The 57,671-nt window shown below is 63.2% G+C and carries 45 protein-coding genes (2 of these 45 running past the window's edge); 17 read left to right on the top strand and 28 right to left on the bottom strand.

The window, feature by feature from the left end:
• The 4 genes from BV071_RS36090 to BV071_RS22750 all read left to right on the top strand — a co-directional run.
• On the top strand, window positions 1-3,579 hold the 3' portion of the coding sequence (locus BV071_RS36090) for an autotransporter-associated beta strand repeat-containing protein (RefSeq protein WP_035612138.1). It extends 1,260 nt beyond the left edge of the window; the window shows 3,579 of its 4,839 coding nt (coding positions 1,261-4,839); its start codon lies beyond the left edge, outside the window; its stop codon occupies window positions 3,577-3,579.
• A gap of 236 nt (window positions 3,580-3,815) precedes the next feature.
• Window positions 3,816-6,911 carry an autotransporter-associated beta strand repeat-containing protein gene (locus BV071_RS22760; protein WP_081886177.1) on the top strand — a complete coding sequence of 1,032 codons (3,096 nt, stop codon included), beginning with the start codon at window positions 3,816-3,818 and terminating at the stop codon, window positions 6,909-6,911.
• A 239-nt stretch (window positions 6,912-7,150) separates the two neighbouring features.
• Window positions 7,151-12,034 carry an autotransporter-associated beta strand repeat-containing protein gene (locus BV071_RS22755; RefSeq protein ID WP_035612136.1) on the top strand — a complete coding sequence of 1,628 codons (4,884 nt, stop codon included), beginning with the start codon at window positions 7,151-7,153 and terminating at the stop codon, window positions 12,032-12,034.
• 86 nt (window positions 12,035-12,120) lie between these two features.
• Window positions 12,121-12,678: a hypothetical protein gene (locus BV071_RS22750; RefSeq protein ID WP_035612135.1), complete on the top strand. Its 558-nt coding sequence runs from the start codon at window positions 12,121-12,123 to the stop codon at window positions 12,676-12,678.
• A gap of 16 nt (window positions 12,679-12,694) precedes the next feature.
• Here the strand turns inward: BV071_RS22750 and BV071_RS22745 are convergent, their stop codons facing one another.
• Window positions 12,695-13,087 carry a hypothetical protein gene (locus tag BV071_RS22745; RefSeq protein ID WP_035612133.1) on the bottom strand — a complete coding sequence of 131 codons (393 nt, stop codon included), beginning with the start codon at window positions 13,085-13,087 and terminating at the stop codon, window positions 12,695-12,697.
• Between the two features lie 115 nt (window positions 13,088-13,202).
• Here BV071_RS22745 and BV071_RS22740 point away from each other — a divergent pair, with 115 nt between their 5' ends.
• Genes BV071_RS22740 through BV071_RS22730 form a run of 3 tightly spaced genes read left to right on the top strand, consistent with a single transcriptional unit; the run spans window position 13,203 to window position 17,899 of the window.
• Window positions 13,203-15,644 (top strand): U32 family peptidase, encoded by a 2,442-nt coding sequence (locus tag BV071_RS22740; protein WP_035612132.1) that lies wholly within the window; start codon window positions 13,203-13,205, stop codon window positions 15,642-15,644.
• 4 nt (window positions 15,645-15,648) lie between these two features.
• The gene (locus tag BV071_RS22735) at window positions 15,649-16,002 is read left to right on the top strand and encodes an MmcQ/YjbR family DNA-binding protein (protein ID WP_035612131.1); all 354 of its coding nucleotides are present in this window, start codon (window positions 15,649-15,651) and stop codon (window positions 16,000-16,002) included.
• Between the two features lie 4 nt (window positions 16,003-16,006).
• Window positions 16,007-17,899, top strand: a complete 1,893-nt coding sequence (locus tag BV071_RS22730; RefSeq protein ID WP_035612130.1) for a glycoside hydrolase family 97 protein — start codon at window positions 16,007-16,009, stop codon at window positions 17,897-17,899.
• Between the two features lie 218 nt (window positions 17,900-18,117).
• Here the strand turns inward: BV071_RS22730 and BV071_RS22725 are convergent, their stop codons facing one another.
• The 5 genes from BV071_RS22725 to BV071_RS22705 all read right to left on the bottom strand — a co-directional run bounded on the left by BV071_RS22725 (window position 18,118) and on the right by BV071_RS22705 (window position 23,580).
• Window positions 18,118-19,557, bottom strand: coding sequence for a retropepsin-like aspartic protease (locus BV071_RS22725; protein ID WP_035612129.1), 1,440 nt, complete (start codon window positions 19,555-19,557; stop codon window positions 18,118-18,120).
• An 8-nt stretch (window positions 19,558-19,565) separates the two neighbouring features.
• A complete protein-coding gene (locus BV071_RS22720) occupies window positions 19,566-20,783 on the bottom strand; it encodes a hypothetical protein (RefSeq protein WP_035612128.1) in 1,218 nt (405 codons plus the stop codon).
• Window positions 20,784-20,938: 155 nt separating this feature from the next.
• The gene (locus BV071_RS22715) at window positions 20,939-21,724 is read right to left on the bottom strand and encodes an ATP-binding cassette domain-containing protein (protein ID WP_035612127.1); all 786 of its coding nucleotides are present in this window, start codon (window positions 21,722-21,724) and stop codon (window positions 20,939-20,941) included.
• A gap of 182 nt (window positions 21,725-21,906) precedes the next feature.
• Entirely contained in the window at window positions 21,907-22,299 is a 393-nt protein-coding gene (locus BV071_RS22710; protein ID WP_035612126.1) for a Rieske (2Fe-2S) protein, read from the bottom strand.
• A gap of 210 nt (window positions 22,300-22,509) precedes the next feature.
• Window positions 22,510-23,580: an amidohydrolase family protein gene (locus BV071_RS22705; protein WP_035612125.1), complete on the bottom strand. Its 1,071-nt coding sequence runs from the start codon at window positions 23,578-23,580 to the stop codon at window positions 22,510-22,512.
• A gap of 90 nt (window positions 23,581-23,670) precedes the next feature.
• On the opposite strand from BV071_RS22705, the gene BV071_RS35640 reads away from it, so the two are divergent.
• Both BV071_RS35640 and BV071_RS22695 read left to right on the top strand, forming a co-directional pair.
• A complete protein-coding gene (locus BV071_RS35640; protein WP_265594757.1) occupies window positions 23,671-24,000 on the top strand; it encodes a hypothetical protein in 330 nt (109 codons plus the stop codon).
• A gap of 196 nt (window positions 24,001-24,196) precedes the next feature.
• Window positions 24,197-25,576 (top strand): Gfo/Idh/MocA family oxidoreductase, encoded by a 1,380-nt coding sequence (locus BV071_RS22695; protein ID WP_035612123.1) that lies wholly within the window; start codon window positions 24,197-24,199, stop codon window positions 25,574-25,576.
• 118 nt (window positions 25,577-25,694) lie between these two features.
• On the opposite strand, the gene BV071_RS22690 is transcribed toward BV071_RS22695, so the two are convergent.
• Both BV071_RS22690 and BV071_RS22685 read right to left on the bottom strand, forming a co-directional pair.
• Entirely contained in the window at window positions 25,695-26,132 is a 438-nt protein-coding gene (locus BV071_RS22690) for a VOC family protein (protein ID WP_052573758.1), read from the bottom strand.
• 165 nt (window positions 26,133-26,297) lie between these two features.
• Window positions 26,298-27,209, bottom strand: coding sequence for a PQQ-binding-like beta-propeller repeat protein (locus tag BV071_RS22685; protein WP_035612122.1), 912 nt, complete (start codon window positions 27,207-27,209; stop codon window positions 26,298-26,300).
• Window positions 27,210-27,448: 239 nt separating this feature from the next.
• Here BV071_RS22685 and BV071_RS22680 point away from each other — a divergent pair, with 239 nt between their 5' ends.
• Window positions 27,449-27,925, top strand: a complete 477-nt coding sequence (locus BV071_RS22680) for a hypothetical protein (RefSeq protein ID WP_035612121.1) — start codon at window positions 27,449-27,451, stop codon at window positions 27,923-27,925.
• A gap of 24 nt (window positions 27,926-27,949) precedes the next feature.
• Here the strand turns inward: BV071_RS22680 and BV071_RS22675 are convergent, their stop codons facing one another.
• Window positions 27,950-28,414: an SRPBCC family protein gene (locus BV071_RS22675; protein WP_035612120.1), complete on the bottom strand. Its 465-nt coding sequence runs from the start codon at window positions 28,412-28,414 to the stop codon at window positions 27,950-27,952.
• 86 nt (window positions 28,415-28,500) lie between these two features.
• Window positions 28,501-29,124 carry a hypothetical protein gene (locus tag BV071_RS22670; protein ID WP_035612119.1) on the bottom strand — a complete coding sequence of 208 codons (624 nt, stop codon included), beginning with the start codon at window positions 29,122-29,124 and terminating at the stop codon, window positions 28,501-28,503.
• 219 nt (window positions 29,125-29,343) lie between these two features.
• Here BV071_RS22670 and BV071_RS22665 point away from each other — a divergent pair, with 219 nt between their 5' ends.
• Window positions 29,344-30,414 carry an alanine--glyoxylate aminotransferase family protein gene (locus tag BV071_RS22665; RefSeq protein ID WP_035612118.1) on the top strand — a complete coding sequence of 357 codons (1,071 nt, stop codon included), beginning with the start codon at window positions 29,344-29,346 and terminating at the stop codon, window positions 30,412-30,414.
• A gap of 82 nt (window positions 30,415-30,496) precedes the next feature.
• Here BV071_RS22665 and BV071_RS22660 read toward each other — a convergent pair whose 3' ends face one another.
• The 4 genes from BV071_RS22660 to BV071_RS22645 form a co-directional block, all read right to left on the bottom strand.
• Entirely contained in the window at window positions 30,497-31,735 is a 1,239-nt protein-coding gene (locus tag BV071_RS22660) for a hypothetical protein (protein ID WP_265594756.1), read from the bottom strand.
• Between the two features lies 1 nt (window position 31,736).
• On the bottom strand, window positions 31,737-32,150 hold the full coding sequence (locus tag BV071_RS35635; RefSeq protein WP_265594755.1) for a hypothetical protein: 414 nt from the start codon (window positions 32,148-32,150) through the stop codon (window positions 31,737-31,739).
• Window positions 32,151-32,446: 296 nt separating this feature from the next.
• Entirely contained in the window at window positions 32,447-33,082 is a 636-nt protein-coding gene (locus tag BV071_RS22650) for a response regulator transcription factor (protein ID WP_035612112.1), read from the bottom strand.
• A 10-nt stretch (window positions 33,083-33,092) separates the two neighbouring features.
• Window positions 33,093-35,099 (bottom strand): sensor histidine kinase, encoded by a 2,007-nt coding sequence (locus BV071_RS22645; protein ID WP_035612110.1) that lies wholly within the window; start codon window positions 35,097-35,099, stop codon window positions 33,093-33,095.
• A 142-nt stretch (window positions 35,100-35,241) separates the two neighbouring features.
• Between BV071_RS22645 and BV071_RS22640 the strand changes: the two genes are divergently transcribed.
• Window positions 35,242-38,973, top strand: coding sequence for an autotransporter-associated beta strand repeat-containing protein (locus tag BV071_RS22640; protein ID WP_035612108.1), 3,732 nt, complete (start codon window positions 35,242-35,244; stop codon window positions 38,971-38,973).
• A 91-nt stretch (window positions 38,974-39,064) separates the two neighbouring features.
• Window positions 39,065-39,766, top strand: coding sequence for a DUF1080 domain-containing protein (locus BV071_RS22635; protein ID WP_035612106.1), 702 nt, complete (start codon window positions 39,065-39,067; stop codon window positions 39,764-39,766).
• Window positions 39,767-39,842: 76 nt separating this feature from the next.
• On the opposite strand, the gene BV071_RS22630 is transcribed toward BV071_RS22635, so the two are convergent.
• Together BV071_RS22630 and BV071_RS22625 are read right to left on the bottom strand one after the other, a co-directional pair.
• On the bottom strand, window positions 39,843-40,619 hold the full coding sequence (locus BV071_RS22630) for a hypothetical protein (protein ID WP_035612104.1): 777 nt from the start codon (window positions 40,617-40,619) through the stop codon (window positions 39,843-39,845).
• Window positions 40,616-41,458: a DUF1194 domain-containing protein gene (locus BV071_RS22625; protein ID WP_265594754.1), complete on the bottom strand. Its 843-nt coding sequence runs from the start codon at window positions 41,456-41,458 to the stop codon at window positions 40,616-40,618. The genes BV071_RS22630 and BV071_RS22625 overlap by 4 nt, the downstream gene beginning before the upstream one ends.
• Window positions 41,459-41,567: 109 nt before the next feature.
• On the opposite strand from BV071_RS22625, the gene BV071_RS22620 reads away from it, so the two are divergent.
• Entirely contained in the window at window positions 41,568-42,215 is a 648-nt protein-coding gene (locus BV071_RS22620; RefSeq protein ID WP_035612099.1) for a hypothetical protein, read from the top strand.
• 162 nt (window positions 42,216-42,377) lie between these two features.
• Here BV071_RS22620 and BV071_RS22615 read toward each other — a convergent pair whose 3' ends face one another.
• The 9 genes from BV071_RS22615 to BV071_RS22580 form a co-directional block, all read right to left on the bottom strand.
• On the bottom strand, window positions 42,378-42,998 hold the full coding sequence (locus tag BV071_RS22615; protein WP_035612097.1) for a hypothetical protein: 621 nt from the start codon (window positions 42,996-42,998) through the stop codon (window positions 42,378-42,380).
• Window positions 42,995-44,392: an FAD-binding oxidoreductase gene (locus tag BV071_RS22610; RefSeq protein ID WP_035612096.1), complete on the bottom strand. Its 1,398-nt coding sequence runs from the start codon at window positions 44,390-44,392 to the stop codon at window positions 42,995-42,997. The genes BV071_RS22615 and BV071_RS22610 overlap by 4 nt, the downstream gene beginning before the upstream one ends.
• Complete coding sequence (locus BV071_RS33505; protein WP_052573757.1) at window positions 44,389-45,285, bottom strand: class I SAM-dependent methyltransferase; 897 nt, start codon at window positions 45,283-45,285, stop codon at window positions 44,389-44,391. Before BV071_RS33505 ends, BV071_RS22610 begins: the two co-directional genes overlap by 4 nt.
• 178 nt (window positions 45,286-45,463) lie before the next feature.
• On the bottom strand, window positions 45,464-45,838 hold the full coding sequence (locus tag BV071_RS22600) for a hypothetical protein (protein ID WP_035612094.1): 375 nt from the start codon (window positions 45,836-45,838) through the stop codon (window positions 45,464-45,466).
• A gap of 27 nt (window positions 45,839-45,865) precedes the next feature.
• The gene (locus BV071_RS35630) at window positions 45,866-46,000 is read right to left on the bottom strand and encodes a hypothetical protein (protein ID WP_265594753.1); all 135 of its coding nucleotides are present in this window, start codon (window positions 45,998-46,000) and stop codon (window positions 45,866-45,868) included.
• Between the two features lie 5 nt (window positions 46,001-46,005).
• The gene (locus BV071_RS22595) at window positions 46,006-46,452 is read right to left on the bottom strand and encodes a hypothetical protein (protein WP_035612093.1); all 447 of its coding nucleotides are present in this window, start codon (window positions 46,450-46,452) and stop codon (window positions 46,006-46,008) included.
• Window positions 46,453-46,512: 60 nt separating this feature from the next.
• Complete coding sequence (locus BV071_RS33500) at window positions 46,513-46,968, bottom strand: GNAT family N-acetyltransferase (protein ID WP_052573756.1); 456 nt, start codon at window positions 46,966-46,968, stop codon at window positions 46,513-46,515.
• The gene (locus tag BV071_RS22585) at window positions 46,965-47,471 is read right to left on the bottom strand and encodes a hypothetical protein (protein ID WP_265594752.1); all 507 of its coding nucleotides are present in this window, start codon (window positions 47,469-47,471) and stop codon (window positions 46,965-46,967) included. The genes BV071_RS33500 and BV071_RS22585 overlap by 4 nt, the downstream gene beginning before the upstream one ends.
• A gap of 51 nt (window positions 47,472-47,522) precedes the next feature.
• A complete protein-coding gene (locus BV071_RS22580) occupies window positions 47,523-47,867 on the bottom strand; it encodes an SH3 domain-containing protein (RefSeq protein ID WP_035612089.1) in 345 nt (114 codons plus the stop codon).
• Between the two features lie 192 nt (window positions 47,868-48,059).
• On the opposite strand from BV071_RS22580, the gene BV071_RS22575 reads away from it, so the two are divergent.
• The 3 genes from BV071_RS22575 to BV071_RS22565 all read left to right on the top strand — a co-directional run bounded on the left by BV071_RS22575 (window position 48,060) and on the right by BV071_RS22565 (window position 55,757).
• Window positions 48,060-51,308, top strand: coding sequence for a S41 family peptidase (locus BV071_RS22575; protein ID WP_052573755.1), 3,249 nt, complete (start codon window positions 48,060-48,062; stop codon window positions 51,306-51,308).
• A 225-nt stretch (window positions 51,309-51,533) separates the two neighbouring features.
• Complete coding sequence (locus tag BV071_RS22570) at window positions 51,534-51,878, top strand: hypothetical protein (protein WP_035612086.1); 345 nt, start codon at window positions 51,534-51,536, stop codon at window positions 51,876-51,878.
• Window positions 51,879-51,986: 108 nt separating this feature from the next.
• Window positions 51,987-55,757 (top strand): lamin tail domain-containing protein, encoded by a 3,771-nt coding sequence (locus BV071_RS22565; RefSeq protein WP_035612084.1) that lies wholly within the window; start codon window positions 51,987-51,989, stop codon window positions 55,755-55,757.
• 117 nt (window positions 55,758-55,874) lie between these two features.
• Here BV071_RS22565 and BV071_RS22560 read toward each other — a convergent pair whose 3' ends face one another.
• The 3 genes from BV071_RS22560 to BV071_RS22550 form a co-directional block, all read right to left on the bottom strand.
• Entirely contained in the window at window positions 55,875-57,170 is a 1,296-nt protein-coding gene (locus tag BV071_RS22560; protein ID WP_035612082.1) for an aminopeptidase P N-terminal domain-containing protein, read from the bottom strand.
• A 96-nt stretch (window positions 57,171-57,266) separates the two neighbouring features.
• The gene (locus tag BV071_RS22555) at window positions 57,267-57,587 is read right to left on the bottom strand and encodes a nuclear transport factor 2 family protein (protein ID WP_035612080.1); all 321 of its coding nucleotides are present in this window, start codon (window positions 57,585-57,587) and stop codon (window positions 57,267-57,269) included.
• A 24-nt stretch (window positions 57,588-57,611) separates the two neighbouring features.
• Window positions 57,612-57,671, bottom strand: the 3' end of a protein-coding gene (locus tag BV071_RS22550) for an NAD(+)/NADH kinase (protein ID WP_035612078.1). Its footprint extends 795 nt past the window's final position; only the last 60 of its 855 coding nucleotides appear in the window; its start codon lies off the right edge, out of view; the stop codon is at window positions 57,612-57,614.

Genomic DNA, 57,671 nt, shown 5'->3' with positions numbered 1-57,671 from the left:
GCCAGCGGCAGCAGCGGCTTCCGTCTCGGCCACTGGGCGAACGGTCTGACCCCGGGCTCTATCTACAACCTCTCCGGCGGTACGCTTGATGCAAGCGGCCTGAATGCCAACACCGGCGCGGCCCAGCTCATCAGCGTTGGCTGGGACGGTGCCGGAGCGATGACCGTCGGCGGCGGTGCTGGTCCTGCGGTCTTGAAGGCCCCGGGTCTTCAGTTTGACCAGAGCCGTGCAGGCACGGGCAACTCGGCTTCGACCTTCACTCTGTCCCCCAACGGGACCTTCGAGATCGGCACCCGCGGCACGCTCGCCGCCGGGACGAACGACTTCGTGTACCTCAATGGCGGCAAGATCGTGGCGGCCAATGCCACCACCTTGGCCACGCCGATGGTCGCCAATGCGTCGACCACCTCGACCTTCGACCTCAACGGCACGACCAGCGTTCTGACCGCTCCTATCACTGGCACCGGCACGCTTTCGCTCACGGATAGCCTTGGCGGCGGCATGCTGGAGCTCAGCCAGCCAAGCGGCTCGCGGACGATCACCGCCGGCCTCGCTGGCACGCTGGATCTGCGAAAGACCGGTGCTGGCAGCGTGAACCTGACGGGCAACAACACCTTGGCGGGCACGGTTTACGTGGACGCCGGGCGCCTCGACCTGAACGGCACCAACGCAATCAAGGTCGACGTCAACGACGGCGTCACCTTCGGTGGTGAAGGCTCGACCACCGGCACGCTGTCGCTCGGCGTGAGCGGCGGTGCGAACCTGGCGGTGGATCCGACCACTCCCGGTGCCTTCCACGCGGGCGGCGGGCTCAGCCTGAACGGCATCAACAACATCGCCCTAAGTGTGCCCTTCAGCGGCACCACCAACATCCTGACTTATGGCGGCAGCTTGACCGGCAACCTTAGCAATCTGGCCCTGCCGGGACAAGCGAACTACCGCTCCGCCTCGGTCAACTTCAGCCCGGGCGTCATCAGCCTCACGATCAACAACAAGGATCTCGTCTGGACCGGCACGGGTGGCGGACTGTGGGACCTCAACACCACCGGCGGCTTCAATGACGCAGGTGCTGCGGCCAACAATTTCTTCTGGGGTGACAACACCCGCTTCGATGATACCGCGGCGGTCACCGCGGTGGCGATCACCGGCGAACTGGCTCCGGGCAAGATCACGGTGGATGCGGATACCAATGCCTTCACCATCACCGGTGGCGCTGGCAACTTCATCTCCGGGATCGGCTCGCTTTACAAGACCGGCAGCTCGACGCTGACGATCAACGCCCCGAACACCTTCAGCGGCGGAACCATCATCAGTGAAGGCGCGATCGCCGTCACTGGCACCAACGGTGGCCTTGGCACCGGCAGCGTCACTCTGGGTGATGCCGCCACCGGGGCATCGAGTGTCTCGCTGCTGCTTGGCAATGGCCGCGGCATGGCGAATCCGATCACGGTCAGCTCGCTGGCTACCGGCCAGGCCATCATCGGCTTCGCTGGCACCGGTGTGAACTACACCGAGTTCACCGGTCCGGTCGCGCTGCAGCGCGACGTGACCCTGCGCTCCGGCACCACCGACCGCCTCCACTTCGGCGGGGTGATCTCCGGAACCGGCAACCTGACCATCGACGGCGGCAAGCGCGTGACGATGTCCGGCAGCAATACCTTCACCGGCAACGTCGCGATCCGCGACGCTGGCACGATCTTCCAGACCTTCGGCGGCAATCCGATCCCGGATGCTTCGAGCGTGGATGTGGGACCCGATGCGATCTTCCAGGTTTACACCTCGGAAACCATGGGTGCGCTGACCGGCACCGGCTTCATGCAGCCGATCGCCGGCAAGCCGACCCTGACCGTGGGTAGCGGCAACGCCAGCGGCACCTTCGCCGGCACGCTGCGCCCGCAGGGTTCGGACCACCTGAACATCACCAAGACGGGCACCGGCACGGAGACCTTTTCCGGTTCGATCCAGTCGCCGGGTTCCTTCACCGTCAGCGGCGGTATCCTGGAATTGACCGGCACGGCAGCCTTCGGCCGCAACCTGCAGGCAGGCTCGGCGATGCCGACCCGCGCACTGCAAGGCACCAGCGGCACGATCCGGGTGGCTGGCAGCAGCGCCGATGTCACGCTGCGCCGCAATAGCACCGGCCTGACCGCCGGGATCACCCTCGCGGGCGGCACGACCACCGTGGGCCACAACCTGGCGCTGGCCACCGCACCGGTCACCATCAACGGTGGCTCGCTGCGCTTCGACAACTCCGGCACCTACTTCACCGCGCTTGCCAACAGCGTGTTGACCGCAGGCACCCTGAGCTCCGACACCACCACCAACAACCTGGCCACGCTTCACGCGGTCACTGGTGACGTGGTACCGGGCGCGACCACGCACATCTACAACGGGTTCATCTACCTGACCGCAGGCCAGTGGTCCTTCGGCGAAAACTTCGACGACGGGGCCTCGATCGTGGTCAACGGCACCCAGTTGTTCAACGACGCGGTCTACAACACCACCACCACCGGCACCTTCAATGCTCCGGACGACGGCTGGTATAGCATCGACGTCCGCGCCTACCAAGGAGCCGGAGCCGCAGGTGGCAACGGCGCGTGGGGCACTGCCGGCATCGGCATCGGTATCCGCAAGGGTGCCAGCAGCACCGACGTGGCCGACTACGTCGCGCTTACCGACGGCGCATTGGGCACCCGCCTGGTGAGCGTGAATAGCTTCAGCTTCAGCAATACGGTCGCCCTCACCGGCACGGGCACCTTCGACACCTCGACGATGGTCGGCCAGCCGGGCGTCGCAGGCAGCGATGGCAATGGCACCGGCGGCGATGTCACGCTCACCGGCGTGATCAGCGGCGCGGGCAGCCTGGTGAAGAGCGGCACCGGCACCCTGGTGCTGGCGGCCACAAACACCTACACCGGCAACACCACCGTCAACGGCGGGCGCCTCACGCTGGGCACCGCCTCGCTGGCGGACGCGTCGGATGTCTCGATTGCCGCGGGTGCAATCCTGAACCTGACCCACGGTGCCAACGACACCGTGCACTCGCTGTTCATCAACGGCGTGGGCATGGCTCCCGGCACTTACAACGCCACCACCAATCCAGCCAGCTTCAGCGGCTCCGGTTCGCTGGTGGTCACCACCGCCGGTAGCGGCGGCACTCCGTATGGCAACTGGGCTACCGCCAACGGCATCACCGGTGCGGGTGGCAATGTGGACTCCGATGGCGATCGCATCCCGAACGGCATCGAGTTCGTCATCGGCGGCGATCCTTCCGGCCCGGGCTCGGCTTCGAGCGCGCTGCTGCCGACGGTCACCACGGACGCCAACTACCTGACCATCGTCTACCGCCGTGCTGACGCCTCCGTCACCTACAACCCGCGCGTGCAATACAGCACCGCGCTGGCGCAGGGAGGCTGGACGAACGCCGTGAACGGACAGCCGAGTGGCACGCCGGTGGTCATCACCGAGGAGAACGACGCCTTCGCCACCGGCATCGACCGGGTGACGGTGAAGATCCCGCGCGCCTTGGCTGCTCCGGGCACCAAGCTCTTCGGCCGCCTGACCGCGGACGTTCCCTGATCTTGTTGGGTTATTGGGCTCAGAGCCGTCCGGGGATTTCCCCGGACGGCTTTTTTTTCCGTAACGGCCAGCTTTGTTCCCGACATATGGCGGCAGTCGCTCCGGCCCAGCCACTTGGCTCTTTTTCTCCCCTTTTCGTAGCAACTTCTACCCGAACGGTAGTTTGACTCCATCTCAACTACCGGCAAGAACCCATCCCCCGCGCCCCCGACCCCGGCGCGACCCAAGACCAACCCATGAAATCGTTGAACCCGATTGTCAGGTCCTCCCTGACCCAAGCTGCCCTGCTTACCGTGCTCGCCACGGCGGCCCACGCCGCCGAACAAGTGGTGGATGCAGGCGTAGCGAATATCAATGTCGCCACCGGTGATACCGTGTGGTTCGACTCCGCGAACACCAATGCCGCCATCGCGCTCGGCACCATCAATAGCGCAACCCCGACCACCGGCTCTCTGCCCGGCTGGGCCCACACCCGCTGGAGCTTCCTGAAATATGACGGCGCGAATGTCGTCGAAATTCCGAATGCGGAAAAGATCTTGGGCACGGCCCTGCTGGGCACCGCAACGGCGGCCTCGACCTACTACGACAATGCGGCGGGCACCACGCTGGCCGCGAACCAATCCATCGGCCTTGTGGAGACCGCCCGCGACTTCGCGATCAACACCGGCTTCACGCTCGACGTCACCAAGGGCGGCCTGCTGTTCCACAACAACAGCCACTGGGTGAAGGGCGGCGGCTCGATCACCTCGGCCGCGGGCCAGTTGACCGTAGTAGCAAACGGCGGCTCCGGCGATTATCAGATCAACGGGGTCACGATCAAAGACTTCAACGGCACCACGCCGCTGACTCTGGTGAAGACCGGCCCTGACGCTCTGGGCCTGGCCAATGCCAACACCTACACCGGCGGCACCTACATCAACAACGGCCGCCTGCGTGCGACGAACACCGGCGCTTACGGTGCTACCACCGGCTTGGTAAAGGTGCTGGGCGCCAACTCGCAGGCCTGCTTGGCCGCTGCGGGAAACTTCGGCCAATCCTTCCAGATCGAAGGCTTGGGCTGGACGGAAGGCGCGGTGAAGATCGGCGCGATCCGCTTCGAATCCGCAGCCACTGTCACCGGCTCGGTGACCCTGACCGGTGACTCGCGGATGGCGGTGAACAACAACGTCAGCGGCGCGATCAGCGGAGCCCTTTCCGGCAGCAACGCGCTTGAAATCGGCGTCACCGGTTTCACGGGCACGCTCAACCTGAATGGCGGCGGCATGGGCATGACCGGCCCTGTGACCGTTTCCTTCGGACGGCTGAACGTGAACAATAGCCTCGGCTCTTCAGTCACGGTTGCTGGCGGTGCCAGCCTCGGTGGTGAAGGCACCATCGCCGGAAACCTGACCACGGGTGCGGCCACGGCCTCCAGCCTGGTGATCAACGGCAACACCCCGGCGGCCATGGTGGTGAGCGGTGCAGTGGACCTCTCCGGAGGCGCCACCAACCTGGCGGTGACCGAAGCATCGGCCTCGCCCTTCACGGCCTTCACCTACGGCAGCCTCACCGGTCCGGTCACGAACCTGACCGTCAGCGGCGTCCGCGGCGGCACGGCCAGCAATGACGCGGCGAACTCGCAAGTGCTGGTAAGCTTCACGCCTGCGGCCCTGACCTGGACCGGCAGCGCGAATGCCAACTGGACCCAAAACGCCGACCTGAACTTCGACAACGGCGCCGCGACCAGCTTCTTCAACGGCGACAGTGTGAGCTTCACGGAAGCCGCGACGGTGAAGACCCTGGCCATCGTCGGCCTCGTCAATCCGGGCAGCCTCAGCTTCAACCACACCTCCGACTACACGGTGACGGGCGCAGGTGCAGGCATCGGTGGCAGCACGGGCCTGACCAAGAACGGCACCGGCACCCTCACCCTGGGCGGCTCGCTGAGCAGCTTCACCGGCCCCGTGGTAGTGAATGCCGGCCGCCTGAAGTATGGCGGCAATGCCGAAGCCCTCGGCAACAACTCGGGTGTCACGATCGCCAGCGGCGCGCAGGTCGACATCAATGGCAACACTCCCGGAGGAGCCGGTCGTAACTACGACTGGACCATCGCCGGCAACGGCCCGGACAGCTTGGGCGCGATCACGACCAGCGCTGCCAACAACATCCAGGAAAACGCCGGACTCCGCAGCGTGACCCTGAGCGCAGACGCTTCGATCGGCGGCAACGGCGGGCGCTTCGACCTCGGCAACGGGGCGGGCACCGGCACGATCACCGGCAACGGCCACACCCTCACCAAAGTCGGCAGCGCAGCGGTTGGCTTCCGCTCGAACGCCAGCGGCTCGCCGATCAACATCGTCATCGCCGGTGGCAAGTCTTGGGGTGAGAACACCGACGCAGCCTGGGGCGGTGCCACGGGCAACCTGCGCGTGAAGAATGGCGCAATGGCCGGCACCTACGGTGTCCGCACCATCGCCACACCGGTCGTCCTGGAAGCTGGAGCCAAGCTCTACAACGAAGGTGGCGGCCAAGGCACCTGGACCGGCAATGTCACCCTCGAGGGCGACGCAACGGTGGAAGCAGGCAATGCCGCCATGGCGCTGAACGGCAACGTGACGGGGGCCTTCTCCCTGACCAAGACCGGTGGGCAAACCGCTGTGATTGCGAATGCCCAGTATACCGGGAACACGACGGTCAGCGCTGGTATCCTGACGATCAGCGGCGCGACCTTGGCCGATAGCAGCACCGTCTCGATCGCCAATACCGCGGGCACCAAGCTGGACTTGCCGCACGGCCTGTCCGACTCGGTGGCGCAACTGCTGATCAACGGCGTCCCGGTGGCTGCCGGCACCTACGGTTCCACCGCCTCGGCCGCGACCAACAAGGATGACAACCGCTTCAGCGGCACGGGCATGCTCAACGTGACGGTCGGCGCCAACGACTATCAGGTCTGGGCCGCCAACCAAGGAATCGCGGGTGCCTCTGGCATTGCGGATTCTGACGGCGACGGCATCCCGAACGGGATCGAATTCGTCATCGGCGGTGATCCCAGCGGGCCGAGTTCCGATTCCACCTCGCTGCTGCCGACCTTGGACAACAGCAATCCTGCGTACGTGGAGTTCACCTTCCGGCGCACCGATGCCTCGGCCGGTAACAATCCCTATGTGCAGTATAGTTCCTCGCTTAACGGTTGGACTACCGCCGAGCCGGGCGTACCGGTGGAGAACCCGGTGACGATCGACGAAACCTTCGACTTCTACGGCGCCGGCATCGACCGCGTGGTGGTGCGCATTCCGCGCGCCTTGTCGAGCGGAGGCAGTCTCTTCACCCGCCTGCGGGTGGATATCCCCTGAGCCTAGGTTCCATTAATTCGCAAAGCCGCCCGGGAATCCCCGGGCGGCTTTTTCGTTTGGGGAAGCGAACGTGATCGGGTGATCATAAAAGGCATTTTTACGCATACTTTTCATTTATTAGCATCATTGCGCGACACCGAGAAGCGTCTCAAAAGATCAATTAATCACATTTAATCACAATATTATTTCAAAGGTGCGGTTTATGCTCATGTTAGTCAGCGATCTCGACCGCACTCCCCATGCCCTTTTCCCGCGTCTCCTTACTACGCGCCGCCTTGCTGACGGCCACCGCCTCGATCCTGAACGCCCATGCCGGCACCCTCTATTGGGATACGAACGGCAATACCGCCGGCTCCGGCAACGTCGGCGGCACCTGGGACAGTGGCACCAACTGGAGCACCAATGCCGCGGGCACCGCAGCGACGGCCGCATGGGTCAACGGCGAAAACGTCGTATTCTCCGCAGGCACGGACGGAACCGCCACCAAGGCGGTCACCATCGCCGGCACGGTCCTGACTCCATCGATCCTCCTGGAGGAGCTCGGCTTGGTGAACCTCACGGGTGGCAGCCTGGACATCACAGGCGGCTCGACCTTCAACACCTCCGTCCTGGGCACAGCGACCGGCCGGTCCCTGACCTGGACGAGCAATATCGTCGGCACCGGCGGGCTCACGCTGGCAGTGAACGGCGACCTTTCCGCCTCGGGCGGCAGCTCGAACACCGTCTTCGCGCTGACCGGCACGAATACCTTCACCGGCAACGTGACGATCACCTCGGGGATCGTGAACGCAGCCTCAAACTTCGGCGATGCGACGAACAAGATCATCCTCAACGGCGGCGGGATCGTGGATGCCAACGCCAACGGGATCATCACCCGCGACATCGAGATCGGCGCGGCCGGCGGGGTGATCCGCAACTACGGCAGCACCACGAATTTCCGCCTGCAAGGCGCGCTGACCGGCAACGGCGAGCTCAGGCGTACAGATGGCGGCACCACGGTGCTGACCGGCAATGGCAGCGGCTTCACCGGTGCGCTGAACATCCAGTCCGGCACCCTGCAGATCGGCGACGGCTTGCAGACTTCGAATCTGGTGGCGAATGCTTCCGGCATCACCTTGGGCACCGCCAGCACCGCGGGCACTTTGCGCTACCAGGTGGATAGCTCCTTCACGCTTGGCCAAGCGGTGAGCTTCCTGAACAGCGGATCGAACCTGATCTGGCAGGGCACCAGCGCCGCTGACGTGATGACCGTGAACGGGGTTGTAGGCACCAACTCGACGCTCGGCCGGGTGCAGGTGAACTCGGGTACCATGACCCTCGCTTCGGGGGCAAACGTGAAGGTGGCCTCGGTCGGACTGGTCAGCACACCCTCGAATACCGTCGGCGCTCCGGTCGGCACGATGGTGGTTGAGAACGGAGCCAGCCTGACCACGAAGTACATCGGCCTGGGCGATGCCAGCAACACCTCGGGCAACATCAACCAAACCGGTGGCAACGTGACCGTTGAAAGCGGTGGCAATGGGATCCGGATCGGCCACTGGGCCAATGGCTCCAGCCCGGGCAGCCTCTACAACCTTTCGGGTGGCAGCCTAGACGCTTCCGCCGTAGCGGTGAACGTCGGCTGGGATGGCAAGGGCGACATGATCGTGGGTGGCGGTGCCAGTAGCGCGACGCTGAAGGCAGGCTCCATCACCGTGGATGCCAGCGGGGATACGGCGGCATTCAACGACACGCTGACCATTTCCAACAATGGCGTGGTGGAAGTAGGCGGCACCTTGAACTCCGGCAGCGTTAACGACAAGGTGATCCTCAACGGCGGTCTGCTGCGCGCGACGGGCAGCGGCGGCACCTGGTCGGCCCCTTTTACGCTGAACGCAGCGACTACTTCGACCTTCGAGGCGAATGCGGGAGCCACCGCTACGGTGAGTGGCGTACTTTCGGGATCAGGCGACCTGGCGCAAGGCGGGGCTGGCACGATTTCCTATACGGCGGCCAACACCTTCACCGGCAACCTGACGGTGAACAGCGGGACGATGTCCGGAACGGGCAGTATCCTGGGGAACGTGACCGTGAACTCGATGCTCAACGCAGGCGCGACATCGGCCTTCGGCTCGGCCGGCACCCTGACGCTCGGTGACGCCAGCGCGACGACGACGACCGCGACCATCAATGGTCTCTCCACCTTCGATCTCAACGCAGCCTCGGTATCGACGGGCAATGACCTGGTGGCGGTGAACGACAACCTGAGCTTCGGCGGCGCCTCGACCGTAGGAGCAAACGTCTATGGCGGCGCGCTGACGAATGGATCCGTTTACACACTCTTCACCTACACCGGCACCTTGAGCGGCACGCCGGTGCTGGATTCCGCCTTCGTGGCGAGCCACCGGCAGACCTTCGCGCTGGATACATCCACCGCCGGGCAGATCAAGATGTCGGTGAGTGGCTCTGCCGCGAATCTGGTGTGGGCAGGCGACGGGACCACGAACGCCTGGAACATCAACAACAGCGCCAACTGGACCAACGGTGGCGCGGACAAATTCTACCAAACGGATAGCGTCTCCTTCACCGATGCCGGCAACAACGGGGTGCCGATTAACCTGACGGGCACGCTCAACACGCCCTCGCTCAGCGTCAATGCGACGAACAACTACACCTTCGGCGGCAGCGGCTCGATCATCGGTGGAGGTGCCTTCAGCAAGGCCGGCAGCGGATCCCTGACGGTGCTGACCGATGCAACCCTGGGTGCGATGAACATCAGCGCCGGCGCGGTGAACTTCGGCAACGGCGGGACCACCGGTGGGCTGCTCGGCAGTGGCACGGTCACCCTCGCCAGCGGCACGACGCTGACCATGAACCGCTCCGACGCGACGAGCTTCAACCGCGCTTTCGCGGCCGGCAGCGCGGGCAGCTTCATCAAGGAAGGTGCGGGCAACCTCACCCTGAGCAGCTTCCAGCTGCTGCCGCGGAACGTGACCGTGAACGCGGGCACGCTGACGGTGACGGGCGGCAGCTTCGGCGGCAATCGCCTGGACGGTGCCGGGGTGATCACCGTGAACAACGGTGGCACCATGGTGCTTGCCGCCGGCTCGGCCCACTCGCTCGGCGGCAGCGACAGCGCCATGACGGAGTCGCTGACCCTCAATGGCGGTATCCTGACCGTGAACCAGGAGCAGTATCTGAACAACCTGACGCTGAACGGCGGCACGGTGAACGGCAGCGCGGAAATCCGCTCCAGCAACGCGACCAACTGGCAGGTGACGGGAAGCACGGCATCCACCGTATCCGCGCGGGTCAACACGGTCGGCGCGGCGAATTGGAACGTTGCGAATGTCACCGGCAATGCGGCCGAAGACCTGACCGTCTCTGGCAACATCATCGGCACCGGCACGGTCAACAAGACCGGCGTCGGCACGATGCGGGTGAGCGGCACGAACACCTTCACCTCCGCGCTCAACATCAGCGCCGGTAGTTTCCAAGCGGCTTCCGCAACGGCGCTCGGCTGGGGCGGCGCAATCGGCAATGCCGCGGTCAACGGCACCACGGTCAGCGGCGACGCCTCGCTCGACATCTACGGCGTGAGCGTGAACGAGGCGGTGACGCTCAATGGCGGCAAGCTGATCAACTCGAACACCACGACGGCGGGCACCTTGGCCAGCGGCATCGCCGGCGTGCGGGTCAGCGCGGTCGGCAGCGCTTACACTTCCGCGCCGACGGTGGCCTTCAGCGGCGGCGGCGGCTCCGGGGCGACGGCAACGACCGCCCTGAGCGGCGCTACCGTGGGATCCGTCACCACGACGGCGGCGGGGAGTGGCTATACCTCCGCGCCAACGGTAACCCTGAACGGCGGGGTCGGCACCGGGGCCACGGCGACTGCGGTCGTTTCATCGCTAATCCTGAGCGGCACGAACAACGAGGTGGGCGGCGACGGCACCCTGAACGTGAACGCGCTGATCACCGGCACTGGCGGATTCACCAAGATCGGCACCGGCACCCTGAATCTGGGCATGGCCGCGAACAACTTCACCGGCAATCTGGCGGTGAACGGCGGTAGCGTGAACGTGGCGGTGCAGGGCAACGCCACCACCACTGCCTTTGGCAGCGCGAGCTCCGCGCGGACGGTGACGATCAACAACGGCGGCACGGTCAACTTCAACACCAACAACGTGATGGGCAACGGCGCGACCGCGCTGGCCAGCCTGACCTCCTTCACCGTCAACCAAGGCGGCACGCTGGCGACGAACAATTACAACGTGCTCGGCGCGGTGAACATCAACGGCGGCACGGTGAGCGTGAACCGCACGGGCACGCCCTCGGGTTACCAGGGTTTCGAATTTAAGGGCACGGTAACTACCGGGGGCACGAGTCAATCGACCATCGCCGGCACCAATGGCTATGGTCACCATCTCGCGGGCAACATCACCTTCGACGTGGCCGATGCGACCAGCGGCACCGACCTGCTGGTCTCCGCGGGCTTGCGCAACGCCTCGGCCGACGTGGGCGGGACCGGCGGCCTGACCAAGATCGGCGGCGGCACGATGGCGATGACCGGAAGCAGCAACTACACCGGTGCCACGCTCGTTTCCGCGGGCACCTTGCTGGTGAATGGTGCGCTGGGGGCTACAGCGGTGACTGTCGGCACCAATGGCACGCTCGGCGGCGGCTCGGCCACGGCCGGCACGATCGCGGGCAATGTGACGGTGGATGGCACACTGGCTCCCGGCAGCAGCGCAGGCACCCTGGCGCTGGGTGGCAACCTGACCTTCAGCTCCAGCGCCGTGGTCAACATGGAGCTGAATGCCACCGATCCACTGAGCCTCGGCCTCGGGGTCAACGACCTGGTGACGGTGGGTGGCGTGCTGACCTTGGACGGCACGCTGAATGTCAGCGGAGCAACGGCAGCCAACTTCATGGGGCTGGATTCCGGGACTTGGACGATCTTCACCTACAGCGGCTCGCTGGTGGACAATGGAATGAGCCTCGGCAGCATGCCCGGCCTGGACAACGGCCGGAGCTGGGAGCTGAGCAGCGGTGGCGGCAAAGTGAACGTGAGCATCGTGCCGGAACCGCGGGCGGCGCTGCTGGGGGCGCTCGGCTTCCTGATGCTCCTGCGGAGAAGGCGGTGATCGATCTTGATCGCAGTGCTGCGCGCCACAGACTCGCCCCGCACACAGGTAGGAAGTTCACCCCTGCTTGAGTCGATTGGCGCGCCATGAACCAATTCACCCTGCTCGTCCTATTCGTCGTCTTTGCGCTGTTCGCGGGAACCGTGGCCGGCGTGCTCGCCCTCTGGTTCGGGCGCAAGAAATCCTGGATGGCGCGGGGCCTGATGCTGCTCGCCTGCTACATTCCCGCTGCCTTGGGGATCGTGGCAATCTCTTCGCTTTTCGGGTCTACAGATCTGTCCGATCCGGCAGACCTGCGGGATGCCTACCACACGGAGTTCGCGGAGGATCCACCACCGGATGTCTCGACGATCCAATGTCGCCATAGTTCCGCGGCCGATACGATGTCAGCTTGGCTCCGTTTCCAAGCTTCCCCCCAAACGGTCGACAAGCTCTTGCGACGATTCACTCCGAGCGATCGACTCGATTTCGACGATTCCTCTGTCGGGGACAATGTGCCTCCTTGGTGGCAGCCGGACAAGGAGTCGATGGTGTATTTCTACCGGGCTGAGAAATGGAGATCCGACTTTGGGGGCTCAGTGGCCGTTCTCGCACATGACGCAGCTAAGGGGCTCGTCTATTTCCATCATACCGGCGTCGACTAGAACGCGAAGCTCCCGACTACTCGAAGAAGCCCCGCCGCTGGTCGTCCATCTGGCGGCGGTTCTTCTTGGTCGGGCGGCCTTGCTCGCCGATGAGGCGATGGCCGCGCGCTTCGCTCCAGATTTTGCGCTGCTCGGTGACTTCCGCAGGGGTGATCTCCTCGCAGGCGGCACGGGCTTCCGGGGCACCGACGCGTTTTTCGATCAGGCCGAGGACGCGGACGGTGCGGGTGCCGGGGCCTTCCGGGAAGGGTAGTTCGAGCAGCTCGCCGCCGCGGAGTTCCGAAGCGGATTTGAGGATTCGCTCACCGGATTTCACCCGCCCGGTCTCGCAGGCCTTGGCGGCGAGGCCGCGGGTCTTAAAAAGGCGGACCGCCCACATCCATTTGTCCACGCGCACCGGCTCGCTCATGCGGAAACTTGCTGCATTGGGGAAATGGTGGATCGGCCCGGGTGGCTGTCGAGTGGTTTTAAGACGTGGCGGGGCTTTCCAAAGCCGGATTTCCGTGGCATCGGTCCCCTCGCCCATGGATTCCGCCTACCGACCCGAATTGCTCAGTCCCGCCGGGAACTGGGATTGCGCGCGCGCGGCCGTGGCTGCGGGTGCGGACGCAATTTACTTCGGGATGCCCAAGTTCAACGCGCGGCTGCGGGCGGACAATTTCACGGAGGAGGACCTGCCGGAGCTGATGGCCTTCCTGCACAAGCACGGGGTGAAGGGCTTCGTGGCGATGAACACGCTGATCTTCACCGGCGAGCTGGAGGCGGCGGAGCGGCAGCTGCGCCTGATCGCGGCGGCCGGAGTGGATGCGCTGATCATCCAGGATCTGGGGCTGGCGAAGATGGCGCGGGAGATCGCGCCGGCGGTGGAGCTGCACGCTTCCACACAGATGACGATCACCTCGCCGGAGGGACTGCATTGCATCGAGCGACTCTTTCCGATGGAGCGAGCGGTGCTGGCACGGGAGCTTTCGGTGAAGGAGATCGAGCGCTTCGGCACGGTGCCTTCGACGCCGCTGGAGGTCTTTGTGCACGGGGCGCTGTGCGTGGCTTACTCAGGTCAGTGCCTGACCAGTGAATCTCTGGGCCAGCGTTCGGCGAACCGCGGTGAATGTGCGCAGGCCTGCCGCATGCCCTATGAGCTGGTGGTGGACGGCATCACCCAGCGCGACATGGGCGAGGTGCGCTACTTGCTGAGCCCGCAGGACCTCGCGGCAGTGGACGTGATTCCGGATCTGGTGCGGGCGGGCGTGAAGTCCTTCAAGATCGAGGGCCGACTGAAGACGCCGGAGTATGTGGCGGCGGTGACGCGGGTCTATCGCAAGGCACTGGATGCGGCGCTCGCGCAAAACGCGGACCCGGTGACGGCAGAGGATCGCTACGAGCTGGAGATGACGTTTTCCCGCGGGCTGACCAGCGGATGGCTGAAGGGCACGAATCATCCTTACCTAACCCACGGCCGCTTCGGAAAGAAGCGCGGGCCGCTGCTCGGCACGATCACCGCCTGCGGCGGGACTTGGGTGGAGCTGGGTGAAAGCAGTGGCGTGCCGCTCAAGCCAGGCGATGGCGTGGTCTTCGACGCTGGCGAGAACCGAGATCATGAGCAGGGCGGCCGGGTCTGGAAGATCGAGGGCCAGAGGATCGTCTTCCACCGGACTTTCAGCGGTCTCAATTTCACCCGCATCCAGCCGGGGCAGAAGCTCTACAAGACTTCCGACGAGAAGCTGGAGTCCGAGATCCGGCGCTTTTGGCAGAATGCGAAGCTCAAGGAGGTGAAAGCGGGACTGCGCTTCATCGCGAGCGGCAAGCCGGGCGAGCCGCTGCGGATCGAGGCGACGCATGGCAAGCACGCGGCCGCGGTGGAATCCGCGATGCCGCTGCAGGCAGCCGCGAAGCATGCGCTCTCCGAAGTGACCTTGCGCGAGCAGCTGGGGCGCTTGGGCGATACGGGCTTCGAGCTGGAAGCCGTGGATTTTCAAGTCGAAGGCGAGTGCCACATCGGGCTCTCCGAACTGAACCGGATGCGCCGTGACCTGGTGGCTGCCTTGGGAACAGCGGAAGAAGCGCCCGTGCGGGAGAGCACGACGACGAGCTTCCGCGAGTTGATGCCTGAGGTCCAGAAGACCGAGTCACCGGCGGAGTTGGCAGTGCTGTGCCGCACGGAAGAACAGGTGAAGGCCGCGGTGGATAGCGGGATCGGCGTGGTCTATTGCGACTTCGAAGACCCGCGACGCTACAAGGAAGCGGTGGCCCTGCGCGCGGAGGGATCGAAAATCGTGCTGGCGACTCCGCGCATCCTCAAGCCGGGTGAAGGCGGCTATCTGAAGTTGATCGAGCGGATGGAGCCGGATGGCGTACTGCTGCGCAACTTGGCCGCGCTGGAGTACTACAGGGATCGTACCGATCTTCTCAGGGTCGGCGATTTCTCATTGAACGTGGCCAATCCGATCACGGCGCGGCTGCTGAAGGAGCACGCGTTGCTGGATCGGCTGACGGTTTCGTATGACCTGAATATCGGGCAGGTGCTCGATCTTGTGCGTGGTGCGCCCGCGGAGTGGTTCGAGCTGACGCTGCACCAGCACATGCCGATGTTTCATATGGAGCACTGCGTGTTCTGCACCTTCCTGAGCAAGGGCACGACCTACAAGGACTGCGGGCGCCCCTGCGAAAGCCACGTGGTGCATTTGCGCGACCGCGTCGGCCAGATGCACCGTTTGATGGCGGATGTGGGTTGCCGCAACACCCTCTTCAATGGCCGGGCGCAAACCGGTGCGCGCTTCTTTGGCGAGCTGCGCGAGGCGGGCTTGGCGAAGTTCCGAGTGGAGCTGCTGGACGAGGATGACCTTGGCGCGCTGCGCACGATCCAAGCTTACCAAGACTTCCTGAGCGGGAAGACGGATGCGGAGACCTTGTTCGAGAATGTGAAGGCGTTTGAGAAGCTGGGGGTGACGGAGGGGACGCTGGTTTGAAGTCATGGACCTGCCCGACGTCATCGAGTATTTCCTGAAGAAGCCTTCGGCGGAGGAGACGACACCTTTCGGGCCGGATGTGCTGGTCTACAAGGTGGGCGGGAAGATGTTCGGGCTGGCGGTGCCGGAGGATTTCCCCTCTCGGATCAACCTGAAGTGCGACCCGGAACGGGCGGTGATGCTGCGTGAGGAGCACGAGGCGATCATTCCCGGCTATCACATGAACAAGCGACACTGGAATACGGTGATTCTCGACAACTCGCTGTCAGCCAAGCTAGTGAGGGAGCTGATCGATCACTCGTATGAATTGGTGGTCGCGTCATTGCCGAAAGCAGAGCGGGCGAAGCTGCGTCTGTGATCGCATGGCGATGGCGCGGTATGGATGGCTACTGGTGTTTGTTTGTGGAGCGGCAGAAGCCGCGGAGCTCGCGTCTCTGGCCTCGCCAGATGGCAGCAATGCGATCGCGGTGCAGTTGGATGAGGCAGGAGCCTTATCCTACACCGTATCCCGCAAGGGGCGGGAAGTGCTGGGCGAGTCCCCGCTAGGATTGAAGCTGGCGGACCAGGACTTCACCAAGGGGCTGAAGCTGACCGCGAGCGGCGAACAGGAAAAACAGCAAGAGCGCTACGAACTTTTCGCGGGCCTTAAGCCGCAGGTCGATCAGCCGCACCACCGCCGGAGCCTGAGCTTCGCGAATGCCAGCGGCGCGCAGATCACACTGGATCTGGATGCGGGAAACGAGGGCGTAGCCTTCCGCTATCGGATCGAAGCCGAAGCCCCGGAAGCGACGGTGGAGGAAGAGCTTTCGGGCTTCCACCTGCCCGCGGAAGCGAAGGGCTGGATCTCTCCCTACAATGCATCCAGTTCATCAAGCCCGGCCTATGAGGACTATTACTTCGCGGTGAAGCCGGGCGATCCCCCGCCCTATTCGCGTGGCGGAAACACACGTGGATGGTATTTCCCCGCGCTCTTCCAGACACCGGCGGCTTGGGTGCTACTCAGTGAATCAGGCACGGATGCGAACTACTGCGCCTGCCATCTGGCGGCGGATTCCAGCAAAGGAGTTTATCGGATCGCCTTTCCCTTCGAGGATGAAGGCACAAAGCGTGTTCAACATGCCCCGGGCACGAAGCCCCACCACGCGCTGCCGTGGACGATGCCGTGGCGCGTAATCGCCATGGGCGACAAGGCGGGCGACATCCTCACTTCGACACTCGTGACGGACCTCGCCCCAGAGTCGAAGCTCGCGGATGTCTCGTGGATCAAGCCGGGGCGCGTCTCATGGAGCTGGTGGGCCTATCCAAATGGCCAGAACGGCACGGAGCTCTACTCCAGCTACATCAGTGCGGCGGCGAAGATGGGCTGGGAATACTCCCTGCTCGATGCGGGCTGGCAGAAGGCCGACACGAAGGCGCTGGCAACCCAAGCCGCGCAGGAGAAGGTAGGCCTGCTGGTTTGGGCACATGCGGATAGCTTCTACGATGCCGACCGTAGAACGCGGCGGCTGGACGAATATGCACAGCTCGGGATCAAGGGTGTGAAGATCGACTTCTGGTGCACCGACCGCCAGGACGCCATGGCGGCGATGAGCGAGACCCTGCGGGAAGCAGCTGCACGCAAGCTAATGGTGAATTTCCACGGCTGCAGCCTGCCGCGCGGTTGGCAGCGGACTTGGCCAAACTTCATGGCCGCGGAAGCAGTGCTGGGCGAGGAGTCTTATATGTTCGATGAGCGCTACCCGGAGAAAGTAGCGGAACTGAACACCATCCTGCCCTTCACACGGAACGTCGCGGGGCCGATGGACTACACGCCGCTGGGCCTTGGCGAGAAGCGCTACAAGCGGAAGACTACGGCAGCTCACGAGTTGGCGACGGCCCTGATCTTCACCTCGGGGATCACCCACTATGCAGACAAGCCGGAGACTTACGCGGCTTTTCCCGAGGCTGCAATTGGGATCCTGCGGGATGCGCCGGCTCGTTGGGATGAGACGCGGTGCCTGATCGGCGAGCCGGGAAAGGTGGTCGTGGTGGCACGACGCGAGAAGGAGAATTGGTTTATCGCCGGCATCAACGGGACTGGCGATGTGCTGCCGGTGGAGATCGATCTATCCAACTTTCCAACGCGGAAATGGCAACTCGTCCGTGAAGGCGGGGATGCGCTGAATGAACTCAAGGCGGAAGAGATCCAAGCCAAGGGAAGTTGGAAGCACGAGATGCCCGCGCGCGGCGGCTTCGTATTGCGGGGAAGCCCTTAGACAAATCGAATCCTGCGGCAACCCCTTCAGAGTTGAATATTCTTTTGCCGCTTACCCAGGGTAGGACTCCGGCCAACTCTGGGCTTTAGGAGGGAACGGCTTTGCCGTTCTCAGAGAAACCAGGCCACGGCTACCGGCTGTCCGAAGCCCGGCCAACAAAAAGCCCCGCAAGGCCGATGACCTCGCGGGGCTAAAATCAATCAGGGGTAGTCGGCGACTTACTTCTTCTTGTCGTCGAGCTTGCTGCCTCCGCCCTTCTTCTCCGGCTCGGTCCCGGCGGCGACCATCTTGCGCTGGATCAGGAAGATGCGGTTCTCACGATAGGTGATCACCGCTTCCAATTCGCGCATGAAGTCGGCTCCAAAGAGACCGACGTAGTCTTCCACCCCCGTGCCGCGGATCAGGTCGCAGGACAGGATCTTGCGGTTGGTCATGACCGCGTCACCCATGGTCAGCTTGTGGATCGTGGTGATCGCGGCCGGAGCCTTGCCACCGATACCATAGACCCACTGGTCCATCGGGCCCACGTCGCAGCCGTACTTCTTGGCGGCATCCACGTCGAGGCTGGTGCCATCGGCACCGGTATCGATCATGTAGGTCACCTTGTTGTCGTTGAGCGTGCCATCGACGAAGATGTGGTTGCCGCGGCGCTCATACTGGAAGGACTGATACTTCCGGAGTTCCAGCACTTCCTGGATGGTGAGGCTGCCGCAGTGATTGAGGAAGATCGCGCCGGCCTCGCTCCAGTTGGCCACATACTCGGCATCCGCCGGCACCAGCTTGGCCACCGGGATCTGCTCGGTCTTGCCGCCCACCAGTTTCAGTGTCACCACGTTGGTGGTCTTGGAGACGACATTGCCGCGGTAGGTCTGGTTTTCCTTGGTCTTGAAGATCCGGAAGGACATCGCCTCGTCGCCTTCCTTGGCCTCGGCAGCACCAGCCACCGCAGCCTCGTCGGACTTGTCCGGGCGCAGGAAGATCAGGCGATCCGGATAGGAGATTACGGCATCAAGCTGGGACATCACATCCGCACCGAGGATCGCATCCTCCGATGGCTGTTGCCCGTCGGGCAGACCATTGGCCAGATCGGTGGCAAGGATCTTGCGCCCCTTGAACACCGCTTCACCGAAGGAAATGGTCGGCACATCGCACCAGCCGGCCTTCGCTTCGCCTGCGACCCCGCGGATGACCTCGTCGAGCGGGCCGACCTCGCACTTCGCCTTTTGCGCGAAGGGAATGTGGATCACGCTGGTACCCGCACCGGTATCAATCAGGAACTTGCCTGGCGTGCCGTTGAGCTTGCCCTTCATGAAGATCGAGTTGCTCTCGAAGGTGAAGGGAAAGGGCTCGTAGCCGCGCAGTTCCAGCATCTGGCGAATCGGCAGATTGCGGCACTTCTGGAGGAAGAGCGCCTTCTCCTTGTTCCAGCCGGTAACGTACTCCTGGTCGGCCGGGCTCAGCTTGTCGAGCGGCACCGTGGTGCGCTTGCCGTTCGCCAAGGCCAGAATCACTGCGGTGTCGTTCTTATCGACAACGGCGGCTTGAATGACTTTGCCATCTGGACCGGTGAAGTCCCGGAATTCGATTTGTGAGGCATCCTGAGCTGGCGCGAGCGCGGCAAGTGCCAGGAGGAATGCGGCGGTAAGAGATCTTTTCATAACGGACTTCACTTGAAATTGCCTTCGAGGATGAACTTCTTCCAATCGGCCTCAAAGTCGGCCACGGATTCGAAGCCGAAGATCTTCGCAACCTCAATCGGCGCGGGAATCTGCTTGGAAGTTTCGACCCGGCGGACCAGCGCGGCGAAGTTCGCCAGACGGGCAGGGGTGCTCTCCATGTAGCTGCCGAAGGAGTAGACGAGCGCCAGCTTCTCCGGCTTCAGGTCCTCGACCTTCCATTTGAACATGGACTCCACCTCGCAGTGGACTTCGCCTTTCTTGACCGCGCCGCGGAGCTCGCGGGCCCATTGAGAGGCTTTCTGGTAGCCGCCCTTTTGGCTGACGGTGCCGTTGTCCGAACCCTCGACGGCGAGGAAGTTGGTTTCGCTTTCGCCGGTCAGCCAGATCTCCTTGTAAAAGGAATGTCCGCTCTGCACAGCGAACAGGCCCTCACCACCGAAGGAGCTGACATTGCCCATCTGGCGGTCGAGAAGCAGCGAAGCGAACACATTCACCAGGAAGGGTCCCATCGGCTTCTTGTAGAGGTGGGATGACTCCGGGGTCACGTGCAGCAGGAAGGCCTCCGGGAAGATATTGTGCTTCTCCGTCATCTTATCCGGCATCGCCAGACCATGGCCCGAAGCTTTATCCCAAGTCGCTGCCACCTTGCTGGCTTCCTCGTCCTTGCCGCGCTCCTTGAGGCTCGTCTTGTACCAGGCACCGAGCTTCTTGTAGACCTCGTCCTTCTCCACAATCATGATCAGCATCCGCTTGTCGCCCCAATCCTGGCGGAAGTTCATGTGCTGGAAGGCCATGCCGTGCCACATCCGCTCCGCGGTCTCCGCGATGCCCTGCGGCCGGACACCGCCGGCGGTAGCAACCAGAAAGTGCTCGGTCTCCATCAACTCAAAGTCGCTCTCGCTCTCGTCGCTGAAGGTCAGGTTGCTGGTCTTGAGCTTCTTGAAGGAAGATGAATCGAATTTGACCTGAAGCTCCGGTTTGCCGACTTCACCGAGGGCCAGGATCTTGAGATCGGCGCCGGTGTTCTCGACCATGAACTGGCGGTCGGCGATGCTGAGGTCGGCGAGCGGCACCAGCGTCTCCTTCCGCTCCTTGGTCAGGAGGGTGGCATTGGTGTCGTCGGCACGAAGCAATTCAGCTTCGAGGGTGCCGCCTTTGCGTGAGGTCCAGATACGCATCTCCCCGGCGTGAAGCGCAGGGACCATGAGGAGGGAGGCTAGAAGCCCAAGTGTGGTAGTCCTTTTCACAAATTACTTGCTAAGCGACTGGCTCCGGCGCTCCAGCTTAAAAAAGGGGAAAAGGTAAGGATTCGAACTAAACCCCCGAGAGGCTAAGCAAATGTACAAGGATACTTGTCATTTCACGCCGGTTTTACCCCGCACCAACCGCCCGCCCACGAAACCGCGAGCGGCAGGCCGAAAAGTTCACTCAGGGCCGGCGCAGTAAGCACCCGGCGCTTCGGACCATCGGCCACGATGCGGCCACGGTCTAGCAGAATGGCCCAGCCGATCTCCGGCGGGATCTCGCCGGGATGGTGGGTCACCAGCACCAGCGTGTGGCCGCTGGCCGCGAGCTCGCGAAGGGCAGCAACCAGGCTGAGGGCGGCCGCGAAATCGAGGGCGGTCGAGGGCTCGTCGAGCACCAGCACTTGCGGGTCATGGACCAAGGCGCGGGCGATCAGAAAGCGGCGGCGCTCGCCGGAGGACAGGGTGCCGAAATCGCGTCCAGCCAGCGCGGTGATGCCGAGGCGGGCAATCGCCTGATCCGCGGCGGCCTTTTCCTTCGAGCTGAAGCGCATGTCGCGGGTGCGGCCGAAGGCGCCGCGCAAGGAGGACAGCACCACGTCATGTGCCACTTCCTCCGGGTGGAAGCGGGCAACGTCCTCCGGCATGACCACGCCGATGCGGTGGCGGAGCTCCTCCAGCGACCAGAGATCCTCCCCGAAGAGACGGCAGACCGTGCGCGGATCCGCCTCCGGACGGACCTCACCGGTCAGGAGCTTCAGCAGGGTGCTCTTGCCCGCGCCATTGGGGCCGAGGATGGCGACACTCTCGCCGTGGCTGAGGGTCAGGGAAAAATCGCGCAACGCGGCGGTCTCGCCGCGCCAGACGGTGGCGTTCCGGATTTCGAGGAAAGGCTCCTGCACGCGCCCATCGCGACCAAGGCCGACGAAGATGGCGAGCTTTTTCCGACACGCCGAAGCCGTTGGACTTGACCACGGATAACTCGGATATCGCGGATGTATGAATCCGACTTCGTCAGAAGTTACATTTTCATCCGCGCTATCCGTGCTATCCGCGGTTTCTTCCTGTTCTGGGTGGGTACCCTTCACACCAGCACCGTGACCATCCCGCCCTCGTCCACGCCGACTTCGAAGGATTCGACGACGGTGGTCTCGTAGGTGGCGACGCGGACCTGGTTGGGGTTGAAGACGGAGCGGCCGGTGAGGATGTCGAACTCCCAGCCGTGCCAGGGACAACGCAGGATCTCCCCTTCCCTGCCCCAGCGGAATTCTCCGACCTCCGATGTTTCATTCATGCCGGTGATCAGGCCGCGGCAGAGTTCGGCTCCTTCGTGCGGGCAGAGATTACGAAGGGCATAGTACTTGCCGTGGACATTGAAGACGCCGATTGAGCGGCCGTCGCCGGCATCGACGATGCGGCGCTCGCCGGGCGGAAACTCGGCGGCGGGACAAATCACGATGGGGCGCTTCTCGGGCATGGGCTTATGGAGTGCGGTGGCACGACACCGCTTTGGCTTGGGGTCGGCGATGTTTTAGCGTGGACGGCTACGGATTGGCGGTGAGTGGGCTTCGCGGTGAGCGCTTCGCCGACGCTGCGTAAGGCGGACACGAAGGGATCGAATCAAAGCCCCCCCCGCAGCCAAAGCGGTGTCGAGCCACCGCACTCCAAATGCCGTTTCATCCTGGTCCTAAATGAGACGGTAAAGCTCCGCGGCGTTCTTCCAGAAGATGCGTTGCTTGAGTTCGTCCGGAAGCTTCTTGGGGAAGGCCCGGTGCGGGGAGTCATTGTCCCAGTGGGGATAGTCGCTGGAGAACATCAGGGTGCGCTCCGCGTGCATCATGTGCAGGAGTTCGAGGAGCTGGTCGCTGGACTCGGGTTCCTCGACCGGTTGCGAGGTGAAGCGGACGCGGTCCAATACATACTCGCTGGGCGCTCGGTCGAGCCAGGGGACGGTCGAGCGCAGGCCCTTCCAATTCTTGTCCAAGCGCCAGAGCAGGTGGGGAACCCAGCCGAAGCCACCCTCAACCATGACGAAGCGGAGCTCCGGGAACTGGCTCATGGCACCTCGGGTGAGCAGGCTGGTGAGCTGGGCCATGAAGTTCTGCGGCAAGTTCGTGTGCCACTCCAGATAGCTGGAAGGGAAACCCGCGGTGAAGGCGCCGGCCACGCCCTTGCCCTCCGCACCGGGGTGCACGGCCACAGGATAACCGGCTTCGCAGGCTGCCTCATAGATCGGCCAATAGAACTTGTCGCCCAAGGGGATTCGCGTCGCGCTGGTCATCACCACTTGCACGATCCGCTCCGAGCCGGCCACGCGCCGGATCTCCTTGGCGGCAGCCTCTGGGTCCAAGGGATTGACGATCATGCTGCCGAGGAAGCGCGGATCGGCGGGTAGCCACTTCTCCCGCAGCCAGTCGTTGTGGGCACTGGCGATGGCATTGCCGAAATGCGTGTCCGGCATCACCCCCACCGTGAGAAACTTCGCCTCGATCAGCACCGCGAAGTCCACGCCGAAGGGATCCAGCAATTGCTCGCGCATCAACTCGGGCAGGGAGCCCGCCGGCTCGCCATTCGGCCCGCGGGCATCCACCCGACGCACGCCGGTGGGATGCGGTAGGCCGGGACCACCGGGCAAAGATAGCCCCAGGGTCCGGAAGTAGGCGGGCAGCCGTGAGACGATCTCATCCGAATGCAGCGGCACGCAGTGCACGTCGCAATCGATCAGGGACAATCCACCGCTCTTCCCGGGCTCTGGCATCGATATCTGTTTCAACCCGGAGTGGCGGGCCGTCCAGAGGGAATCCATCGCTCCTAACGGAATGCACCCATCCCGCCCCAGCAGCGGAGGATGAAGAGCCCGAAACCGACCAATGGCATCAGGAAGACGCAGGACACGAGACATCTTGAGCGGAAGACAGCAGCTTGTATCGCCATCACGACCGCAACGAGCGGAGGAAACAGCAATCCACCGGTAAAATGCCCCACTTCCTTCCACTCGGCACGGGGAAGGAAGCCGCAGATCGACATCCGGCTTAGACTATCCGGACCAGCGATGAGGCCTGGCACCCAGCAAAGGGAGGTGAAGACGGCGGCGCTAATCGCCAAGGGAAGGATCGAGGGCTGCTTTCGCAAGGAGGACGGCTCGGAGGCAGAAATACTCATGATTCAGAAGGGCTGATCGGCATCAGCTTGCCAGAAACCCTTCCACTCACTCATTCGATATCCACGGCGGGAATATCGTGAGAATCAATCCAAGCATTGGCATGCACCTCGACCGCCCAGCAATCCGATTGGCGGAAAATCCGGACGAAAGACGCACCACTCAAACGAGGTATCCGCCCGAATCACCTGAAACCCCGAATCGACCTTACGCCATGCCATCCTCACTCCAACGTCGCCAATTCCTCCAGCGCACCGGTCTCGCCGCCGGCGGGATCCTCGGTTTCCCGGCCATTGTCCGCGGCCAAAACCTGAACAGCCGCATCAGCATCGCCTGCATCGGCGTGGCCGGTAAGGGCGACAGCGATGTGGACGATTCCGCGAAGTGTGGCGGGCAGATCGTCGGTCTCTGCGACGTGGACGCCCGTAACCTCGCCAAGAAGGCGCAGAAATTCCCCGAGGCGAAGAAGTTCTCGGACTTCCGCCAGATGCTCAAGGAGTTGGAATCCTCCATCGATGCGGTCACCATCTCCGGCCCCGACCACATGCACGGTGCAGCCGCGATGATGGCGCTGGGCATGGGCAAGCACATCTATTGCCAGAAGCCACTGACCCAGACCGTGTGGGAAGCCCGCGAACTGCGCCGCTTGGCCAGCGAGAAGAAGCTGGCGACCCAGATGGGCAACCAGGGCAGCGCCGGCGATGGTCTGCGCCGCGCGGTGGAAGTGGTGCAGGGCGGCGTGATCGGCGCGCCGCAGGAACTCCACGTGTGGAGCAACCGGCCGATCTGGCCGCAGGGCATGGACCGCTCGCCGAAGAACGATCCGGTGCCGGATTACCTGAACTGGGATCTCTGGCTTGGGCCCGCGGCCCTGCGCCCCTACGTGGAAGGTGCCTACCATGCCTTCGCGTGGCGGGGCTGGACGGACTTCGGTACCGGCGCGCTGGGCGATATGGCCTGCCACACGGTGAACATGCCCTTCCGCGCGCTGAAGCTCGGCTACCCCACCGCGGTCGAGTGCGAGATGGCCTCGCGCATCTACAGCGAAACCTATCCCCTCACCTCGCGCATCCGCTTCGAATTCCCCGAGCGCGAGGGCCTGCCGCCGCTCAAGTTCTGGTGGTACGACGGCGCGCCGAATGTCGACTTCAAGCCGCTGCGCCCCTACCCCGGGATCGTGAAGGACGTCGTCGCCATGGCCGGCAAGATGCCGGAGAGCGGAGCCCTGATCATCGGTGACAAGGGCACCCTGTTCTCGCCGGACGACTACGGTGGCCAGTTCTTCCTCCAGCTGAAAGGCGAGAAGGGCTTCACCAAGGGCGACGAGCACGAAGCCGCCAAGGCAATCCCGATGTCCATCCCCCGCTCCCCCGGTCACAACCAGGAGTGGTTCGACATGATGAAGGGCGGCGCCCCCGCTTACTCGAACTTCGACATCTCCGCCTACCTGACCGAGATCATCCTGTTAGGCTGCATCGCCCTGCGCGTGGGTGAGGGCGTGAAGATGGAATGGGACGGGCCGAATATGAAGAGCCCGAACTGCCCGCAAGCCGCGCAGTTTGTGAAGCGGAATAACCGCGCGGGATGGATCTAACAAAACGGCGAAGGCCGTTTCCTCATATAGCCCAAGGTTGGCCCCTGAAGGGCCGACCTTGGAGGCTTTCATGTCGCAATTCCCGCGTCTCCCGGCGAAGCAGGAGCTTGGCGCCCCCTCACCCCTGCGACGGCGTGCCGCTCATGCAGCAGACGCCCCAGCCGTGCCCGTCCAGATCGATGAAGTCGTGATCATACATGAAGCCGTGATCGGTCGGCTCACCATGAGTGGTGCCGCCGGCAGCCCGGGCGCGGCGCACGATCTCATCGACCTGCTCGCGTGATTCAAGCTGCAGGGTCAGCAGAACTTCGTTGACCTTGCTGGTGTCCGCGATCCCGCCCGGAGCAAAGTTGCGGAACATCTCATGGCTGAGCAGCATCGCGGTGAGCTGCGGGTTGATGGAGATGCTGGCGCCGCCTTCACCGCAGAAGTTCGGGTCGACGCTGAAGCCGAGGGCTGTGAAGAAGGCGACCGAGGCCTGGACGTCCTTCACGGGGAGATTGACGAACAGCTTCTGGACGGTGATCGGGGCAGCGGCGGTGGCGGTGGTGCTCATGGTTTCCTTGGATTGGAGGAGTGCTTTTGAATGAGGGAATTTCCGGGCCAATCGGCAGCCCGGTTCAATACACCGACGGACGGCGGTACGCAAAAAGGACAGGGCGTGAAAATTTCGCCCTGCCCCTTGCTAAAACTTCGTGAGGCTTCCCCGGAGCCGCCCGACTCAGGGCTTCACCACCAGGGTATTCGACACGTCATTGCCGAAGGCCTCGAAGCCATCGAGTTGCCAGACGACCTTCTTGGTCTTCGGCTCCAGCTCAATCAGGTTCGGCTGGCCGGGGCCGGCGTGGCAGTTGCCGATGATGTAGTTGCCGTTCGGCAGGATCTGCAAGGTGGTGACCCAGGCGAGGGTGATGCCCGGCAGGTCCTTCTGCTCGATCTTCCAGACGATCTCCTTCTCCGGGGTGACCTCGAGCACCGAGTGGCCGTTGCCGGTCGTCAGCAGGGTGTTGCCGTTCTTCAGGCGCAGGGAGCTGAAGGTGCAGTTGCCGAAGGCCTCGGGGCCGTGGCCGTCCTTGGGCTCCTTGCCGAACATCGGGACGGCGTATTCCCAGACGACTTTGCCCTGGGCGTCGTACTCTCGGACGGTGCCGTCGCCTTCCTGGCAGACGAGGTAGTGACCGTTATCCAGCTTGCGGGCCAGGCGGGTGTCGCGGTGAGGCTCGGGGTGATCGCGCTTGAGCGGCACTTCCTTGAGCAGCTTGCCGTCCTTGTCGACTTCGATGATCCGGCCGATGCCGCTCTCCGCGATCATCATCTTGCCCTCGCCCAGCGGCTGGAAGGCGTGGACTTCGAGGCGCTTGCCCTCGTTGCCGTTGCTCTTGGTGGAATCGTAGCTCCAGACGACCTTCTTCTCCTTGGGATCGATCGCGCAGACCTCGTGCATGTCCTTCTGGACGTAGATCAGGCCGTCCTTGTCCTGGTGGATGTCATGGATGCCACCCCACGGCATCTCCCAAGCGATCTTGCCATCGCTCCAGAGGGCAAGCTTGCCCTTGCCTTGAATGAGGACATCGCGGGCGGAGGCGGGGCAGATGGAGAGGGCTGCGAGAGCGAGGAGAGAAAGACGGGTCATTGGGTTGGATCGGTTGGGGATTCGGCGTGCGGCTGATGATTTACATGTGAAATGGGTTCCCCTTTTCAAACAAAACCACGGCAAAGCTTCGATGAATAGGCGACCGGCTTGAAGCGTCTGTGAAGGGGAATCTGCCAGAAAAGCACGTAGATCCCCGCCCGGGCTGTTAGGCTGGCTGCCTTGACACTCCCCGGGGGCAGGTTACCTTGGAACTCCTAAACATTTCTTAAGCATTCCTCATGAAGAAAGCGATTTTGCCCGCCTTGCTCGCCCTCGCCATTGTTACACCTGGCGCTCAAGCCGGCACCCGGAAGCTCGATGGCAAATTCAACCGTGCCGACATCAACGCCGACCACCAGCTGAGCCCAGCGGAGTTCCAAGCCACTCAAAGCAAGCGGATTAGCGTGGCTTACAGCCTCTTCCGTTTCAACAAGACGGACACCAACAACGACGGTTTCGTGAGCTTGGAGGAGTTCCGGATCAGCCGCGGCGGGATCTCCGGCGGCAAGCCGACCAAGATGGACATCTTCCTGCTGGCGGACGCGGATGACGACGACGTCCTCGATCCCACCGAGTATGTGAACACCCTGCCCTCGGGCTCGGCTTATCCCAAAGCCCTCAGGTCCTTCGACAAGAAGGACAAGGACAACACCGGCACGCTGACCCCGACGGAATTCGGCATCCGCGCGGGCGGTGGCATTCCCTTCCCGTTCTAAGTTCGCAGTAACAGATTTTGCGATTTACCGGGGCGGCGTTCCAAAACGCCGCCCCATTGCTTTGGCGCGGTAGTCGAAGATCGCTTCCAGCTTCCGCCTCGCGAAGAGGGTGTGGACCACTTCGCCCAGCGGGCCAAAGGGCATCATGTAGTGGACTATGTCGCCCACCTTCACCCCGTCCGGCACTGCCTCGAAGCTGTGCCGGTGGTGCCAGAACTTGTAGGGCCCGAAGCGCTGCTCATCAATGAAGCTGCGCCCCTCCTCCACCGCCTTGATCTCCGTGACCCAGGTCACATGGATTAGCGGCGCGAGCCGGATCCGGTAAGAGATGATCTGCCCCTCGTGCATCCGCTCCGAGTCGCAGCGGAGGATCTCCATGCCGACATCCGGCGGTGTGAGGGCATCCAGATTCCGCGGCGAGGAGAAGAAGTCCCATGCCTCTTGAAGCGTGATGGGGAGGACTTGTTCGCGACGGAGCTGATGGAGCACGGGCAGTGGTTAATTGAAGGTGGATTCGCGGTCCACCCTAGCATGAACGCTCGCATCCGCGAGGTCCACTTGCCCCTACGGCATGCTCACTGCACTTGCTGGGCCGGGCGCTGAAGCAGGCGCGGCAGCAGCATCCAGTCGCTCTGGGTCACAGTGCTCCAGATGCTTTTGACCGCGGACGCCAGCTCCAAGGCATCGGTTCCGGTAACGATCACTTCGATCTTCGATTCGGCGGCGTTGTTCACCAGTTCCGCATGGAGATGAGGATCCGTGCGCAGCGAAAGACCCGCGAAGCCGGCACCACCAATGGAACCCTTGTAATCGATCAGCGTGTAGGTGCCGGCCTTGATCCGGCCATTCGCGGTGATCTCAATCTCGTGGGTATCCACGGCACTGGTGCCCACTGAGAGACCGCCGCTTTCGCTCACGCTGACCTTGTCGGAGCCACCTTCACCGATGCGGAAGGAGGAGATCCGGCCATCCGCCAAGTCGGCGGCGGAAACCGAGCTGTCCCCCTGCTCGCGGAAGCAATCGACCGGAACCGTGGCAGCCGGGCGATCATCGCTTTCACTAGCCGCCTCACCATTGAGAACTGCCAGCGCCACGGCAAAGGGATCGTACGTCGGATCGCTGGAAGATTCTGTCGAGACAATCGCAGGATCGCCGCTATCCGGGCCCGTGGGGCCGAAGGACTCGGCATGAGCGGTCATTCCCACCGCGGCTGCCAAGGAAGTCGTTAAACACAATATTTTTCGCATAATTTTGACGATTCATACCTTGGGCTGAGCGATTCATTGCAGTTGAGGTGCCACCCGGGGTTGAAAATCCGACAAATTTCACCGCGCTATGTCCCAAACACACCAGCGCAGTGCCATCGGGACGCGCTTCGCTCTTGGCGATCAGCCGTCCGCGCCTATTTTCCCCGCGCCATGTCCTCGCCCAAATTGTTCAGCCCCGGCCCGATCGACGTTTCGCCCGAGACCTTCGCGGCGATGTCCCGCACCATGATCGGTCACCGCGGTTCCGAATTCGAAGCCCTCTACGCTTCCCTCCAGCCCGGCCTGCAGGCCATTTTCGGCACTTCCCGCCCGGTCTTCCTTTCCACCTCCTCCGCCTGGGGCGTGATGGAGGGCGCGCTGCGCAACCTCGCCCGCAAGAAGGTCCTCTGCCTCTGCTGCGGTGCCTTCTCGGACAAGTGGCTCGATGTCGCCAAGAAGTGCGGTTACGAGGCCGACTCCGTGCAAGTCGAGTGGGGCCAGCAGATCGATCCCGAGGCGGTCCGCGCCAAGCTCAATGAAGGTGGCTTCGACACCGTGACCTTCATCCACAGCGAGACCTCCACCGGCGTGCTCAACGACCTCGCCGCAATCTCGAAGGTCGTGAAGTCCTTCCCGGACACCATGCTGATCGTGGACACCGTGTCCTCCCTCTCCACCGTGCCGGTGGACATGGATGCCAACGGCATCGACGTGATGCTCGCCGGCGTCCAGAAGGCCCTCGCGCTGCCGCCGGGCCTCGCGGTCTTCGCCGTTTCCGAGGCTGGCATGGAGCGCGCCAAGGGCACGCCGAACCGCGGCTACTACTTCGACTTCGTGGAGTTCGCCAAGAATGCGGCGCTCAGCAACACGCCTTCCACCCCGGCGATCTCCATCCTCTACGGGCTGCAGTACATCCTCGGCCTGATCGAGAAGGAAGGCCTGGAGGCCCGCTTCGCCCGCCACGCGAAGACGAATGCGATGATCCACGCCTGGGGTGCCAAGCGCGGCTTCGAGCACTTCGCGCCGGAAGGCTACCGCTCCACCGCGCTGACCTGCTTCAAGACGCCCGAGGGCTTCGATCTCTCCGGCTTCATCAAGGCGCTCAAGACGAAGCACAACTTCCTGATCAACGGCGGCTACGGCAAGATCAAAGGAACCACCTTCCGCATCTCCAACATGGGCAACGAGACCGAAGCCACCATGCAGGAGCTGATCGATGCGATGGAAGATGTGCTGGGCTGAGGATTGCCGGCGGTTTTGAATCACAGGGGGTCCGGCGCATCGCGTGCGCCGCGCCCCTTTTCTTACGCTTGGCCGGAGCAGGCTACTTCCCGACCTTGCTCTTGAAGAACGCTGACCACTCTTCCGCCGCTGCAAGCTCATTGCGGTCCTTCAAGGCCTTGATGAACTCAGGGTAGACGGCCTCAAGAAGTGCCGGGTCCGAAATCTTCTCAAGATAATTGGACGCTTGCGTCGTGCTCAAACTGGCAAGACTGCGGACGATTGAACGCTCTGCACCCGCCAGTGCCGCTCCTTCAAGGCCGAGGGTGGTCTTCCACTCAATCGCGGCATCCAGGTCCCGGGAAGCAAGCTTCTCGACGAACTTTTGAGAGAGGTCGCCACCCGAACCCGCCTGCAATGCATTTTTGACTTCAGGACCGGGCAGCTTTTTCCGCGCGGCCATCTCGTTCAGAATCGCCAATCTGAGTTGATCATCGGTGCGCCCTTTATCGGAGAAATAGCCGGCAAGATCCTTATCACGGCCGACCTTCACCACATCGCTGGCCAGCTTCTTCCGGATGGACTTGAGGCTGGCTTCCGCCAAGCCGGCTTTGATCGCTTGGGAATAGAAGCCCTCCGTCACCTCGGACGAACTGAAGTCCATGGTCACCCACCCACCCAACTGAGGGTCGGACACAGCCAAATCCAGGTAAGCTTGCAGCGCCACACTTGGATTCGCCCTGGCCAGCCCGTTCATATAGGCCAGCGTGAGCTGCAGTTGGTTTCCGGAGCTTTGCGGGTACAGGCCCCTGAACTTCTCATACAGCGAATCGGAAACAACCTGATGCGCCCCGAGTTCACCGAAGAACCTTTCTACAAGGCCAACGCGCAGGCTGTCGGTTGCCAAAAGGGTTTTCAGGCGCTCGAAATTCTCATCCGCATAGCGCGGATTTTCGGCCAGATAGGCAGCGATAACATCCAAGGAAAGATCCCTGAACTGTCCGTTGGAAAAGTCCGCTGCACTGAAGGCTTCCAGCAACAAAGCAATCGTGGCGTCAGGATCCTGTCGGATTGCTTTCTCCAGGTCCGCTTTCGTGTTTTTGCCGGGCGGCTGCTGAAGGGAGGCGGCAATGAATGCGCGAGGATCACGTACCGGCAGAGACGAAGGCTTCCCACTCCTATCGGTGGTACCGGCAGAGTTGCCGGTACCACTAACTCCCCGCTCCGGCGTGAGCGGATCAGGAGAAGTATCCCCTTTCTGCGAACTAACGACGACCACTACCGCCGAAACGCAAAGGGCCGCGGCGCAAATAGTCCAAAGGCTGGACTTGGAGAGTTTCACCCTATTGCAGTCGTGGCTGATTGCGTTTCCGGTCCGCTGCAAGCAATCGTGGAACCAAACTCTCGTAACCATTCGAACGCATCCAGTCGAGATCCGCCTTGGACATTTTGCCAACAAATGCCCACGCAGCTTGGTCGAATTCCTCGGGACGATCCATTTTCGCGAGAATGGGAATCTGTTCCCTAACATTCTCCGGCGTCACGCCGATTTGAAAATAGGTGTTGATCAATTGCATCCTCAGGTCGCCGGGCCCCACTTCCTTCATTTCCTCCTGCAGGAAACTGAAGTCGTGGCTTTCCGCCGCACTTCGCACGCTGGCATCCCGGATCTGTGAAACCGCCAAGATACTCAGGGAAGTATTTTCCAGAGCGGCCACGGCGCCACGGTAGTCGTTCGATTGACGCAACTGCTCCACTATCTGCTCCTGAACTTCGGCAGGGCTGGGCTTCGCGGTATCAGTCCCGGCATCCCCGGAAGCCTTCGTGCCCTTTGAATTCGCCGGCCGTGAGCCGGACTTCCCGGAGCTGGGTTCCGCTTGGGGCGCGGCGCCGGACGCCCCATTCGAGGACGCCCGGTCGCGACATCCGGCTCCCAGCACAATCAAGACTGTGGCCAGGAGGCCGGAAAGCAATCTAGTCCCAACCATCACCATCAAGGGAAAGCACAGTCCCAACGCTATGTCGACGATTTCGCTTTGCCGAGGCCAAGTGCCTACGTCACCCCGCGCGCCCGTGCCTGAGACAGCAGCTCCGCCGTATTCGTCGCACCGAACTTCGCCATCACATTCGCGCGGTGGAATTCCACGGTGCGCAGGCCGATGCCGTAGAAGTCCGCGATCTCGCGGCTGGTCTTGCCTGCAATGATTTGGCTCAGCACCTCTTGTTCGCGACGTGAGAGGATCTTGCCGAGTGCCTCTGCCTTGACGCCTTCACGGCTGATCACCTCGGCGAAACGCGCGGAGAAGAAAGGGCGGCCATCCGCCACCGCATGCATCGCCTCTTCCAAGCGCTCGGGCTGCGTGTCCTTTTCCAGATAGCCTTCCACCCCGCTTTCGCGGACGCGGGTCAGGGTGAGCGGATCGATCAGCGAGGAAAGAAGCAGCACCCGAGCCTGAGGACGGGCCTGCCGCGCGGCGCGCGCGAATTCCAGTCCATCCATACCCGGCAGTTGCAGATCCACCACCATCAGCTCGGGACGAGAAGCGGCCAGCAGGCTCAGGGCATCTTCTCCCGAGGCCGCGGCACCCACGACCTCGAAGCGCGGATGCGGCGCCAGCCAGTTCTCCAGGAATGCGCGGAAGATCCCCTGGTCTTCGACCAAAAGTGTCCGTGTGCGGGGAGGGCTCACGCCTCCGACCCTAGGTTTCCGCGCGCGGCAAAGTAAACGAAATCTCCGTGCCGCCGCCATCCGGGGTCCCGCTCTCCAAACTCGTGTCCAGAGCTTGGGTAATCTCCAAGCACAGCCGCAGACCCAGCCCGCTACGCGCATTCCCAAGCGGCAGCGGAACCGCCGGATCCCTCAAGCTGGCCATCACAGCTTCCGGCAAGCCTGGCCCATCGTCCCTCACGCTGATGCGGACAAAGTCCGTTGCGGTGACCTTCACGCTCACCCGGTGGCGCGCGGACTTCACCGCATTCGAGACCAGATTGCGCACCAGGGTCTGCGCCAGCACCAGATCGGTCTTCACTCGCGCATCCTCCGCCATCTCTAACAAAAGCCCCACTTCCCGCCCGGCAGCACCGCTACGGTGGAGCTCCACCATCGGCCGCACCACGCTCTCCGCTGCATGCTCCATCACCCGGACCGTGCCGGCCCGCAGGCGGGTCCAGAGCAGCACGTCCTCCAAGAGGAGCAGGAGTGCCCTTCCCGTCTGCGCCACTTCGGCTGCAAAGTCCGGTCTCACTGCGACGGCTTCCTGTTCCGCGGAGAGTGTCAAAGCTGTTAGCGGGCTGCGCAGGTCATGCCCCAGCACGGTCAGCATGCGGTCCTTGTCCGCATCCGCCGCCATCAACTCACGGGTGCGCGAGCGCACTTCATGCTCCAGCTCATCCGCATAAGCTTCCTGGATCTGGTGACGCCGCTCCGCCTCTTCCACCGCCAGCGCCTGCGCCGCCAGCTTCTCCCGCTGCAAGCGCGCGAAGCGTTCGCCGAGTGCCAGCGAGAGAGCCAAGATTTCAAGCGCGGAGCCGAGCATCACCACGCGGCAGACGGTCTCAAAGGGCGCATCCCGCATCAAAACGACCAGAGGCACCAGGCCCGCAAGCAGCAAGCCGGAGAGCAACACGAAATAGCGCGCTTCCCAGCCACCCGAACGCCATACGACCACCCCCGCCCCTAACAGCGCGATGTGTGCGAGCCCACCGATCGCCACGATCAGGTTCAGCAAGTAGGCATGCCCGCTGACAACGGCAAGCAGCGCCAGCACCGCGAGCCCGCCCAGCAAGTAGCCCGCGCCCCGCACCGTGCGATCCGCCCGCGGAGCCCGATCCGGCAGCTCCAGGAAATGGCGGGCAAAGGCCGCAAGAAAGGCCCCGCTCAAGGGCAAAGACATCGCTCCGATGGTCTCCATCCACGGTGAACCAAGAGGCCTCCCTAACACCAGCACCCCGCTACGCGTCCCGAAGAGCTGGAGGATGTAGAAGGCCAGGTAGAGGAGGTAGTAGCCCGTGGCGGGGAAGCGCAGGCGCAGCCACACGATGAAGTGGTAGAGCAAGAGCGCCAGCAGCGTGCCGAAGTAAAAGCTCTCCGCGATGAGGTCGCGCTGCATCGCCGCATGGAAGTCTCCGGCATCCCGCCACCAACCGGGCTCCAGCCACAGGGCAATGGCATCCTGATAGTGCAGGTAGATGACCCGCGATCCATGCGGCGGCAAGACGAGGGGAAAGGCGGTCTCCCGTCCGCGGATCGCCTTATCTGCCGTCGGCACCCATTCGCCGGAGACTTGTTGCAGCCAAGCACCTGCTCCCTCTGGATGAGGATCGCGCGCCGGATCCAACGGGGAGAAGAAGTCCACGTGATCCGCATAGCGGGCGGCATCCATCAGCACGCCGGACTGCGGCGCAGCGCCGGGATTGCGCAGCGTGATCCTCACCCAGGCGCTGCCCTCCCCGTGCTCGCGGATGAAGCCGGGCTTGCCCCATGGCAGCCACGCGGTCTCCGGTAGCGCCGCGATTTCCGCCGCCGTCGCATCCCCGGCAGGAGCCTTCTCCTGCAGGACCGCCACCTCCCCGCCATCCCATCCGGCCAGCGGCCGCATTCCTTCATGACGGCCCGCGAAACCTAACAGCAGCCAGCCCGACAGGGCCGCCGCCAGCACGAGCAGGAGCGCCGGAGGCTGCCAGGTGAGTGAGCGAGGAAAGGGCACGGCGGCATTTCGTTAGAGCCGCCCCGGTGAGGCAAGCCTCCGCGGAGCCGCCCCCGTACTTGTACGGGTTTTGCCGGGTTGCCGGGACGCTTCGGAGCTGTTGAATGACAGGCTCAGTTAAGCTCCTCACTCCTCCTCTAACATGACCGTCACCCGCACCCACCTGTTGGCCATCGCCGCCTTGGCCAGCCCCGCCACGCCGCTGCACGCGATTTACTACAACGCGAACCAGAACAATGCGAACTCCTATGATACCACCGGCGGCACCCTCCAGCTGGACGCCCCCGGCTCCGGTCTTCAGGCCACGCAAAGCGGGGTCATCTACGGCAGCGGGGGCATCCTCAAGTCGCAGGCAGGCACCCTGCATCTCACCGCGCAGAATACCTTCACTGGGGGCACGAACATCATTTGGGGAACGCTGTCTCTCGACAACCCCAGCAATGGCGGCATCGGCACTATCCGTGGCAATGTGCTCGTGAGTGCTTCCGTCGGGACCCTCCAGACGAGCGCTCCGAATGCGCTCGGCTGGATCACCGGGCAGAAGGTCGACAAGATCGATCTGATCGACGGGACCGTAATCAACACCGCCAGCGGTGACCAAGGCTGGGGAGTGGCCTACACGATGAAGGGCAACAGCATGATCAGCTCTAACAACGGTCACAACGACCCCAACGCCAATGTCCCCACCGCTCCCTCCCGCTTCTCCTTCGGCGGCCCGGCTGGCGGAAATACCAGCCTGACGGTGGGCGGCGGCAATGTGGGAACGGTCGCGAGGGCCTACGGCCGGATCGACCTGCGCACGGACTACGGCAACACCGCGGCCACCTTCAATATCGGGCTTTTCGGGAACGAATCCACGCCCGCGTGGATGGATTGCTACGCGTGCCTCACCGGGGATGCGGGCATTACCAAGACCGGTGCCGGAACCTTGAACCTGTATGGGACCAATACTCACACCGGCACCACCACTCTGAACCAAGGGGTCCTCACCGTGAACAAGTCCGGCCCGGGAGGCACCGGCGGGATCCGCTCGCCGCTTGTGATCAATGGCGGGCGCATGGACCTGAACGCGGTGAATGCGCTGGGATATCTCCCCGGCGAGAAGGTGAATGCCATCACCGTGAATGCCGGCCTGATCAACTCCACCGCGGCGGGCGACCAGGGCTGGGGCGTGGCCTACACGCTGAACGGCGGCGAGATCCGCAGCAACAACGGCGTGGCCGATCCGAATGCCCCGGGCAAGTTCGCCTGTGGCAACTTCACCACCTTCACCGTCCCGGCCGGTGCCGCGCCGCACATCAGCGGGCGCATGGACCTGCGCGACCTGCTGAATCCTAACACCGACATCACGGTGGGATCGAATGGCAACCTGATCGTGGATGCCGCGATCACCAACACCGGCGGGATCAGGAAGCTCGGCCCGGGCACGCTCACCTTCAACGCCGCGAATACCTTTACTGGCACCCTGACAATTACGGAAGGTGCCGTAGTTGCCGGCGGCTCCAGCATATCCTGCAGTACGGTGAACAACACCCAGCTCATCTTCCAATCCGGGGGCACCAGTCCCGGTGCGATCTCCGGCCCCGGCACGGTCAAGAAGCTCGGCGGCGGCACGGTGGTGCTCACGGGAACGAACACCTACACCGGCGGCACCACCATCGAAACCGGCTCGATCTCGATCGCGTCGAACGCGAATCTCAGCACGGACAATGTCCCCCTCACCCTGGCCGGCGGCGGCCTCACGACCACCGCGGACCTGACTCTCACCCGCCCCGTCAGCATCATCAATGGCACGGGCACCCTCTCCCCTTCCTCCGGCACGCTCACGCTGAATAGCATCATCTCCGGCGCAAATTCACTTCAGAAGACCGGGGCCGGCGTGCTCAAGATCAACTCGATCCAGACCTACACCGGCACCACCACGGTGCAGGAAGGCAAGCTCCTCCTGGCCACTTCCTCCGGCGGGACCGGCGCGATCCGCGGCAATCTCGTGGCTAACCAAGGCAGCTTCGTCGAACTCGCCGATGCCGGCGCACTCGGGCAGGGCGTGGGGACCGACAATGTTTCGCTCTATGGTGCCACCATGACCAACACCAGTGGCAGCGCCATCACGCTCCCCTACTATACGACGCTCGCCGGTGGCACCATCAGCTCGAACGGCGGAACCTCCAGCCCCACCGCCGCTTCCCGCTTCATTTCCAGAAGGACGATCGGGGCAAGCGGCGGCGCCAAGACCTCGACGATCGCGGGCCGTCTCGAGCTCCAACCCGGCGCCTCCTTCGATGTGAACACGCTCGCCACGCTCAACGTCACGGCCGCAGTCACCGGTGATGATGGGGTGGAAGTCGTGAAGGACGGCCTGGGAACACTGAACTTCCCCGCACAAAACACCTACAAGGGCGCGACCCGGATCAACCACGGCACCCTGGAAGTGAGCTATCCCCACAGCCCGACCTATATCCTCCACGGCAACAGTCTGGCCGATACTTCCCACATGCATGTGCGCGGCAACGCCGTGGTGAGCAACGGCAGCGGGACTCCCCAAAACCTCTTCCTGGACAACTTCAGCTACATCTATTTCTACGATAACTCCTCCGCCGGAGCTGCCACCTACACCGCCGGGGTGAACAGTATCGTCTCCTTCGACGATGCCGCCACGGCCGGCTCAGGAAGCTTCTCCTTCGGCAATGGCTCGACCTTCGGCATGCAAAAGACTGCCAATGCCGGCACCGCCACCATCACCCTGCAGGGGGCTGGCAGTGCCTTCGACTCCTTCTGCACCGGCGGTGCCACCGCCAGCGGCGCGAAAGTGATCAACCAGGGAGGCGATGTCCGTGCCTTCTCGGCCCTGTCCATCGGCTCGCTCAAGGGGAGCGGCACTTTGCAGACAGGCAGCTCCAAGGTGACGCTCGGTGCGCTGGGACTGGACGATGTCTTCTCGGGCACGACCGACGGCACCGGCTCCTTGGAGAAAACCGGCAGCGGCACGCTGACGCTCTCCGGTGCCAACATCTACAGTGGCGGCACCACGGTCTCCAGCGGCAAGCTGCTGGCATCTAACAGCAGCGGCTCCGCCTTTGGCAGCGGTGCGGTCACCGTGAGCAGTGGTGCCACGCTCGGCGGCAGCGGCAGCATCGGCGGAGCCACCACACTGCAAGGCGGTGCCCATCTCGCGCCGGGCAGCCCGACGGGGACCCTGAGCTTCACGAATGGACTCACGCTGGCCGGCGGCTCGGTCCTGGACCTGCAGCTCGGCTCGCCCGCCACGGACCTGATCCGTGTCTCCGCCGGTGCCCTCACCGGCCCGGCATCCGGCAAGATCACGGTGAACCTTTCCGATGCCGGTGGCTTCACCGCGGGCACCTATACGCTCATCGATGCCAGCGGCGCGACGATGTCCAATCTCACCGCGGATTCCTTCATCCTCGGCACCACGCTTCCCGGCTACAACTACGCCTTCACGATCGCGGGCCCTCTGGTTCAACTCAGTGTGATCCCCACGGATCCTTACGAGGCCTGGAGCCTGATCATCGCCGACCCCGCCCAGCGCGGCCGCACGGCCGATCCGGACGCCGACGGTTTCAGCAATCTCATGGAGTATCTTTTCGGAACTTCTCCGATCCTTCCCACAGCTTCACTGACGGAAAGCGAGATGACTCCCGATGGCCTACTCATCCGCTGGCTGCAAAGGAACACGGGAGCCAGCTACCAATTGCTGGAAAGCAACGATCTTTCCAATCCCTGGCCTTCAAGCGGTCTGCCGGTGACGGATGGCGACCAGAGCGGGGTCGCGCCGGACTACAAGCGCAAGCAAGCGCTCGCGCCGATCAACGAGCCCCAGAAGTTGTTCCGGGTCCAGGCAACGGAAAATTGAGCGCCAATCGACGACCATGCCAGCGGGGATCCCTGAAGCGAACGGGGATCTCCGCTAAACCGCTCCCGGATTCGCGACGTAAACCAAGCCGATGAAATTCATCCCGCTCCTGATTGCCATGGCCGTTCCCGCCTTCTCCGCCGATCCAGCTCCGAACACCCTCACGCCCGAGGAAAAGAAGGACAACTTCAAGCTCCTCTTCGACGGCAAGACGCTGAAGGGCTGGCACACCTACAAGCAGAAGGAAGTCGGTGACCACTGGAAGGTGGAAGACGGCGCGATCGTCCTGAACCCCGGCAAGGACGGCGACCTGACCAGCGATGACGAGTACGCTGACTTCGACTTCCGCTGCCAGTGGAAGATCTCCGACCAAGGGAACTCGGGCATCATGTGGCACGTGACCGAAGACCACGGTGCGCCCTACGAATCAGGCCCGGAATACCAGATCCTCGATTCCTTCGACAAGCCGGGCCACAAGTATGCCCACGAGACCAAGAAGGGCAACGTGGCCGGCGGATTCTACGACATCTACCCCGGCAAACCCGAGTGGTCCAAGCCGGTGGGCGAGTGGAACGAGACCCGCATCGTGATCAAGGGCACCAAGGTCACCCTCTACCTGAATGGCACCGTGACCGCCGACGTGGACACCAAGACCGACGAATTCAAGGCCGCGCTCGACAAGTCCAAGTTCAAGACCTGGGAGTTCTTCAACAAGGCGAAGAAGGGCCACATCGACCTCCAGAACCACGGCGACAAGGTTTCCTTCCGGAACATCCGGATCAAGAAACTGTAAGCTGCCGCTTCCTGCTCAAGTCCGCTGAAAAACAAGAGGCCCGCCAATCGGCGGGCCTTCTTTCTTTCCTTCGATCTCAGTCCCGCTTGTCGATCGCGGCGGTCGAGTTCTCAAGCTGCGTCTTCGGCTTCACCACCACCGCCGTCACCGGCACCGTTGCTTGCTTGTTGGCGGGAGTCGGCCGCGGAGCGGTTGCCCTGCCGGTCAACTGCTGGATCACCGCAGGCGGGGTGCGTGCGATGAGCTTCGTCCCAAAGTAGAGCGAACCGAAACAGGACATGGTACCGACCAAGGCGATGCCGGTATTCCAGCCTTGCATGACCCAGTGCTTGGGCAACAAGGCTCGCAGCACCATCGCGAAAATCACGATGGCGAGACCCGCCACCGGGGCGGAAAAGAGAGCCGCACTCTCGAAGCGATCCGGCATCACCGGCTCCAGCAGGCGCGCCAGGCAGGCAATGCTGCCCGTGCTGCCGATCATCAGGAGCAAGAGCCAGATCACCGAAACCTTCGGGCGTAACAGGTTGATACGGCCGCCTTGGTTCGAGCGGTTGAGCAAGTCTTGCACCGTCTTGATGCCCAGGCAGGTGTTCAGCCGGCGCGCCTCGAAGGACTTCGACTTCGCCTGCCGGGTCTGGCGTTCATTGGCAAGCTTGCGCATGCGGATGCGTGCGTAGGCGGCCAGCGCTTCTTGACGCTTGCCACCGCTGGTCGCAAGCGCGGTCGCCCAAGCCGCCGGCTCGAGATCGTCGCGCAGGATCTCCTGGCCGACGCGCTCCGCGATCTCGCGATCCAACTGGATCTCGGGGGAGACCAGCTTGTGAACGGCCGCCGCAAGGGTGAAGGTTTTCATGCCCGTTCAGAGCTGATGCTTGCTTCACGCCGGCGGCGCAGCAGCAGGATTCCCGCCGCGGGGATCAAACAGATCGCACTGGTGGGCTCGGGAACCGCGCTCTGCGATTCCACGGCAGCGCCTTCGACGCTGGACCCCACGTGCGTTGCCACGAAGTCATTGAAGCCACCGTTGATGTTACCGCGATCGCTGCTTGCCGCGACGCCGCCCACTTCGCCGCCGATCACATTGGAGGCGAAGTAGCTCGCCACCGTGTTCGAACGGTTGCCGACGGCGATTGAATTGATCACATCCACTCCGGCAGCCAGTGCCCCGTCGCGGGCCGCCTTGTCAGCCGCAGGATTCGGGATCAGCGGCAGGGTCGACACCGCGACCTCCACGACTTGGGCGGTGCTTTCAAAGCCGTTGCTCGCGCCACCTGTCTCCGTGCCGAAGTAATTGGTGGCAAAACCCAAGGCAGAGCTGATTGAGGGCGAGCTGATGCTGAAGGGCCGCGACAGCGCCTGCACCATGTTAGAGAATTGCTGAGCGTCCGCCAGGCTGCCGATCTTCATCCACGGGATGCCGACGGTCTGGGAAGAAGTGCCACCGTAAAAGACCAGCGAGACCGCGATCTTGCCCAAGGCTCCGGATTGGATCGAATCCAGCACTTGGGAACTGGTCATGGCATCGCCATAACCTTGCAGCAAGCGGTCGAACTGGTTGTTGTTCAGACCGGTTTGGTTGATATCCACCAAGAACAGCAGTTCGCTGTCCACGGCTACGGCGTCCGCCTGGGGGGTCAGTCCGACAAGGGCGATGCCAACTGACATCGCGAGCAAGGAACGGAATGACCACATGGAGACGCGACTTGAGAGTGTCGCAATTTGCATGGGAGAGGACTGGGGTGAGAGCGTCGCCATGAAAACTAAAGCTTGCTTAAGCGTCAAGATTTTTTAAAAATTAATCATGCTTAATCCAAAAGACGCTTCGAAGATGCCGTGGTCCTCGCGCATTGCCTTGGGGGTTGCGCTCTCCATTGCGGGCTCCTTCGGATTGGCGGTGGCGTTATTGGTCCCGCGGCAGTCGGCAGACGCGGTGAAAGCCGAGCCGCCGCGACGGAGCATCTCTTCTTCCGGCGTGGGCAGTGGTGAAGCGGTTCCGCCGCCCATTACCGACGAATTGGTAAAATTTTGTGCGGGTCATGTCACCGGCCAGCGGAGCTTCGTGGTATTCAGCCGGGGCACCTGCGTGGTCGTGAATGAGCCCTGTCAGGATCCTCTGGCCGAAGCCCGCAAAGTGCTCCAAGCCTGCGCCGATCCTAACACGCCTTTCATTCCCGAGAAGACCGCCGAGGGCGATCTGATCGTCAGCTTCAAGGAGCCGGTGTTCCAGCGCTTCACGGAAATGGAACTCCTGAAGCTCGGGCCTTGGCTGGACAAGCTCGCCCCAGCTTTGCTGAGCCCTTCTGAAAGCATGAGCGCCGGCAAGGATTGGACGCCGCCGGACCAAGCCAAGGCCGGCCTCCTGGCCCGCCGCCGCATGCTCGAAGATGCTTCCACCGCTGTGGCCGTGAAGATCATCCGGGCGAAGACCAAGGAGACGGCATCGCGCTAATCGTCTGAGAACGGCAACGCCGTTCCATCCCAAAGCCCAGGGTTGGCCGACAAGTCCTTCGCAGCCCGAAGGGCAAGAGGAACGCAGGGGGCCTACCCTGGGGCGTGCGCAAAATATCATTCAACCCTGAAGGGGTTGCAGCGGGTCGCCCTTACCTCGAAATCATCCCTGACTGGAGGAGAGATGCTTACCTCCCCGGTAAAAAGCGAAGAGCGCCATCGCTTGGATCAGGTGAAACACATCATTGTGGTTGAACCTCGGGGAAAGACCCCACTGCCCCTGCTGCGCCACACCGGCAGCAATGGATAGCGCCACACCGGCAATCATCGCCACTGACCAAGGACGCCTGCAGACGATCGCGGCGACCAAGCACGCCAGCATCGCCGACCCGTAGTCCGCCATCGCGACCACAAACTCCGGCCGGAGTGTGACCACTAGGACAGCTACCCCCAGCTTGCAGCCTAGCAAAAGCTTCCACCCACGCCTCTCCCCTTCCCGCCTGAGCTCGCAGAGCAAGCTCATCCCCATCGCGAAGCCTAGACCGCAGATGACGATTAAAACCAAGCGCCACCAGATCGCGTCCACGGCAGGCTGAAAATTCGGCGCGAAGCCATGGTAGCAGCCGCCAAGGAGAGCAGAGCTTGCCATCAAGGCCATCGCCCGGATCCACCACCGCTTCGCGTCGCCAGCCGATTCGTCTTTCCGCAAGAGGAAGACGAAGACCATCCCAAGCACCGCGAGCAAGAGATCGGTGACGAAGGTCGCCGGCTCGAAAAGCGTCATGGCGCGGCGAAGAGATCGCGATAGTGCCGCCACCACTCGCTCTGGATGCGGCCACCGGGATCATGGCGCTCCTTGGTGCGGAGAAACTCGCGGAAGGCCGGATAGGCCCTCTCAATCTGGTCCCGCCGGGCCCAGCGGTGATAGGTCAGGAAGTAGCTCCCGCCCAAGGACAGGGCGAGGTCAATGAGCTGACGGAAAGTCTCAGCCGAGCGCTCGATGCCAGCGCCGTGATGCTCGGTGTGGAGATTGAAGATCACGCAGGCGAAGCGCTCACCTGCCCACGGCAGGGCGCTTTCTGTATCCGGCTCGATCAGACGCACGGTGCCATAAATCACCGGGACCTCCGAAGATCGTAGTATTTCCGCGGCCCTGCCCATGAACTCCGCTAGCTGAGCCGGTGGCACGTAGAGTTCGGTGATCATCTCGGTGGCGGCCGGAGCCTCCAGGCGCGCATCGAGGTGGCAGTGGTAATCCTGCAGATAGACACTGAGCTGGTGGGTGTCCGACCAGTAAAGCGAGCCATGGCTGCGCAGGTAGTGATGGGAATAAACTTCGAACACCTTGGCCCGGTCAGTGTGGGCCAGATGGATGAGCTCTTCCCAATCTTCCGTCCCGAGTTCGGCTGCAGGCTCCATGTGCCGCGACTCCTCGACCACACGATAGGAGGACAAGACTCCAAGCTTCAGGAAGTCCGGCGAGCACTCGTCGATCGAGAATTGGAAATCGCCATACCTCGATCCGCTCGCAGCACGCTCCTCCAACAATTCGATCACCTTGCCGATCTCCGTGATCTCCACCAGACGCTCCACCTTCACCCGCGGCGCGAGCCGGAGCTGCACGGAGGTGATGACGCCGAAGCAACCGTAGCCTCCGATCGCACACCGGAAGAGCTCGGTATTCTTCGCCCGGCAGCAGCGCAGGGTCCTTCCGCTGGCATCCACCAAGGTGAACGCTTCCACGTCGCCAATGATCGGCTCCATGTGCAGGCCGCGGCCATGGATATTCGCGGCCAAGGCCCCACCGAGAGTCAGGTCATCGGCACCGGTCTGCTTCTGGCGGATGCTCCACACCGGAGACATCCCCTCCTGCTGCGCGTGCAATCCGGCGATCAGTTCGGGCCAAGTCAGACCTGCCCCAGCCTCGACCAATCCACGCTCGCGGTCGACTTCGCCCAGATCCTTCAAGCCCCGGCAATCGAGCAAAAGGGTGCCCTCGCCGAACTGTTGCCCACCCATCGCATGACGTGCACCACAAACCGAAACGCACTGCCTCATCCGCGTGGCCTGGCGCAACAAGTCAGCCACTTCCGCCGTCGAGCGCGGCTGTTTGACCCCTGCCACCCGCACCGGGTTCAGCCGCGAATGGACGTCATTGCACAGAACTCCGGCAGTCATCGTACCAAGGGTTCGCACAGGCAAAGGCATTCGCCGCGCGCCAAGCGGACAAAGGGAGCCCGGCGCGGCGCAAGGATGCGGGCGCGGAGTTCGCGGTGGTTCGCCACCGATTCAGCACGCAGTCCGGTAGAGCGGAGGAAGCTGGAAAGCTCATCCCGCGAGCAGCCCCAGCGAAAGGGCTCGCGGCGCAGCTGCAGCCAGAGGCTCACCAAGGGATTCTCACCGCGGAAAGAAATAGAGCCATCCTCCCCCGCCTCCATGAAGGTGAAGATCACCCGACCCTTCGTTCCCGCGAGCATGGCCGCGGAGGCCAGCAGGGCCCGCACCCGCGGCTCGGGCAGATACATCGTCAACCCCTCCGCGATCAGCAGCGTCGACTCGTCGCGGCGATAGCGTGCGTCGGGCACCAGGATCTCTGGCAGTGTCAGCGCGGATAGATCGCCGGGAAGAAAGTGCAAGTTCTCGGACTCCCCCAAGGCTTCTCGCTTCGGCGCTTGGGTGGCAGGATGATCGACCTCGAAGAATTGCACCTCCGGCCAATCCCGATGGAGCCGCCATGCCAGGGTATCGTAGCCGGCACCCGCGATCACCACTTGGCGGACGCCTGCCTCCAGAGCGCGGAACACCTCGCCCTCAATCCAGCGCTTCCGGGCAAGGTAGTGCGCAAAGATCCCGCCAAGGAGCAAGTGCTTCGCCGCCATCAGACAGCTCCTGAACCAAGGCTGCTGCTCCGCAAAACCGAACCAGCCCTCACTGGCACGCTCGCCGAGAATCCGCCGGGTGGCTTCTTCCTCCCCGGCAGACAACAAGGGCGCAAGTGAAGCGTCGCGGGCGGACAGCAGGATGCTGCGCCCGATGAGGATGGCGGTGTCGCTGGGAGAGTGAGTCTTCATGCCCGGGAGAGTCGGTGTGTGTCCGGATATGCTGGAAAAACAACACACTCGGGATGCCCGCGGGTCAATCCGATATGCTATTTTTCCAACACTTTGCCAACTTCGCGGGACGCGGGGATGGCTGATCCTCCATCAGCATGCCTCGGAACTTGTCCGGATGGTCATCGGAAAGACTCCATCAATCATCGCGAGAATCGATGTTTCCATTTTGGCCCCACCGGTCACCCACCCAGCGGGCGGTCTCCGTCTTCGCTTCCCACTCCCTCCTCTGCAAATAATCCGAGAGCGCCTTGAGCCGCTTCTGCGTCTCGTAGCGCAGCAACCGCAACATGATCGGGTGCAAGAGCCAGCGCAGGCAGCGGGGCTTGGCGACGAAGCGCAGCTTGTAGGTCAGGGTCGAGCCACCCACCTCGTGATCGACATGTCGGATGCTGGCCGCGAACTCGGCGAAGAAGGGCGGGGCATTGATCATCTCCACCGCCGCAAGTGAGTCCGGAGTGAAGCTCACATAGCGGGTCTCAATGCCGATCAGGCCCCAGAAGAACTTGCCCACGCAGAGCGAGGTCGCGCCCTTCGCCGCCTACTCATGGCCCTGGGTCAGGCGGGCCTCACACAGCATGGTGTCCCACTCCAGCCGCCGCGAGTAATCGTGCAGCAGGGAGAATACTTCCCATGAGGGGTAGCACATATCCTGGGTGATGGTGGCGGAAGGCATGCGATTTACTTCTCCGGCTCAACCGGCGGTCCCTTTACCTCAGGAATGACCAGATCCTCCAGCTTCACCCGCGAAGATTTCAAATTCACGTGCACCGTCAGCTTGCAAGGATCACCCGCCTCGTGGGCGATCATCCAGTCACAGCCCTCGGCAAAGCCCTCCGCCTTGAAGCGCACCGCCAGCACCACTCCCGGGCACTTCGCGAGTTGCTCCATGAAGAGGTTCAGGGCCTTGGTCTCGCCAGCGTAGTTGAGGCTGGTGAAGGAATTCACGAAGCGGCCGCCGAGGAATTTGCAATCCGGATGCTTGAGCGCCTCCATGATCCGCAGTTGGGCGGGCTTGGAGAAATCGGAAGGGAACGCAATCCCCGGCTCCGACAGATCCCCGGCCAGAGCCATCACGCGGGTGAGCAAGGCGAGGCCAAAGGCGACACAAGCAAGAGAGGTCTTCATGGGATCGATGGGGTTGCTTCTGCAAGACACGCGGCCCGGTCCATTCTTAGTCGGAAGCTCTCACCCCAGCTCTTTGGTCAGGAACAGCTTCGCATGGCCGTGCGAATCCCAATCGGCAATCCGGCCCACGATCTCGAAGCCGTGGGCCGTGTAGAAGCGCGGGGCTTGGTATTCCATCGTGTCCACATACGCATGCCGGCAGCCGCGGCGGAGCGCCTCCTCGCACGCGGCCACGAGAAGAGCTGAGCCAATCCTGCGGGAGCGCCACGCCGGATCCACCGCCATGATCGAGATCCGCAGCCACGCCAGTTGGATTTCCGCAAGCAATCCGCCGATCACCTGCGAATCTGCCTTGGCCAGCAGGACCAGTGGCTTGGCCTGTTGATGTGCTTGGCTGATCTCCGCCATGAAGTCGGGATTCGCCTGCCAGTTGAATTCCCGCAGCCACTGCCGGACCAGGTCGCAACCGGCGGCCTCGGAATCACTGGCCGCTTCTATCTTCCAAGGCGAGTTCATGCCAAAGGAAGCTGCCTCAACCCGCCCGCCAAGACAACGAGCCTGCGATGAAAACCAAAGAAGGCCAGGAGGAACACCACGAACAGCATGGCCAACCACGGGCGGAACATCACCGCCCACAGCAGGTGCCAAAGCTGCATCGGATCGCGTCCCATGCCCGAGTCACCGGGATAGAACCAAGCGATTTCCTCGGATGAAAGCGGCTCGCTCGCTGCCGCCAATTGGGCGCGCACGGCGAGGCGATCACCCAGCGGCAGCACCATCGCCCACACCAGCAGGAGCAGCGTGACGAATCCAAGCGCGGCGAGCATCGGCCGCAAGTGCAGGCGGCGGTAGAACGGCCAAAAGGACACTACCGAAACGCCCACCGCAGCCAGCATCCCGGCTTTGTGATAAGGCTTCACGAACTCCACCGCGCCCCGCAATTCGAACGCCGATTCCAACATGCCCAGACACACCGCAGCGGTGCCTACAAACAACAGGAACGGCGCGATCAACTTCACGCGCACAGTGGGATCCCTTCGCATGAACCCCGTGTGAAGCTCCCGCGAAATTCAGCGCGCCTCCAGCATCCGCAAGTGGCTGCCCGGCAACCAGCCCTGCTCCCCACGGTGCAGGCGGACACAGGCCCAACCGTCCAGCAGGTGGATCAGCGTGCCACGCTCCCCTTCCATCGCGGTCAGCTCCCGCGCGGAATAGGCATCCAGCGCGATCGCCTCGCCCACCAGCGAATTGAGAAAAGAACAATGCACCCAGCCCTCACCACCGGAGCGGGCCCTGCACCAAAACCAGCCGGGATATTCCGGATCGGCACGCTCCACCGCCACCGGCTCGCCCGCTTCAAAGCGGATCGCGACGGGATACTGCGAGGAATAGGGAGTGGCGACCTCCACGAGCATGGATCTGCGGCAACGGCGACGATGCGGGGCGCTTCCTAACAGCATCCTGGCAAGCAGTCCATCCCGCATCGATCCCCGCCATCTTCCCCCAAAGACCGATTCCGCCCCTTTCCCGCGAAAAAGCGGCCCCCGTGGACCGGTATTGCCCCCCGCCCTGCTTTCGGGCATGCCACCGCCATGTACACGCCTCGGATGTTCCCCCTCGCACTCCTTGCCCTCGCCCCGCTCACCGCGAGCGCCGCACCCGGCTACTACCGCAGCCCCGCCCTCAGCGGCGACACGGTCGTCTTCACCGCGGAGGGCGACCTGTGGAAGATCCCGCTCACCGGCGGCGTGGCACAGCGCCTCAGCTCGCACCCGGGTGTCGAGACCTCCGCGACGATCTCGCCGGATGGCTCCCAGGTGGCCTTCTCCGCCCAGTATGAGGGCCCCATCGAGGCCTATGTGATGCCCATCGCCGGCGGCCTTCCGAAGCGCCTCACCTGGAGTGGCGAGGGCACGGTCCCGGTCGGCTGGACCCGCGATGGAAAGGTGCTCTGTACTACCAAGGCCCACTCGACTCTCCCTAACGACCAGCTTGTCGCGATCGATCCGGCGAATGGCACCGAGACCTTGGTCCCTCTCGCCCAGGCCAGCGATGGCACATGGGACGATACCGGCAAACGCCTCTTCTTCACCCGCCTGCCCTTCCAAGGGAGCAGCACCAAGCGCTACGAGGGCGGCACCGTGCAAAACCTCTGGCGCTACGACGAAGGCACGCCGGAAGCCCTGCCGCTGGTCTCCGATTACCGCGGCACCTCCAAAAACCCGATGTGGTGGCAGGGTCGCGTCTACTTCCTCTGCGACCAGAGCGGGACCATGAACCTGTGGGCGATGACTGCGGAAGGCACCGACCGCCAGCAGCTCACCAAATACACCGACTTCGATATCCGCAACGCCGACCTGAACAACGGCCGCATCGTCTATCAGCAAGCCGGCAACCTCCACGCCTTCGACCTCAAGGACTCCAGCGACCGCGAGATCCAAGTCAGCCTCAGCTCCGACTTCGACCAGACTCGCGAGCGCTGGGTGAAGAACCCCTTCGAGTATCTCACCGAGTTCAATGTCTCGCCGAATGGCGACCGCCTCGTGCTCACCGCGCGCGGCAGTGTCTTCGTGGCACCCGTGAAGCCGGGCGGCCGCTTCGTCGAGATTCCTCACAAGCAAGGCGTCCGCTACCGCGAGGCTCACTTCATGCCCGACGGCAAGTCGCTCATCGCCCAGACCGATGAGACCGGCGAGATCGAGCTGGTCAAGCTACCCGCCAATGGCATCGGCACCTCCGAGTTACTGACTCAGGACGGCACCATCTTCCGCTTCGCGCCGATCACCTCACCGGATGGCAAGTGGGTGACCTGGCAGGACAAAAACAACGAGCTCTGGGTCCGCGACCTCGAGACCAAGCAAAGCGTGAAGGTCAGCACCTCGCCGGGCAAAGGCTTCGAGGACCTCGTCTGGTCGCCGGACAGCAAGTGGCTGGCCTTCGTCGAACCCGCGCCTAACAGCTTCGACCGCATCCGCCTCTATCACGTGACCGATGGCAAGACCATCGAGGCCACCAGCGACCGCGTGATCAGCGGCTTCCCCGCATGGTCGCCCGATGGCAAGTGGCTGTGGTTCCTCAGCGACCGTGAGCTGAAGTCGCTGGTGAAATCGCCCTGGGGCCCGCGCCAGCCGGAGCCCTACTTCGCCGAAAGCACCCACATCTACGCCCTGGCGCTGCAGAAGAACGGCCGCTTCCCCTTCACCCCGCCGGATGAGCTGAGCGCGGAGGCCGACAAGGCCGAGCAGGAAGCCAACAAGAAGAAGGACAAGGAAGAGGACGACAAGCCGAAGGCCGCGGTCACCATCAACATCGATCCCGATGGCCTGCAGACCCGCATCTACGAGGTCCCCGGTGTCTCCGGCAATCTCACCGGCCTGACCGCGACCGCCAAGCAGCTCTTCTACATGGCGGAAGCGACCGGCGGCGACAGCAAGCCGCGCCTGATGCGCCTCGACATCAACTCCGACGCGCCGAAGCCGAAGCTCTTCGCCGAAGATCCGAAAGGCTGGAATCTCTCGCAGGACGGCAAGTGGATCGCCTTCCGCAACGGCAACAACTTCCACGTGGTGGAGAGCGGCGGTGAAGCACCCGCAAAGCTGGAGAAATCCGTGCCGCTCGATGGCTGGGACTTCGCCGTCAGCCCGAAGGAGGAGTGGCACCAGATCTACCGCGAATCCTGGCGGATGCTGCGCGACTACTTCTACGATCCCGCCATGCACGGCGTGGACTGGACCGCGATCCGCGCGAAGTATGAGCCGCTGGTTGACCGCGTGGCCGACCGCTCGGACCTCGGTGACATCCTGCACGAGATGTCCGGCGAGCTCAGCGCGCTGCACATCTTCGTCCGCTTCGGTGACCTGCGCGATACGCCGGACTCCATCCAGCCTTCGCTGCTCGGCGCACAACTCGCCCGCGATCCCGCCACCAGCGGCTGGGCAGTGCAGCAGATCTATCAGACCGATCCGGACTACCCCGGCGAGACCAGCCCACTCTCGCGCCCCGGTGTGGGTATCAAGGAAGGCGACATCATCATGGCCATCAACGGCCGCGACCTCGCCCCGATCGAGTTCCCCCAGGAGCTACTCGAACAAAAGGCTGGCCAACAGGTCTTGTTAGACGTGCAGGCGAAGGAAGGCGGCATCCGCCGCAAGGTGCTGGTGAAGCCGCTCTCGCCGCCCGCAGAGGCGGACCTGCGCTACTCCTCCTGGGAATACACCCGCCGCCTGGCGACTGAGGATCTTGGCAAAGGCCGCATCGGCTACGTCCACCTGCGGGCCATGGGGGCGGAGAGCATCCTGGAGTGGGCGCGGAATTTCTATCCGATCTTCGACCGCCAGGGCCTGATCATCGACATGCGCCACAACCGCGGCGGCAATACCGACTCGTGGATCCTCGGCCGGCTCCTGCGCAAGGCTTGGTTCCACTGGGCGCCGCGCGCCGGCCAACCTTATTCTAACATGCAGTTCGCCTTCCGCGGCCACGTCGTGGTACTCTGCAATGAGTTCACCGCCAGCGATGGCGAAGCCTTCTCGGAAGGCTTCCGCCGCCTCGGCCTCGGCAAGGTTATTGGCACCCGCACCTGGGGCGGCCAGATCTGGCTCAGCTCGCAACGCTGGCTGGTGGATAATGGCATGTGCACCGCCGCGGAATTCGGCGTCTATGGCCCCGAAGGCCAATGGTTGATCGAAGGCACCGGCGTCGAGCCGGATGAAGTGGTGGACAACGCCCCACACCAGACCTTCCTCGGCAAGGACGCGCAGCTTGAGGCGGGGGTGAAGCACTTGCAGGATCTGATCGCGAAGGATCCACGCCCAGTGCCGCAGCCGCCACCGCGGCCGAATAAGGCACCAAGGTAGATCGGCTCCTACTATAGAGCATTTTAAGAAACGGCGTTCCCGCTCCCTCAGAGAACGGCAACGCCGTTCCCTCATATAGCCCAGGGTTGCCGGCCGCGTCCGTCGCAGCCCGGAGGGCGAAGATGAACGCGGCCGGCTACCCTGGGTATGGCCCAAAAGATCATTCAACCTCGAAGAGGTTGCCTCGGTTCGCGGAAATCCCCTCAACTTATGCTACCGGAAAGTATGAACAACCAGGGATGCACTCCGGTCGAAATCCCGAGCCTACTCGGATTCCGCGACTGCGATTTCGTGGTTCGGTGCCTGGAACTGTTGCTCCGGAATATCCCGACCTTCGCTCCGGAATCTGAGACTTGGGAGTTCAAGGTGATTGCGCTCTGCCATCACCATCCTGCCAACATCTACCCGGCACTTGGCGTCCTCGACTGCGCCGGGGCTGATCTGGTGGCCATCGACAAGTTCGGCAAATCGGCTGATGAGTGGGTTCGCAGCCGACCCTTGGGTTGGCTGATTGATGCCAGCAAAGACATCCCGGCCCTTTCGAGGAAAGACCTCTCCGTAGACACATAAGCCGCAGTCCGGATGCCAAGATGCCCGGAAATCGAGTGTAAAACTGCGTACACTCCCGCAGGCCTATTCCATTGTCCGCCCGCAAGCGCTTGGCTAGGAAGGACCGACATGCGTCTCTTCCGTTCCGCATTCGCGATTCTCTGCGTGGTCATGGGCATCATGCCCTTGGCCGCTGCCCAGACCAATCTCGCGACGGGCAAGCCAGTCTTCGCCACCGGTCCCACCTACCCCGGCTATCCGGCCTCCAATCTCACCGATGGCACGGCAGAGACCTTCGCGCACCCGAACCTGCCTTCAAACACCCTCGGCTTCTACTTCCAGATCGACCTCGGGGCGACGCAGGAGCTGGAGCGGATCGTCCTCACCGGCCGCGGCGACGGCTGCTGCGTCGAGCGCCTGAGCCGTTATCAGGTCGAGCTGCGTGCCGACAACAACGGCCAGCCAGGCGCGGTCAATTGGATGGGGATCATGCGCTCCGATGGCAGCCATCCGCCGGTCGGCGGCAGCGATACCATCCTGCCCGCCGATGGCAGCGGCAGCTTCGCCGGACGCTTCCTGCGGATCGTCAATGTCAGCGATGATCAGTTCAACCCGCAGATCGCCGAGGTGGCGGCCTATGGCACACCGGGGCCCAAGATCCGCTACTTCGGTGCCAGTGCGGGCAACATCAGCGCCACTGGCAATCCAGGCCTGCCGACACAGACCACGCTGTCGTGGATCGTGGATAACACCACCAGCCTCTCCATCTCACCTACGGTGGGCGTCGTACCTGGTCCCTCGGGCAGCTTCATCGTGGCACCCGCCACGGCGACCACCTACACGCTGACCGCCACCCGCGGCGCGGCTTCCGTCCAGAGCACGGCGACCATCGGCGTCGACGCCTTCTTCACGCCGCCGCGCATCAACGAGATCGCGGCCTCGAACGACGGCTCCTTTGAAGACGAGAATGGCGAGGACTCCGACTGGATCGAGATCCGCAATCCCAACACCTATTCGCTCAACCTCAAAGGCGCCCACCTCACCGACCGCAGCAACCAGCCGCAGCGCTGGACCTTCCCCGATGCGATGGTCCCCCCGAACGGCTATCTCGTTGTCTTCGCCTCCAGCAAGGATCGCGCCGAAAAAGGCAGCGAACTCCACACCAACTTCTCGCTCTCGGACGAAGGCGAATACCTTGGCCTGAATGCTCCCGGCGGATCGCCGGCCTGGTCGGAATTCGCACCCTCCTTCCCCGCGCAGAAGGAAGGCGTCGGCTACGGCTATCCCGGCAGTGGGCCGCTCGGCTACCTCACACCGGCGACACCCGGCGCGGCTAATCCCGCCACCGCCAAGACCGGCTTCGTCGCCGAGCCGGTCTTCAGCAAGCGCCGCGGCTTCTACAGCAGTGCCCAGGGCGTGACCCTGAGCTGCGCGACCGCGGGCGCGACGATCCGCTACACCACCAACGGTACGCAGCCCACCGAGAGCAACGGCAGCACCTTCACCACGCCGCTCAGCCTCTCTAACACCACCATCCTGCGCGCCGCCGCCTTCGCGCCGAACTTCGTGCCCTCGCGCGTGGAGACGAACACCTACATCTTCCCCGCGGGCGTCATTGCGAGCAGCGTGATGCGGACTTCGATCACGCAAAACCCGACCTACGGCCCGGAGATGAGTGCTGCGTTGCTCGATCTGCCGAGCATGTCGCTGGTCGCCCCGGGCCCGCTCGACGGTGACATCGAGACCGCAGCCTCGATCGAGTTCCTCGATCCCGCCCTCACCACCAATGGCGGGCTGCCCACCATCGTCGCACCGGCTGCGAATGCCGGCGTGAAGTACTTCGGCGGGGCTTTCACCGACTTCGAGAAGAAGAACTTCCGCCTCGCCTTCCGCGGCATCTATGGCGATGGCAAGCTCAACGGCAACCTCTTCCCCGACCGCAAGGATGGCTGGCTGCCCGCGGATTCCTTCGACTCGATCGAGCTGCGCAGCGGCTCGCACGACATGTGGATGCGCGGCTTCTATCTCTCGAATCCCTTCACCGATGACATCGTCGGCGAGATGGGCAGCATGCAGGCCCACGGCCGGATGGTGCACCTCTACCTGAATGGCGTGTACCACGGCGTCTATCACCTCCGCGAACGCTGGGGCGCGGCGATGGCGTCCAGCTATCTCGGCGGCGACAAGGCCGACTACGAGTCGATCAACGGCAACCTCAACGTCGGCGGCTGGGCCGAAGGTTCCTTCTACGATGGCGATGGCACGGCCTGGGAGCGGATCAAGGCGATGCGCAGCGACTACCCCTCAATCGCCAAATACGTCGATGTCGACAACTACCTCGACTACATGATCATGTGGATGTTCGGGAATGCGGAGAACGAGTATCGCACCACCGGGCCATGGCGCGAGGACGGCGGCAGCGGCTTCAAGTTCATGCTGAACGATGCCGACGGCTGGCTCTCCGTGAATGAGAGCAACCAGGTCGCCGCGTGGGATGGCAGCCAGAACAACACCGCCCGCGCCGGCAGCATCCCCGGCCGCGACAATGGCGACGGACCCGCCAGCCTCCTCTCCGCCTGGCTGCAGAGCGGCGGCAACGATTTCAAGATCCGCTTCGCCGACCGCATCCATCGTCATCTCGGTCCGGGCGGTGCGTTGAGCCCGGAACGCAATGCCGCGCGTCTAACAACGATGGCGAATGCCTTTGCGCGCCCGCACCTCGCCGAGTCCGCGCGCTGGAACTTCCGCACGCCCGATGGCTGGAACGGAGCCCGCGACGTGTGCCTGAACCAGTGGCTGCCCACCCGCACTCAGACGGTGCTCACGCAGTTCCGCAATGCCGGCTTCGTCCCGAATACTTCGGCACCTGCGCTGACCCCCACATCCGGTCTTCTTGCATCCGGCAGCGTCTCGCTCAGTGGCACCGCCACGATCTTCTACACCAAGGATGGCAGCGATCCGCGCTTGCCGGGAGGTGCTCAGAATCCCACTGCCCTAGCAGCAATCAGCGGCAGCAGCATCGCCATCACCAAACCCACCCGCCTCAAGCTGCGCTCGCGAGCTGCGGGCGGCGAATGGTCCGCCCTCACGGAAGCCTTCTTCCTCCCGCCCGGCGGCAATGCCTTACCCGCAGGCTCCGTGCTTGCCACCGAGCTCAACTACCAGCCCACCGGCGAGGGCAATGGCGAATTCATCGAACTGGCCAACATCTCCACCCAAGCCGTGAACCTCCGCGGCGCCAGTTTCAGCTCCGGCATCCAGTTCGCCTTCTCCTCATGGCGCGACACCATCCTCGAGCCCGGCCAACGCCTCGTGCTCGCGGACAGTGACTTCTCCTTCCGCGGACTCCACGGCTGGGATGAGCCGATCGCCGGCGTGTATCGCGGCAACCTCAGCAACGATGGCGAAGAGCTCACCCTCAACGACGCCTCCGGCTCTCCCGTTCTGGATTTCAGCTACGATGCCGCCTGGTCCGAGCAAGCCAGCGGCGGGGGAAAGACCCTTATCCTCCTGCCGCCCCGCCCCGGCATGGATCTCTCCGCGGCCGCCTCGTGGGCCACCAGCCTGACAACCGGAGGAGAGCCCAACACCAGCGAGTGGCAAACCTTCAGCGGCAGCGCCAGCGACTTCACCCACTATGCCTTGGCCGGCAGCGGCCCCTTGCATCTACCGGAAATGATCCAAGCTCCCGAGGGACCGGTGGTCCGGATCTTCCGCAACGTGCTAGCCGCGGATGCCGACGTGGAGATCGAGACATCCACAGATTTAGCGCAATGGGGCGCGTTGACTGGAGCAAGCCTGTTAGAAGAAGAAACCATCCAAGGAATCCGCCGCCAGGATTGGTTACTCCCAGCGAACTCACGCGCGAGGTTCGTCCGCCTGAAGGTAACGCCGCGATAAGCCCAAACCAACCGTAGGCGCGTTCGTAAGAACGCGGAAGCAAGGGAAGAGCCGTCATCCTCCGACAGCTCTTCAGAACCCTTCCGCAGCGTCACCACCGCGCCTACACAAGAGGGATCACCTCTTCGCATTCATCAACTCCTCGATCTCCTCCGCCTCGATCGGGATATCCGCCATCAAGTCAAAGTTCGACTTCTTCCCGATCAGCACATCGTTCTCGATCCGGATGCCAAGGCCTTCTTCACGGATATAAATCCCCGGCTCAATGGTAAACACCATCCCCTCCGCAAAGGGCTCATGCGGCGGCGCCACATCATGCACGTCCAGGCCCATGTGGTGCGAAGTACCATGCATGAAGTACTTCTTCACCAGCGCCTTGTCCGGACCTTGCTCCTTCGCTTCCTTCGCACCGATCAGGCCGAGACTCACCAACTCCGCCTCCATCAGCTCCACCACCGCCTTCTGATACTCCAGCGGCGTGTTGCCCGGGCGCAAAATCTCATTCGCACCGCGGAACACCCGCAGCACCGAGTTGTAAACGTCGCGCTGGCGATCCGTGAAACGTCCATTCACCGGGATCGTCCTCGTCAAATCCGAAGCCCAGCCGGCATACTCCGCAGCCACGTCGAGCAAGAGCATGTCGCCATCCTGGCAGACCTTGTCGTTCTCCACATAGTGCAGCACACAGGCGTTCTTGCCGCTGCCGATGATCGGCCCGTAAGCAAAGCCACGCGAACCGCGCCGCACGAACTCGTGCAGCAGCTCGGCCTCCACTTCCCACTCGCCCACGCCCGGCTTCACGAAGCCGAGCAGACGACGGAAGCCCGCCTCAGTGATCTTGCAGGCCTTCTGGATGATATCGACTTCCACCGGATCCTTGGTGATCCGCAAGCGGTGCATCAGCGGAGCCAGGCGCTCGTAGTGGTGCAGCGGATAGCGCGACTGGCACTTCTTGATGAAACGGTCATTCGCCGTCTCCACCACAGTGGTCGCACGCAGGTGCTCGTTCGTCGCCAGATAGATATGGTCCGCCTGTGGCACCAGCCGATGTATCCAAGACTCGAAGGACTGGAACCACTCGATCCGCTCGACGCCGGTGTTCGCCTTCGCCTGATCCTTGTCGAGCTTCTCGCCCTCCCAGATCGCGATATGCTCGCTGGTCTCCTTCACGAAGAGGATCTCGCGCTCCTTCGGGTCCTTCGCGTCCGGCATCAACACCAGCACGGTGTCTTCCTGATCCACCCCGGTGAGGTAGAAGAGATCCGCGTTCTGCTTGAAGGCCATCGAGCCGTCCGCATTGGTCGGATAGATGTCATTCGCCAGGACGATGACGATGCTATTCGGCTTGAGAAGGGCGCGGAGTTTGTCGCGGTTACGGACGAAAAGCTGCGGATCGATGGGCTCGTAGCGCATGAGGCCCACTCCAGCGGATGCCCCGGCGGGCCGCAACGCCATTCAGAGGCCCCGCCGAAATCTTGGCAAAAGCTGCGGAATCGGCGGGAAGCCCGGTCAACGGATCTCCAGCCGCACAATCCGGCCCCGGCGGATCTCAAAGCAGTACTCCAACTCGATCGGGCTACCGGGGAAGATCCCCGCAACCAGCACGGTCACGATGGTACTCTTCCCGTCATCCGCCACATACTGCGGCACCACCCGGGGAGAATACTTGGCCGTGGTCTCCTCGATCCAGCCGCGGATCGCCGCCGGTCCCCGATACTCCTCATCCTCATCACGGACCACCGCCTCCTCGGCGAAGCAGGCCGCGCCCTCCTCCGCATTCCCCTCATTCGCGGCGCGGAAGTAATCGGGCAGTGGTTCGGGAAGGTGCATGGCGCGCAGGGAACCTATGATCGATCAGCCACCCCGCCAGTTCAGTTTCTGCCGCAGCGCCGCATAAAAGGAATGCCCCGGCAG

This window comes from Haloferula sp. BvORR071, from assembly GCF_000739615.1.
GTDB lineage: Bacteria > Verrucomicrobiota > Verrucomicrobiia > Verrucomicrobiales > Akkermansiaceae > Haloferula.
This window is presented reverse-complemented; position numbering and strand designations above follow the sequence as displayed.

Coding starts and splice junctions, on each gene's coding strand:
- BV071_RS22725 (WP_035612129.1), bottom strand. CDS start 19,557: ATGAAAAGATCTCTTACCGCCGCATTCCTCCTGGCACTTGCCGCGCTC.
- BV071_RS22695 (WP_035612123.1), top strand. CDS start 24,197: ATGCCATCCTCACTCCAACGTCGCCAATTCCTCCAGCGCACCGGTCTC.
- BV071_RS22620 (WP_035612099.1), top strand. CDS start 41,568: ATGCTTAATCCAAAAGACGCTTCGAAGATGCCGTGGTCCTCGCGCATT.
- BV071_RS22565 (WP_035612084.1), top strand. CDS start 51,987: ATGCGTCTCTTCCGTTCCGCATTCGCGATTCTCTGCGTGGTCATGGGC.
- BV071_RS22560 (WP_035612082.1), bottom strand. CDS start 57,170: ATGCGCTACGAGCCCATCGATCCGCAGCTTTTCGTCCGTAACCGCGAC.
- BV071_RS35630 (WP_265594753.1), bottom strand. CDS start 46,000: ATGCCTTCCGCCACCATCACCCAGGATATGTGCTACCCCTCATGGGAA.
- BV071_RS22705 (WP_035612125.1), bottom strand. CDS start 23,580: ATGCCAGAGCCCGGGAAGAGCGGTGGATTGTCCCTGATCGATTGCGAC.
- BV071_RS22690 (WP_052573758.1), bottom strand. CDS start 26,132: ATGAGCACCACCGCCACCGCCGCTGCCCCGATCACCGTCCAGAAGCTG.
- BV071_RS22740 (WP_035612132.1), top strand. CDS start 13,203: ATGGATTCCGCCTACCGACCCGAATTGCTCAGTCCCGCCGGGAACTGG.
- BV071_RS22575 (WP_052573755.1), top strand. CDS start 48,060: ATGTTCCCCCTCGCACTCCTTGCCCTCGCCCCGCTCACCGCGAGCGCC.
- BV071_RS22755 (WP_035612136.1), top strand. CDS start 7,151: ATGCCCTTTTCCCGCGTCTCCTTACTACGCGCCGCCTTGCTGACGGCC.
- BV071_RS22625 (WP_265594754.1), bottom strand. CDS start 41,458: ATGTGGTCATTCCGTTCCTTGCTCGCGATGTCAGTTGGCATCGCCCTT.
- BV071_RS22595 (WP_035612093.1), bottom strand. CDS start 46,452: ATGAAGACCTCTCTTGCTTGTGTCGCCTTTGGCCTCGCCTTGCTCACC.
- BV071_RS22615 (WP_035612097.1), bottom strand. CDS start 42,998: ATGACGCTTTTCGAGCCGGCGACCTTCGTCACCGATCTCTTGCTCGCG.
- BV071_RS22760 (WP_081886177.1), top strand. CDS start 3,816: ATGAAATCGTTGAACCCGATTGTCAGGTCCTCCCTGACCCAAGCTGCC.
- BV071_RS22580 (WP_035612089.1), bottom strand. CDS start 47,867: ATGCTCGTGGAGGTCGCCACTCCCTATTCCTCGCAGTATCCCGTCGCG.
- BV071_RS22555 (WP_035612080.1), bottom strand. CDS start 57,587: ATGCACCTTCCCGAACCACTGCCCGATTACTTCCGCGCCGCGAATGAG.
- BV071_RS35640 (WP_265594757.1), top strand. CDS start 23,671: ATGAAGAGCCCGAAACCGACCAATGGCATCAGGAAGACGCAGGACACG.
- BV071_RS22610 (WP_035612096.1), bottom strand. CDS start 44,392: ATGACTGCCGGAGTTCTGTGCAATGACGTCCATTCGCGGCTGAACCCG.
- BV071_RS22680 (WP_035612121.1), top strand. CDS start 27,449: ATGAAGAAAGCGATTTTGCCCGCCTTGCTCGCCCTCGCCATTGTTACA.
- BV071_RS33505 (WP_052573757.1), bottom strand. CDS start 45,285: ATGAAGACTCACTCTCCCAGCGACACCGCCATCCTCATCGGGCGCAGC.
- BV071_RS22720 (WP_035612128.1), bottom strand. CDS start 20,783: ATGGTCCCTGCGCTTCACGCCGGGGAGATGCGTATCTGGACCTCACGC.
- BV071_RS22750 (WP_035612135.1), top strand. CDS start 12,121: ATGAACCAATTCACCCTGCTCGTCCTATTCGTCGTCTTTGCGCTGTTC.
- BV071_RS22685 (WP_035612122.1), bottom strand. CDS start 27,209: ATGACCCGTCTTTCTCTCCTCGCTCTCGCAGCCCTCTCCATCTGCCCC.
- BV071_RS22745 (WP_035612133.1), bottom strand. CDS start 13,087: ATGAGCGAGCCGGTGCGCGTGGACAAATGGATGTGGGCGGTCCGCCTT.
- BV071_RS33500 (WP_052573756.1), bottom strand. CDS start 46,968: ATGAACTCGCCTTGGAAGATAGAAGCGGCCAGTGATTCCGAGGCCGCC.
- BV071_RS22735 (WP_035612131.1), top strand. CDS start 15,649: ATGGACCTGCCCGACGTCATCGAGTATTTCCTGAAGAAGCCTTCGGCG.
- BV071_RS22640 (WP_035612108.1), top strand. CDS start 35,242: ATGACCGTCACCCGCACCCACCTGTTGGCCATCGCCGCCTTGGCCAGC.
- BV071_RS22670 (WP_035612119.1), bottom strand. CDS start 29,124: ATGACCGCTCATGCCGAGTCCTTCGGCCCCACGGGCCCGGATAGCGGC.
- BV071_RS22665 (WP_035612118.1), top strand. CDS start 29,344: ATGTCCTCGCCCAAATTGTTCAGCCCCGGCCCGATCGACGTTTCGCCC.
- BV071_RS22570 (WP_035612086.1), top strand. CDS start 51,534: ATGAACAACCAGGGATGCACTCCGGTCGAAATCCCGAGCCTACTCGGA.
- BV071_RS22630 (WP_035612104.1), bottom strand. CDS start 40,619: ATGAAAACCTTCACCCTTGCGGCGGCCGTTCACAAGCTGGTCTCCCCC.
- BV071_RS22635 (WP_035612106.1), top strand. CDS start 39,065: ATGAAATTCATCCCGCTCCTGATTGCCATGGCCGTTCCCGCCTTCTCC.
- BV071_RS22730 (WP_035612130.1), top strand. CDS start 16,007: ATGGCGATGGCGCGGTATGGATGGCTACTGGTGTTTGTTTGTGGAGCG.
- BV071_RS22710 (WP_035612126.1), bottom strand. CDS start 22,299: ATGCCCGAGAAGCGCCCCATCGTGATTTGTCCCGCCGCCGAGTTTCCG.